Consider the following 56458-nt stretch of genomic DNA (forward strand, 5'->3'; position numbering starts at 1 on the left):
TCGGTCACAGTGCGACGGTTCCGCCGATCCCGTTCATTAGTATCGATCAGGGGGCGTGTTTTTCCGAACGAAACCACAGCTTCCAGGCGCGATCGCGAAATGCCCTGTTGCGTAAGGAAAGCAACGGCAGCATTCGCGCGTCTTTGACCAAGGCGTTGGTTGTAAGACGCCGAACCAACCCTGTCGGTGTGGCCGTATACGCGGAACCGAGCCTCAGGGAACTGTTTGATCCAGTCGGCCTGACGCAACAGAATCCTGCGCGCCGATTCATCCAACTGTGCGCTGTCGAAGGCAAAGTTGATCTGGGTCGGAACTTCGGCTGCGAATCGCTGCCCCAAGATCTGAGCGAATGAAAGTTCACCGTTCATAACTTGGGTGTTGTTAAGCGTCGCATTGCCAAAAGCGCCCTGATCTACTTCATACCCGGCCTCACGCGTACATGCGGCGACAGCGACCGAAAGACCCAGTGTGAGTATCCACTTGTGCATTGGTCTATCCTCCTATCAATCCAGAACGTAGCCGTAGGAGCTTCCGAAGTCCTGGTTGGCCACTTCTGAGGCTGCGCCGGAACCCGGACGCGTTGTACGGGCGGTTCTGCCGTTGATGAACAGATCAAACTCGCTGGGTGGTTGAACCCGATCAGTGGGCAGAGCCAAAGCTTCACCACGTGTAGGCGAGACCAGATGTGCCGTGATGATGATCACCAGTTCTGACTGCTGACGCTGGTATTCCGCGCTGCGGAACAGTGCACCCAGCACAGGCACATCGCCAATCCATGGCAATTGGCTGTTCCGATCCGCGAAGTCGTCGCGAATCAATCCGGCAATCGCAAAGCTCTCACCATCGCGTAGTTCGATCGTCGTCTTGGTGTCGCGTGTAATGAAAGTCGGCACGTTGTTGCCCGCGATTGTGAAGTCGGAGTTCGGATCGATGCTGGACACCGACGCTCCCAATTCGAGGTTGATCAGGTCACCATCGACTACACGCGGGGTAAACAGAACCTGCACACCGAAGTTGCGGTATTCGATTGCGATCTGACCGTCGTCAGCGGGAACCGGGATCGGCACCTGGCCACCTGCCAGAAACTCTGCTTCCTGACCCGACAAAGCGGACAGGTTAGGTTCGGCCAGCGTGCGAGCAAGTCCCTTGGTTTCAAGGGCTTCCAACAGAAGGCGAACCTGTGTCGAGCCTGCGCCAAAGCCAAACAAGATGGCACCGGTGTTGGTTTGTTGGAGCGGAATGCGGCCGGCCAAAGCGTTGGCCAGGGAGCCTGCGCTGTTCAGGGTGTTGATACCCCCTGTCACATCACTGCCACCGAATCCCAGCGATGCTGTCAGGCTTTTAGCGACCGACCGGTTCATCTCGGCAAAGCGCACTTTCAGCATGACCTGCTGCACGCCGCCGACCGACATCAGGTTCGACACACGCTCAGGAGCGTAACGCTCTGCCAGTTCAAGGGCACGAGCCAACTTGGCCGAGCTGGAAACCGTGCCGGACAGGACGATCCCGTCATTAGCGGTTCGCACCTCAATGGGCTCGCTCGGAAGGATTTGACGCAGTCTTTCTTTGAATTCAGACACATCCGGCGAGACGCGGACCCGGACGTTGGCCAGCAGATTGCCAGCACCGTCAAACAAAGTCAGAGTCGTCAGGCCGGGGGCCTTACCCAAAACATAGATTGTGCGATCAGAAAGCGAAGAAATGTCAGCGATGCCAGCGTTGGCGATGCTGAGTTCCGCGAAAGGTGTTTCGCTTTCAACAACAATTGCGCGGTTCATAGGAACGTCCAGCGTTTCCGCCGTGCCGTTCTTTACAACACGCAGTGTCTCAGCACGGGCAGCACCGCCGACCGAACTGATAACCAGCGCCAACCCCAACAGGGTCGCGCTTATCCAGGAATGTATTTTCATGTGACCTGCCTCTCCGATCACGCCTCGTTTTAGGTCTAATGCCTTATGTGCGATAACACTGCGCGAATTGCGAATTTATTGCAATAATCAATGGTTTCTGGAATTTTCCTTATGTGGGCAATCAGCAACATCTGAAATGAAACAAGCCGCGCAATTGGCGCGGCTTGTGTCGTTAAAGTTTTGATTTCGCTTTAGTTTGTGCAGGGAATTTGAGTTTTGACGATTTCCCCACCGCGCCGTGTATTCACGGTGCAGACTCTTTCTGGAACCGGAGCAGGAGCAGGGGCGACCTCTTTGATTCCCAGCAGCTTTCTTTGGTCGACTTCGATGGCACTTGCGACGGCCTCGTCTTCAATTCCCACCAGCGCCAAAGACAGCCGGCCAGTGTTTTGAGCCTGGGCGAGAGCCGCAATTTGTTCGGGGCTCGCGGCAACTGTAACCGTTCGTGCAATGGTTGTTCCGGTAATGTCAGACCCTGCGGTCTGGTCCACCGCAATAAGTTCAATGTTCGTCTGGATCAGGCGAGTAATCTCACCTGCACGGCCACCCGCGTTAATGGAGCCTGTCCAGTAAACATCGACATTGTCACCAGGGCGCAAAAAGCCCGAAACACCCGAGGCCACATCGACGCTGATCGCAAATGCGCGCATCCCCTTGGCCAGACGCGACGTCAAACCGGCAGCTTCGCCAGGTTTTGTGACCTTTACCTCTAGGACGGCTTCGTCTTTTTCCATAGCCCTGAGAGCATACCGCTCCCCTTTGGCGTTTTCAGGAAACAATACAGCAATGTCGGAAAACGTGCCTTCCGGAATGGCATCCTCGGGCCACTGGACCGATCGCACATCTTCCTGTGTAAGGCGTTCGCCGTATTTAAACGACTTGTTCAGGACATAGACGTCAACCGTTGGAATGGTCTTCATATTGGCAAGCGCTTCTTGGGTCGCGAGCCTTTCGCGTTCAAGCTCTGCCTGAGTCTGTTTGATATAGTCCTGCGCCAAGTACACGGCACCACCGGCCAGAGCGACCCCAACAATCAGGACAAGTCCAAATACCGCACGCATTCACGTCCCCTCACATAACTTAGTTCTGTTTTTTTGCCGCAATGAATACGGCAACACTTCACCCCGGTGTAAATACAAATTGTGTCGAAAAGGGGGACAATGTGGGATTTTCTTTAAGCTCGTTTTGCGTAACGAGCGACAAGAATGCCACAAACGGGCTTGTTCACTCGCCAAATTTGACGGTGACTTTTCTGCCATCCAGCTGTGTCGCCACATCTGTAAGAGCTGCGCCGGTTTTTGTGTCGATTTCTTTGACTGGTGCAGCGATGTAAATTGCGATGACCGAGGCCATAAAGGCCAGAAACGCAGTTAGTACGACCCAGTCAATGGTCACAGCCCCATCTTCACATTTGTAGAATTTTGCGATCATCCTAAACATGGAAGCACCAGGGTAAGTGTGGAAAAAGTTACGGGGCCGCGTCTGTCAACCCAGCCCCGTTACATCACGTCGGAAAGCTCCAGAGCTTAGTCTGTCGCTTCTTGTTGGATCTTAACTTTGGTAGCAACGTCTGCAGCGGTGTTATCCAGCGCAACGCCAACTTTGTCAGAGATTGCTTTGGTGCCGTCACCGATTGCGCTGTAAGCAACAGCGGCCAGGCCAACAACAGCAGCGGTCAGAACAACCCAGTCTACAGTTACGGCGCCGTCTTCGTCTTTGCGGAAGTTCTTGATGAACTTGATCATTTTACGTCCCTCCTAAAGGATCAAATTAGTCACTTAAACCTAGGGGCCTTCCAGAGCTTCCTCTCTCAGTCCGCTCCCGACCATCTCGGTATGGCACTATGATTGCCTGCTGTGCGTGGCAGGAATTGGGCCAAACCACATTTTTTTTCGAGGAAGTTTAACTTTTTGGTAGTTTTTTTTACAAACTATTGAAAATAAAAAGAAAAAAAACATATTGGAAAGGGGTTGCCCTGCCGCGCCGATGCAAATTTACGGCAAATGAGGCGAAATTGCCCCATTTCGCGGGGTTTTTCTGGCTTTACAGGCGGTTTCAGGGTTCAAATCAACCAAAAGATAAAGAACGAGGCAGGCAAATGAATCTCCGGGACGCAATGACTTGCGCCGGTTTGGCGGTGTTTGTGATGGCTGGCCCCATGCCGGTCGCGGCAAACGAGATCGAACCGCGAGGGGTCTACAAACGGGTCAAGGCCCCCAAGCCGGGCACACGACCCCGCGTGACGGTTCAGATCACCCCAGAAGAACACGCCAAGTCACCTTCTGCGCCCAGCACCGGTACGGCAATCGTCGAACCGGAGATCATTGCGCGTACGCGTGTTACTCCGCCGTCTGGTCCCGGTACGGCGGGGGCCGGGAAAAAGCCTGTTGGATCGTACAAGGCGTTTTGGGAGCGCATTTCACCAGCGCTGGCTGAATCAGGGTCAGGACGTTTGGACGATGCCATCAACGCTTTGGCTGCAACCAATGTTGCCTCGCCGCGTTTACAGACCCTGCAAAACATCGCCCAGCAGCGCGGAGTAGATATCTTGCGCTCCACCGTGGGTACGAATGTGTCACCGGCTCTGGTACTCGCAGTGATTTCGGTAGAATCAGCTGGGCGTACCAATGCTGTCAGCTCGGCCGGGGCACAGGGGTTGATGCAATTGATGCCCGCAACTGCAAAGAGGTTTGGGGTTAAGGACAGTATGCAACCGTCGCAGAACATCGCGGGTGGTGTGAAATACCTGAACTGGCTGATGGAGGAGTTCGGCAATGACCCGATTCTTGTCCTTGCCGGGTACAATGCGGGCGAAGGGGCTGTGCGTAAGCATGCCGGTGTGCCGCCTTATGCCGAGACCCGCGACTACGTGCCTAAGGTTCTCGCTGCGTTTCAGGTTGCGCGCGCTTTGTGCTCGACGCCGCCTCAGCTGATTTCGGACGGCTGCGTCTTCCAAACTCAGAATTGAACAAAGGCCCACCTGGATTTGGTGGGCCTTTTTCTTTGGATGGCGTCAGTTGACGATATTGGCCTCGGTTGCGGCGCGAATCTCGTCCTCGGTCACGCCTTCGGCGATCTCGATGATCTTCAGGCCGCCATCAACCACGTCCAGAACGCCCAGATTGGTGATGATACGATTCACCACCTTCTTGCCCGTTAGGGGCAGGGTGCATTTCTTCAGCAGCTTGGATTTGCCGTGCTTGTTGGTGTGGTCCATCACAACAATCACGCGACCAACACCCGCCACTAGGTCCATCGCGCCGCCCATGCCTTTGACCAGCACGCCGGGAATCATCCAGTTGGCAAGGTCGCCCTCTTCGTCGACTTCCATCGCGCCCAGAACAGCGGCTGCGATTTTACCGCCACGGATCATCGCAAAGGAGGTCGCGCTGTCGAAGTAGGACGTGCGAGACAGTTCTGTGATCGTCTGCTTACCGGCATTGATCAGGTCTGCGTCCTCTTCACCTTCGAACGGGAAGGGGCCCATGCCCAGCATGCCGTTCTCGGATTGCAGGGTGATGTCCTTATCACCCACATAGTTCGCCACCAGCGTCGGAATACCGATGCCGAGGTTCACATACATGCCGTCTTCCAGTTCTTGCGCCGCACGTGCGGCCATCTGATTGCGATCCCAGGGCATTATGCTTCCTCCTTCTTACGGGTGGTGCGCTGTTCGATGCGCTTTTCGTGCTGGCCCTGAATGATGCGATGCACGTAGATACCGGGCAGGTGGATCGCGTCAGGGTCTAACGAGCCACGCGGCACGATCTCTTCAACCTCGGCAATGCAGATCTTGCCACAGGTTGCAGCTGGCACGTTGAAGTTTCGGGCGGTCTTGCGGAAGATCAGGTTGCCGGTGTCGTCGGCCTTCCAGGCTTTGACGATGGCCAGATCGGCAAAGATGCCTTCCTCCAGAATGTATGTCTCGCCGTTGAAGTCTTTGTGCTCTTTACCTTCAGCGATTACGGTGCCCACGCCGGTCTTGGTATAGAAACCGGGGATGCCCGCACCGCCAGCGCGCATGCGCTCGGCCAGAGTACCTTGGGGATTGAATTCCAGCTCCAGCTCACCGCTGAGGTATTGGCGCATGAACTCGGCGTTTTCGCCGACATACGAGCTGATCATCTTTTTGACCTGCTTGGTCTGCAGCAGGATGCCGATCCCGAAATCGTCGACGCCGGCGTTGTTGGACGCAAAGGTCAGGTTCTGAGCACCCGAGTCCTTGATCGCCTCAAGCAGCAGCTCGGGAATACCGCACAGGCCAAAACCGCCCGCTGCGATCATCATGCCGTCCGAGATCACTCCATCGAGTGCTTCGGTGGCATTGGCATAGACTTTCTTCATGGAAAACTCCCCCAATGACATGGTGATGGGCAGGTTGTGCCGCCACGTCACGGGGAAGTCAATGAAACCAAGGGGTAGGTGGTATTTCTACCTAGCCAGCAATCAAGTGGCCGCCTTTTTGGTCGTCTTCTTGGCGGCTGCTTTCTTCTTAGGAGCCGCCTTTTTCTTTGTGCCCTTTTTGGCGGCGCGCTCGTTGACCAGTTCGATGGCCATTTCCTGCGTCACGTCCTCGGGTTTGATGTCCTTGGGAATGGTCGCGTTGACCTTTTCCCATTTTACATATGGTCCATAGCGCCCATCCAAGACCTGCATTGCGCCGCCATCGGGGTGTTCCCCGAGCTCTTTGAGCGGCTTAGCCGCCGCGCGACGGCCTCGGCCAGGGTTGGCGCGCTTCTCGGCCAGCATTTCGACCGCGCGGTTCATGCCGATCTCGAACACATCGTTGGGGTCTTTGAGGTTGGCATAGACCGGCTTGGCCTCTTCAGGCAGTTGATGCATCAGATACGGCCCAAACCGGCCAAAATTCGAGCTGATCATACCGCCTTCGGGGTGTTCGCCGATCTGGCGCGGCAATGACAGCAGCGTCAGAGCCTTATCCAAGTCCATGTCGTCCTTGCTCCAACCGCGGGGCAGGGAGGCTCGCGGCGGTTTCTTGTTCTCTGGCGTTGGCTCGCCGCGCTGCACGTAGGGACCAAAGCGGCCGGACTTTAGCCAAATCTCATCGCCTGCGTCTTCACCCAGCAGGCGTTCATCGCCCTCGGCCCCTTCGCCAGCGATGGGTCGGGTATAGGTGCATTCGGGGTAGTTTCCGCAGCCAACAAACCCACCCGTGCGCGAGGTTTTCAGGTGCAGTTGACCAGTGCCGCATTTCGGGCAAATCCGGGGATCGGAACCGTCTTCACGGGGCGGATAAAGCTGTGGTGCCAGCGCTTCGTCCAGCTTGTCCAGAACCTCTGAAATCCGCAGGTCCGACGTCTCGCCAATCGCGGCCGAGAAATCGCGCCAGAACTTGCCCAGCAGGTCTTTATAGTCGCGGTCCCCGGCGCTGACGTCGTCGAGCTGTTCTTCGAGATTCGCCGTGAACTCATAGCCCACATACTGACGGAAGAAGTTCAGCAGGAAGATCGTAACAATCCGGCCTTTTTCTTCGGGGATCAGGCGGTTCTTATCCTTGCGCACATATTCCCGGTCTTGAATCGTGGTCACGATCGACGCGTAGGTCGATGGTCGACCGATCCCCAACTCTTCCATCCGTTTGACCAGCGTGGCCTCGGTATAGCGGGGCGGGGGTTGGGTGTGGTGCTGCAAGGCCAGAACGGCCTCATTCTCGGACAGAATTGCGGCCTTTTCCGTATCTCCGGTGACCTTGGCGAACTGATCCCGCAATGAGGTCTTGGCAAATCGCGCCGGATCGCCCTGCATGATCTGCGGCAGGCGCTTTTCGTCCTCATCGGCGACATCGTCACGGCCTTCTTCGTAGACGCGCATGAACCCGTCGAACAGCACAACCTGACCCGTGGCGCGCAAACCGACCTGACCGTCATCGCTGCCGATCTCGACGGTTGTACGTTCCAACCGTGCGGCAGCCATCTGGCAGGCGATTGTGCGCTTCCAGATCAGGTCATACAGCTTGCGCTGATCCTCATCCGTGACTTTCAGCGCCTTGGCATCGCGCGACATGTCCGTCGGGCGGATACACTCGTGCGCTTCCTGTGCGTTCTTGGCCTTGTTCTTATAAATACGCGGGCTGTCCGGCACGTACTCCGCGCCGTAGCGATCGGCGATGGCGTCGCGGGTGGCGGCCACAGCCTCGGGCGCCATGTCGATACCGTCGGTCCGCATATAGGTAATGTAACCCGCTTCATACAGTCGCTGCGCAACCTGCATCGCATGACGCGCACCCATGCCGAACTTTCGGCTGGCCTCTTGCTGCAGCGTCGAAGTCATGAACGGCGCGCTTGGGTTACGTGCGGCGGGTTTGGCCTCGACCGAAGTGACGCTAAGGGCGCGGCTGGTGATTGCCTGAACCGCCAGCTCGGCCTGAGTGGCGTTGGCCAGATCATGCTTGTCCAGCTTTTTGCCTGCCAGAGTGACCAGACGTGCCTCATAGGTCTGGCCACGCGGTGTCTCGAACAGCGCTTTGACCGACCAGTATTCCACCGGTTTGAACGCCTCGATCTCCATCTCGCGCTCGACGATTAGGCGCAGACAAACAGATTGCACCCGCCCTGCAGACCGGGCACCCGGCAGTTTGCGCCACAGAACCGGAGACAGATTGAAGCCGACCAGGTAGTCCAGAGCGCGGCGAGCCAGATAAGCCTCGACCAGCGGCATGTCGACCTCGCGCGGGTTTTGCATCGCTTCGGTCACGGCATCCTTGGTGATGGCGTTGAAGGTAACGCGGCTGACCGGCGTGTCCTTCTTTATCGAACGGCGCTTAGTCAACGCTTCCTGCAAGTGCCAGCTGATGGCCTCTCCCTCGCGATCGGGGTCGGTCGCGAGGATCAGAGCGTTGTCTTCCTTCAGCGCGTCGGCGATGGCTTTGACGTGTTTGCGGCTGTCGTTTCCGACCTCCCATTTCATCGCAAATTCATGCTCGGGATCGACGGAACCATCCTTTGGCGGCAGGTCCCGAACATGGCCATAGGACGCCAGAACCGTGTAGTCAGGACCAAGATATTTGTTGATTGTTTTGGCCTTGGCAGGAGATTCTACAACAACTACAGGCATTTAAGGGATAACCTCGCTCGACATAAAGTGCGTCTTCTATGATCGTGCAAAATGTGGAGGGCAAGGGCGAATTGTCAATGCGTTCCTTTGAACACTTAAATAATGGGGCGATTTCAACAGTCTGAGTAGGGTTTGAAGACGCCGACTCGGCTTTGGTCGATCACGCGGTCAAAGACAACAGACCGCCCGGCTGACGTTGAACGCGCCCATCGAGCTCCAGATCGATCAGGGCCGGGCCGATCTCTCCTGCCGTCGCCGCAATGTCGCGGATCAACTGATCCTCGGCAATCGGGGACGGTCCAAGCCGCTCCAGGATTTCTTTGTGCAACGCGGTGCCTGTGACCGATGGCGTTGCGTGCAGCTCTGGTAAGCTCGGTTCGTTGATCGGCTGCACGTCCTGTTTCGGCAGGGCTTCAACCACGTCATCGGCTGACCGTATCAGGGTCGCTCCATCCCGGATCAACAGGTTGCACCCGGCGGCGCGGGCGTCGAAAGGGTGGCCGGGGACAGCCAGGACCTCACGGCCCTGATCCAGCGCGTCCCGCGCGGTGATCAGGCTGCCGGACTTGGCGGCAGCTTCGACCACGACGACCGCTTGCGCGAGGCCGGAAATGATCCGGTTCCGGCGCGGAAAGTGACGCGCTTGCGGCGTGACACCCATGGGCTGCTCTGAAACGCGCAATCCGGTCTGAGAGATCTTCTCTGCAAGGGCTGCGTTCTCGGCGGGGTAAACCACATCCACACCACCTGCCATGACAGCAACGGTTCCCGTTTCGATTGTCGCGAGATGGGCCGCGGTATCGATTCCGCGCGCCAATCCGGAACCGATGACGTAGCCTTGCTTGCCGAGGTCCGTCGCCAGCCCTCGTGCCATTCGCGCGCCAAGCGACGAACAGTTGCGTGCGCCAACCAAGGCTATCGCTTGGCGTTTCAGCAGAGAGACATCGCCAACAGCCCACAGCATCGGTGGGGCGTCGGGCAAATCGTTCAAAGCATCCGGAAAATCAGCGGACCCAAGGCACAAAAGTTTTGCCTTCGCAGCTTTTGCCGCCCTGAGTTCCGCCTCAATCACGCCGGGGGGGCAGATTTCATACCCATCAATTCCGGCAGCGCGTGCCATTTCAGGCAGCGCGGCCAGCGCATTCTGCGCCGAGCCATGTTCCCGCAGCAGTCGCCGAAACGTAGCCGGACCAACCTTGCGAGAGCGCAACAGACGAAGCCAGGAAAACCGGTCCTCTTCCGTGGTGGGTGGGAGTGTGGGGTGATAGGAAGAAAGCTGCTCTTCGGTCATCCGATGCTCCGCCTGATTGCAGAACTGGTTTACGGCTGACGGGGTTAACAGCTTGTGAATCTCTTCAAATTATCCGGAAAATTTTCGAGGTCTGGCGTTGGTGATAATTCAAGTACTTGAAAATTATATGATAAATCTACCAGGCGTTTGGTGCGGTCAAAGACCCCAACTCCAAAACCTGCGGGAATCGAGAGCGCCGTGTTAACCGAACGCTCTCTGATCTGACCCCGGCGATTCTTGATCAGGCCGCCGATCCGCCGACGGTCAGGCCGTCCATCAAAACGGTTGGCTGACCAACGCCGACCGGCACCCATTGACCATCCTTGCCGCACGTTCCCATGCCCGGATCAAGCGCCATGTCATTGCCCAGTCCACGAATGCGCTTCAATGCCGAAGGTCCGTCTCCGATCAATGTCGCGCCTTTGACAGGGGCACCAATCTTACCGTTCTCGACGCGATACGCCTCGGTGCAGGAGAAAACGAACTTGCCGTTGGTGATGTCTACCTGACCGCCGCCAAATCCAACGGCCCAGATACCGTCCTTGATATCTGCCACCAAGGAGGCAGGATCGGCATCGCCGCTTAGCATCACGGTGTTGGTCATCCGTGGCATGGGTTTGTGCGCATAGCTCTGACGTCGTCCGTTTCCGGTGGGCGCGACGCCCATCAGGCGTGCGTTCTGGCGATCCTGCATGTAGCCGGTCAGGATACCGTCCTCGATCAGAACCGTGCGCGAACTGGGCGTGCCTTCGTCATCCAAGGTGATCGAGCCGCGGCGATCCGGGATCGTTCCATCGTCCACGACGGTCACGCCTTTGGATGCGACTTGCTGACCCATCAGACCGGCAAAGGCTGAGCTGCCTTTGCGGTTGAAATCACCCTCCAGCCCATGCCCGATTGCTTCGTGCAGCAGGATACCGGGCCACCCGGGGCCAAGCGCAATTTCCATTACGCCAGCAGGGGCGGGGATTGCGTCCAGGTTGACCAAGGCGATGCGCAGTGCCTCGCGCGCTTTATCCTGCCAATCGCTTGGGTCGATTAGTCCGTCCAACCCGACGCGCCCGCCACCTCCGGCCGAGCCGCTTTCACGGCGGCCGTTCTGTTCAACGATGATCGAAACGCCCAGGCGCGTCATCGGGCGCACGTCACGCACCAGCACTCCGTCAGGGCGCAGGATTTCGACCTCTTGAACGCTTGCCGCAATGGTTGCGCTGACCTGCACCACTCGGGGGTCGAGATCGCGGGCAAAGGCGTCGATCTCGCGCAGCGTCTCGATCTTGACCGGGAAATCGGCAGATTCGATCGGGTCTTCGTGCGTATAGAGGCGCGTGTTGGTGGGTCGGGGCGCATCGGCCAGCGTGCCGCCACCATCACCAACAGCCAATCGTGCCGTCTCGGCCGCGCGCTTCAAGGCGGCGATCGAAACGTCGGTTGAATGTGCATAGCCTGCGACTTCGCCCTGAACGGCACGCAGGCCGAACCCTTCGGATGCGTCATAGGATGCGGTCTTTAACCGACCATCATCAAAGACCAGAGACTCGGATTTTCGCCGCTCGACAAACAGTTCTCCGTCCTCGGCCCCGGCCGTGGCAGACTGCAGAACCGCAAGCGCTTCGTCCTGCGGAATAGCGCTTTCAAATGGGCGAAACGGGTCGTTGGGCATGGGTTGGGACCTTTCGAGTTTGATCCAGATCAAAAATAGCGTCTGTTTGACGCAAGCATTTTGCTTTATCTACCCGTCGGAATATGGTTTTTAACGCGGCCAAAGACAACGGGAGAGGTGCGACTGATTCACACCTTTTCGCCAGAGAAGCAAAGATCAGACGATCAGGACAGAAAATGAAGAATGCTTTGATGCTTTCGGGGCTCATGACAGCCCTCTCCAGCCTTCCCGCCATGGCTCAGGAGCTTGAAATTATTGGTAAGCCGGTCGATGGCGGCCTGGGCTTCCAGCCAGCAGCGACCAGCCTGGCCGAAGGGATTCAGCGGCTGGACGCCATGATTTTGGTAATCATCACCGCGATCTGCGTGTTCGTGGCAGGTCTGCTGGTGTACTGCATCGTGCGTTACAACCGTCGCGCAAACCCGGAACCGGCGCGATTCTCGCACTACACACCGGTTGAGATTGCGTGGACCATTGTCCCGATCCTCATTCTGGTCTTCATCGGTGCCTTCTCGCTGCCGGTTCTGTTCAAGCAGCAGGAAATCCCCGAAGGCGATATCACCATCAAAGTCGTGGGCAACCAGTGGTACTGGACCTATGAATACGTCGATCACGATTTCGCATTCGACAGCTATCTGCTGGGCCACCCGGCCACATTGGATGAGGGTGCCCGCCCTGCCGATGCGGATGTAACTCCGTTTGTTCTGGATGACGCGATGCGCGCCAAGCTGGCAGACGCGGGCTACGGGGAAGATGAATGGCTGCTGGCCACCGACACCGCTGTTGTTGTGCCCGTTGGCAAGATCATCGTCATGCAGGTCACCGCGTCCGACGTGATCCATTCGTGGACCATCCCGTCCTTCGGCGTGAAGCAGGATGGTGTTCCCGGTCGTCTGGCAGAGCTTTGGTTTGAGGCAGAGAAAGAAGGCGTCTATTTCGGCCAGTGTTCGGAACTGTGCGGTAAGGACCACGCCTATATGCCGATCACCGTCAAAGTCGTCAGCGAAGAAGCGTACGAGCAGTGGCTGCAAGGCGCGTTGGAAGAATATGCAGGCCAGCCTGCATCCTTCCAGGTCGCATCGAACTGATCCCGCCGCGGGCTGAATGCCCGCGCAAAACGTAATGCAGGCTGCGCGGAAATCGCGCAGCTTTCGCCCCAAAAGGACCGGAAATGAGCGACGCAAGCATCAATGCCAGCACGGTACGCGCCAAGTCCCAAGAGGATGAGGCCAGCTTTGGCGATTTCTTTGCCCTGCTGAAGCCGCGCGTCATGTCGCTGGTCGTGTTTACGGCTCTGGTCGGTCTTCTGGCGGCTCCGGTTCCTGTGCACCCGTTTGTCGGTTTCTGCGCTATCCTGTTTATTGCCATTGGCGGCGGCGCCTCGGGCGCGCTGAATATGTGGTGGGATGCGGATATCGACCGGGTGATGAAGCGCACCAAGAAGCGCCCGATACCCGCCGGTAAAGTCGAAGAGGGTGAGGCCTTGGCGATCGGACTGGCGCTGTCCGGCCTGTCCGTCATCATGCTGGGCCTCGCGACCAACTGGTTTGCAGGAGCTTTCCTGGCGTTCACCATCTTTTTCTACGTGGTCATCTACACGATGTGGCTGAAGCGCTCGACGCCGCAGAACATCGTGATCGGTGGCGCAGCCGGAGCCTTCCCACCGGTTATCGGGTGGGTTGCGGCGACTGGCTCGATGTCGCTTGAGCCGTGGCTGATGTTCGCACTGACCTTTATGTGGACCCCGCCCCATTTCTGGGCCTTGGCGCTGTTTATGCGTTCGGACTATGACGATGCGGGCGTTCCCATGCTGACCGTCACCCATGGCCGTCGCGCCACGCGCTGGCACATTCTGGTTTACACTGCTCTGCTGGCCCTTCTGGCGGTTGGGACGGCCTTTTCCGGTATCGGCGGGCCGATCTACCTGACAGTTGCCGTTGTGCTGAACGCGCTGTTCTTGCGCGGTGCATGGCAGATTTCGCGCCGGTCCGAGGATGACGCCGAAGCTGATGACTTCAAGGTCGAACGCTCGTTCTTCAAGCTCTCGCTATTGTATCTTTTCCTGCACTTCGGCGCGATTCTGGTTGAGGCGCTGTTGAAACCCTATGGTCTGGGAGGTTGGTCATGAGTCTGCGAAAGACCCACGAACTTCACCAACGCCGGTTTAGCCGCAATCTAGGGGTCGGCCTGACTCTGGCGGCATTCATCGTGATCATCTTTGGCCTGACGGTTGTCAAAGTGTCTGGCACCGACTTCAGCCTTGCAACGCAGGAGGTTCAGAACTGATGGCTTTGACGGGTCCACAGAAAACGGTTGCGCAGACAGTTGGTGTGGTTGTCCTGATGGGGAGCCTAGCCTGGGCCGCTGTTCCGTTTTACGACTGGTTTTGCCGTGTTACCGGTTTTGGTGGCACCACCGGGGTAGCCGAGGCCGCGCCCGAAGAAATCTTGGATCGCAAGGTAACTGTCCGTTTCGATGCCTCGAAAGCCAAAGGGTTTGGTTGGGAATTCAAACCGGTCGAACGCGAGATGGAAGTGCGCATCGGCGAAACCGGACTGGCCTTTTATGAGGCATACAATCCGACCGATCGCCCCATTGCCGGACAGGCATCTTACAACGTAGCGCCCTATTCTGCGGGCGGGTATTTCCAGAAAATTGCCTGTTTCTGCTTTGAAGAGCAGGTGCTGCAACCCGGCGAACGTGTTGAGATGCCGGTAACCTTCTTCGTCGACCCGGAAATGGTCGATGATCTCGAAGCAAAGTATGTTCATACGATCACGCTGTCGTATACATTCTACGAAATTGACCTGCCCGAGGGCTATGCCGCCCTTGAGACGCAGGCTGATACAACAACGAACTAACGCCTTAGGTGAGGGACGCTGATGGCACACGCAAAAAACCATGATTATCACATTCTGGCCCCGTCGATCTGGCCTCTGATCGGCGCGATCGGTGGCTTTGTGATGCTGTTCGGAGCCGTCCTTTGGATGCACGGCATGACGCCGTGGATGTTCTGGGCCGGGCTCGTCGCGGTTCTCTACACCATGTTCGCCTGGTGGTCCGAAGTTGTGGTCGAAAGCCGCCAGGGCGATCATACGCCGGTTGTGCGGATCGGTCTGCGCTATGGCTTCATCCTGTTTGTTATGTCCGAGGTGATGTTCTTCTTTGCCTGGTTCTGGTCGTTCTTCAAACATCGCATGTATCCGATGTACGACTATGCCGGTACGGAATACATCCAGCCGGACATTCACGCGGTGGATCCGTTCCATCTGCCGCTGATCAACACTCTGGTCCTGCTGCTGTCGGGCTGTGCGATCACCTGGGCACACCATGCGCTGGTACACGACAACGATCGCAAGGCTCTGATCAACGGTCTGGCCATCGGTATCGTTCTGGGTATCCTGTTCACCCTGCTGCAGGCCTATGAATACTACGAGTTGCTGGCCCACGAAGGTTGGGAGTTCGGTGGCGACCAGTTCTATTCGAACTTCTTCATGGCGACCGGGTTTCACGGCGCACATGTGATCATCGGGACCATCTTCCTGACCGTGTGTCTGATCCGAGCTCTCAAGGGTGACTTCACGCCCGAGAAACACGTCGGTTTCGAAGCTGCCGCATGGTACTGGCACTTTGTCGACGTTGTTTGGCTGTTCCTGTTCTTCGCGGTTTACATCTGGGGTCAGGCTCCGCTGATGTAAGGCCAGAAGGGCAATCAAAATGCGAAAGCCGCCCTTTTTGGGGCGGCTTTTTCTCTATCCGGGGCGCAATATTGCGCCCCATACAATTGCGTGGTTGCCTTTCGGCAGCTGCAGCCCTTAACAAGACGCCGGCTCTGTCAAAGCTATCGAACAACGCAACTTGGTCCTGAAATGCGCCGCATCTTATTCCTGCTGATTTTTGGTGTTGCCGGTCTGGCGATCCTTGTGTCGCTGGGTGTCTGGCAGATGCAGCGTCTGGCATGGAAGCAGGGTGTGCTGGCTGAAATTGAAAGCAGGATTTCTGCGGAGCCGGTTGGTTTGCCAGATACGATCTCACCGGATGCCGACAAGTACCTGCCGGTCACGATCACCGGCGATATGGAGCCGGGCGAGATTCACGTTCTGGTCTCGGTCAAGCAGGTCGGGGCAGGGTACCGCATCATTCAGTCTTTCAGCACTGAGGATCGGACGATCCTGGTGGACCGCGGCTTTGTCCCCGTGACGGCCAAGCAGGATGAGCGCCTATACGGTCCGATGGAGGTGATTGGAAACCTGCATTGGCCGGATGAGATCGACAGCTATACGCCCGAGCCGGACATCGACGACAATATCTGGTTTGCCCGCGACGTTCCGAACCTGGCCGCTGCCTTGGGGGCCGAGCCGGTGTTGCTGATCGCGCGGTCGCAGACCGATCCGGGCATCACCCCTTTGCCGGTCGACACGGCGGGCATTCCGAATGATCACCTGCAATATGCAATCACCTGGTTTGGTCTGGCCCTGGTCTGGGCCGCGATGACCGGATACTTCCTGTGGCGCAGCCGTGCCCCTTCTGAGAGTGACGCGACATGAAATACATCTCGACCCGTGGGCAGGCGCCCGAACTGAGTTTTGAAGAGGCGATGCTGACCGGGCTGGCTCGGGACGGCGGTCTGTATCTGCCCGCTGAAATCCCAGTGATGTCGCAGGATGAAATCGCGGCTTTGGCTGGCCAGCCGTACGAGGAAATCGCATTCCGCGTGATGTGGCCCTATGTCAGCGGCTCATTCGCAGAGGACGAGTTCAAACAGATCATCGCCCGCGCGTACGAGGGCTTTGGCCATGACGCCCGTGCGCCGTTGAAGCAATTGAACGAGAACCACTTCCTGCTGGAGCTGTTCCACGGCCCGACGCTGGCGTTCAAAGACTTTGCGATGCAGCTGATTGGTCAGCTGTTCCAGGTGGCCTTGAAACGACGCGGGGACCGCGTGACCATCGTCGGCGCGACCAGCGGCGACACTGGGTCGGCGGCGATTGAGGCGTTTCGGGGGCTGGACGCGGTGGACGTGTTTATCCTGTTCCCGCATGGCCGTGTCTCCGAGGTGCAGCGCCGCCAGATGACGACGCCTGCGGATAGCAACGTGCATGCGCTGGCCGTGGATGGAGATTTCGACGATTGTCAGGCCGCGCTGAAGGATATGTTCAACGATTTCGACTTCCGTGATGGTGTGAAGCTGGCCGGTGTGAACTCCATCAACTTTGCGCGAGTTCTGGCGCAGATCGTGTATTACTTCTCGGCGGCTGTCAGCCTTGGCGCGCCGCATCGCAAGGTCAGCTTTACCGTGCCCACCGGCAACTTTGGTGACATTTTTGCAGGCTATCTGGCCAAGCGTATGGGCCTGCCCATCGACCGTCTGGTGGTGGCAACCAACCAGAACGACATCCTGCACCGCTGCTTGACGGGCGAGGGGTATTTCAAGGGCGATACGATCCCTTCGATCAGTCCGTCGATGGATATTCAGGTCAGCTCGAACTTTGAGCGCGCGCTGTACTATGCCTATGGCGAGGACGGCGCAGCAGTGGCGCAGTTGATGGATGAGCTCAAGACCGGTGGTTTCAACGTCAGCCAGGGCGCGATGGAAGCGCTGCGCGAAAGCTTTGACTCAGGCCGCGTATCCGAAGACGAGACGCTGGAGACGATCAAACACACTCTGGCACATAGCGCCGAACTGGTTTGCCCGCACACCGCCATCGGCATCAAGGTCGGCGAAGAACATCGCAATGCCTATGTTCCAATGATCACTCTGGCCACCGCGCATCCTGCGAAGTTCCCGGCGGCGGTCGAGAAGGCAAGCGGTGAACATCCGCCTCTTCCATCCCGCATGTCTGATCTGTATGAACGTCCGGAACGGGTGACCCGCATTGCCAACGACCTGGGCGCCCTTGAGGAACATATCAAAAGGCATATTGCTGAGTGACTGTCAGACAAGACCAACTGAAGAACGGGTTTCGTATCGTCAGTGAACATATGCCGGGGCTGCAATCAGCGGCCATCGGCATCTGGGTGACCGCCGGCGGGCGGCATGAGCGGATCGAACAGAACGGTATCGCGCATTTCCTTGAGCATATGGCGTTTAAGGGAACTGAACGGCGCTCTGCGCTGCAAATCGCCGAGGCGATTGAGGATGTGGGCGGATACATCAATGCCTATACCTCGCGCGAGGTGACGGCTTATTACGCGCGTGTTCTCAAGGATGACGTCGCGCTGGCGATGGACGTGATCGGGGACATCGTCCTGAACCCTGTGTTTGACCCTCGCGAGATCGAAGTCGAACGGGGCGTGATCCTGCAAGAGATCGGTCAAGCCTATGACACGCCAGACGATGTGATTTTCGACTGGCTGCAGGAGCAGAGCTACCACGATCAACCTTTGGGCCGCACCATTTTGGGCCCGTCCGAGCGGGTCAGTGCCTTTTCGCGCGAGGATCTCTCGGGTTTTGTGGCAGAGCACTATGGACCCGATCAGATGATCCTGTCTGCTGCCGGTGCCGTCGATCACGACGCGCTGATGAAGATGGCTGAAGAGATGTTTGGCCATCTGCAGCCGCGTAAAGGGCTGATTGCCGAAGCGGCACGCTTTACGGGCGGCGAAGCGCGGCAGGAGAAAGAGCTGGAGCAGGCCCATTTTGCACTGGCGCTGGAAAGCCCCGGCTATCGCGATGACGCGATCTATACTGCCCAGATTTACTCGACCGCTCTGGGCGGCGGCATGTCCTCGCGCCTGTTTCAGGAGGTGCGCGAAACGCGCGGGCTTTGCTATACGATTTTTGCACAGACCGGGGCTTATGCCGACACCGGGACGACCACGATCTACGCCGGTACATCGGCAGATCAGGTCGCTGAGTTGGCTACGATCACCATCGATGAGATGAAGCGCGCCGCCGAAGATATGAGCCCGGAAGAGGTCGCCCGTGCCCGTGCGCAGATGAAGGCGGGGATGTTGATGGGGCTGGAAAGCCCGTCGAACCGCGCCGAGCGTCTGGCGCGGCTGGTGCAGATCTGGGGCCGGGTGCCATCGCTCGAGGATACGGTGGCCAAGATCGACGCGGTCAGCACCAAGGACGTACGTGCCTTTGCCGAGAACATGGCGGTAAAGGCCCCCGCTGCCTTGGCGCTGTATGGTCCGGTCTCAGGCGCGCCATCGTTGGCTGATCTGCAGGAGAGGCGTGCAGCGTGATGCTACTGGGCAGACGCAAGCTGAAACTCGAGACCGAGCGCCTGAGCTTGCGCCCGCCTGTGCATTCCGATTTCAATGACTGGGCGGCGCTGCGGCGCGCGTCCAAGGAATACCTCACCCCTTGGGAGCCGATCTGGGCCAAGGATCACCTGAGCCGCAAATCCTTTACAAACCGGGTCTATTGGGCGCAGCGATCCGTGGCCAGCGGCACTGCGATCCCGCTGTTCTTGTTTCGCCGGGCGGATGATGTGCTGGTCGGTGCCATTACGCTGGACAATGTGCGCCGAGGCCCGGCACAGGCGGGAACGCTGGGGTATTGGACCGGACAGGCCTTTGCACGGCAGGGTTACATGCGCGAGGCCATAGGCACGGTTGTACATCACGCCTTTACCCGACTTGACCTGAGCCGGATCGAGGCCGCGTGTTTGCCCGAAAACAAGCCTTCGCGCGGTTTATTGGAGAGTTCGGGCTTCAAATACGAAGGCGTGGCGCAATCCTATCTTCAGATCAACGGGCGCTGGCGGACGCATGTGCTGTATGCCTCGCTTCGCTCGGACCGGCGCGGCAAGACGGATGCGGGCTAGGGGGCTCTGCCCCCGCCGCAGCAAGCCGCGACTCCCCCGAGGTATTTTTGGCCAGATTAACAAGGTGCATGACTTGGCGAGCGCTTGCGCTAGTATTGAGCCATGCGGTGGATTCTTGTCGGGCTGATGATGATTGCGGGTGGTGCTGTGGCGCAGGAGCGTCGGCCGAGCCATTGCATCGCTATCGCGGACGCTGCACCGGGTATTGAGTACATTCACAAAGCCGCTTGGCAGGACCCGGTGCCTGAGTTCTCGGTCAGGATCAGTTATATTGCCCATGCCTCTTTTCTGATTCAGACCCAAGGCGGGTTGAACGCTGTCACGGACTTTACCGGATTTATCGGGAGCGCCGATCTGATCCCGGATGTGGTGACTATGAACCATGCCCACAGCACCCACTGGACGGCTAACCCGGACCCGGCCATTCCGCATGTGTTGCCAGGTTGGGGAGAGTTCGGGCAGGGGATCGAACACTACTTGGATCTGGGTGAGATGTTGGTGCGCAATGTGTCGACGGATATCCGGTCCTCCTATGGCGGGTATGAGGAGAGGGGAAACTCGATCTTTGTGTTCGAGGTCGAGGGGCTGTGCATCGGTCATCTGGGACATCTGCATCACGTGCCTTCGGATGAGCAGTTCGCTGCGCTGGGTCGGCTGGACGTGGTCATGGCGGCTGTGGATGGCGGAACGACCATGCCGCTGCCTGACATGATCACCGTGCTAAAACGCCTAAAAAGCTCGGTTATTATTCCAATGCACTGGTTCTCGGGGTTTTCTTTGGATCGGTTCCTGGTCGATATCCGCAATGATTTTCCGGTCGAGCGAAAAGGCGTGTCCGAGATCACGGTGTCCCTGCGCAATTTGCCGGATCGACCGACGGTCGTGGTATTGGAGCCTCAATACCTGATTGACCTGGAATAGGGCTTGCCGAGGCGTGGTACTTGGGCAAGGAAAGGGCATGACACTAAACCCTGCTGACGACACATTCGCCCGGTCAATTCGCGCTGTTTTAGGCGAAGAGGTGTTGCGACCCATTGACCCTCGATACTTGGAAGAGCCGCGCCGCAGGTTTGCGGGCCAGGTGGGAGTTCTAGCCTTGCCTCGGACGGCGCAAGAGGTTTCAACCTTGGTGCGCTTGGCCTGCGACGCTTCGGTCCCGGTTGTGCCATACGGCGGCGGCACCGGTCTTGTGGGTGGGCAGGTAATGGGCGAAGGCCCGGCACCCTTGCTGATTTCGTTGGAACGGATGGCGGCCATCCGTGCAGTCTATCCGGCTGAGAACATTTTGATTGCTGAGGCCGGTGCGATTTTGGCGGATGTGCAGGCCGCTGCAGAAGAGGCGGAACGGGTGTTCCCGCTGGCGCTTGCGGCGCAGGGATCATGCCGGATCGGTGGCAACCTTGCGACCAATGCTGGTGGCGTCAATGTTCTGCGATATGGTAATGCACGTGACCTGTGCCTTGGGCTTGAGGCGGTTCTGCCGAATGGTGAAATCTGGCACGGCCTAAGCCGATTGCGCAAAGACAATACCGGTTACGACCTGCGAAACCTGCTGATAGGGGCAGAGGGGACGTTGGGCATTATCACAGCGGCGTCCCTGAAGCTGTTTCCACGCCCTCAAGGTGTGGGGACGGCCATGTTTCAAGTGGAATCGCCGGAAGCTGCGATTGATCTGCTCGCATTGGCGCGCGATCAGGTGGGAGAGGGCGTCAGTACCTTTGAGCTGATCCACAAACAGGGTCTGCAGTTCCTGTCTGAGGTGCTGCCGGATATCCGCCAACCCTTTGCCACGCAACCTGAATGGATGGTGTTGATCGAGTTGGGGCTGTCTGGCGGAATATCACCGTCGGAAGCTCTGATGGCTTTGTACGAAGCGGCAGAGCATCGCGATTTGGTAAGCGATGCGGTGGTTGCGCAAAGCGAAGCACAGCGTTCGGAACTATGGGCCGTGCGTGAACAAATCCCCGAGGCCAACCGGTTGATCGGGTCGGTATCCAGTCACGATATCTCGGTGCCGATCTCGCGGATTCCCGAGTTTATTCAGCGCGGGTCCGATGCCATTGGCGCCTTGGGGCCGTTCCGGATCAACTGTTTCGGGCATTTGGGCGACGGCAATCTGCACTACAACGTCTTCCCACCTGCGGGGCACGACCGATCTGAATACGATGCACAACGCGGGCCGATCAAACGCGCTGTTCATGACTTGGTCGATGAATTTTCGGGGTCTGTCAGTGCCGAACACGGAATTGGTCGTCTAAAGACCGATGATCTGGAGCGATACGGAGACCCGGTCAAACTGTCGGCAATGCGTGCGATAAAATCGGCCCTTGATCCCAAGGGTATCATGAACCCCGGGGCAGTTCTGAAGGCGTAAGAGCGGCCCGTGTGGCACGGGCCGCCCGCAGAAGTTACGATTCAGGCAGGATCACCTTGTCGATGACATGGATCACGCCATTCGACGTCTCGATATCAGCCTGAACTACATTCGCGTCGTTGATCATGACACCGTTATCCAGATCGATCGTAATCTCGCCGCCCTGAACGGTCGCGGCTTTCATGTCGTCAGACAGATCGCCGGACATCACTTTGCCGGGCACCACATGATAGGTCAGGACCGCGACAAGTTGGTCTTTGTTCTCGGGTTTCAGCAGCGTTTCAACCGTGCCTTCGGGCAGTGCTGCAAATGCTTCATCCGTAGGTGCAAAGACGGTGAATGGGCCTTCGCCTTTCAGCGTGTCTACCAACTCGGCGGCTTGGACAGCTGCGACGAGGGTTTCAAAGCTTCCAGCGCCGACTGCTGTGTCGACGATATCCTTGGAGTGACCGTCAGCGTAAGCGGCAGTTCCCACGAAAAGGCTTGCGACACCGGCGATTGCGAGTTTGCGAAACATGGTCTGTATTCCCTTGTTGGTATGCCCTTGGTGGCATCAACGGGGGTACGCGCCGCTCTCAAAAAGAGATCACTGAATGTGTCGATAAGTTTGGGTTGAACGGGATGCGATCCGGGCTAAGCCTGCACGGCTCCGAATTTCCACTCACGTTTTTGTGATTGCGCGGAGTCTTACAGCCCTTCGAATTCGCACAGGACGAGAACGTCCATGCCCATTTCTTCAAGCACTTTGCGTCCGCCCAGTTCCGGCAGGTCGATGATGAAAGAGCACGAGACAATCTCGCCGCCCAGACGTTCGATCAGTTTGATGCCCGCCGCCGCAGTGCCGCCGGTGGCCAGAAGATCGTCAACAACAAGGATCTTCTCGCCCGGTTGGATAGCGTCGTCGTGAATCTCGACGATGGCTTCGCCGTATTCCAGTTTATAGTCCTGACTGATGGTGGTGCCGGGGAGCTTGCCCTTTTTGCGGATCGGGACAAAGCCGACGCTCAGCTGGTGTGCGATGGCGCCGCCAAGGATGAAACCGCGCGCCTCAAGCCCGACGACTTTGTCGATGCGTTCACCCGCATAAGGGTGCAGCATCTGGTCGATGGCCATGCGGAAACCACGCGGGTCAGCAAACAGGGTGGTGACATCCCGGAACATGATCCCTTCGTGCGGGAAATCAACGATGGTCCGAATGTAATCCTTGACCGACTTGTTTCTGGACATGGCCAACCCCTCTGGCGTCAAAACACGCTGGGCTGTTTGGCCCATTGGGGTCAGTCATGCAAGAAAAGATTACCGTCAGGTTTACTTGCGGTGTTCCGGCGTTGCCTTGGGCAGTCCATAGTAACGGTACAGCGCGGCGGGTAACCACGACAGGTGCGGTTTGCGCCAATTGCGCTGATCTCGCAAAAGAAATGCCTGAGCCACATGAAGGTTCATTGCCATAATCCTTTTTTATTGTTACTTGCTCGATAACTACAACTTCTATGCGATGTATATACAATGCATCGCAAAAAGAATCAAGGTTTGGTAGGGATAGAACGCGTGGGCAAGAAAGACGGCAAGGGCTCGACCAAGAAAAACAGTCAGTTGGTCTTGCGCCTGGACAAGGATGAACGGGACGCTTTTGTCGAGCTGTGCAAGGAACTTGACACTTCAGCCGCGCGGGAAATCCGGCGGTTCATTCGCGGGTTCATGAAGGAACACGCCGAAGAATAAGCGTCAGGCCGGGCGGCGTAAAACCGCTGTGGCCATACCCATTCCAATCAGTGTCAGCCCTCCGAACCGGGTCATCGCGGTGATGACACCTGCACGGCCGATCATGCGACGCAGCCTGTCGGCCAACAGTGCATAGGCCAGCGCGTTCAGCCATGCCAAACCGACGAAAGTGGCGATCAGGATCACAAACTGCGGCCCCAAAGGGTCAGCCGGACGCAGGAACTGCGGAACAAATGCGATGAAGAAGGCGATGGATTTTGGGTTCAACGCGGTCACGGCGGCGGCATGCCCAAAGACGCTTTGCGCCGTGACATCACGTCCAGTATCGACTGTCTCCAAGCCGCTCGACGGTGCGCTGCGCAGCAGTTTGATCCCCAACCAGATCAGATATGCAGCCCCAACCCATTTAAGTGCAGTGAACAATGTGGCCGATGCCAAAACCAAGGCTCCCAACCCCAAAAGCGAGGCGGTCATCGCCACCAGATCGCCAACGGCCACACCCGTCGCCGAGGCCACCGCAACACTCCGCCCCTTGGACAAGGCATAGCTGAGCACCAGCAAAACGGTCGGCCCGGGGATCAGCAGCAAGGCTGTGGAGGCAGCAACAAAGGCAAGCCAAAGGTCCAGGGACATTAGAAATCCTATCTTTGCATTTTCCGCAGCAAGCCTTGGCCGGAGCCGAAGGTCAAGCCCCTCGTGGCTGAGTGACAAACCGCATCAGCGCCTCAAGCGGACCGCGTTTGAATTTTCGCGACCAAAGCAAGGCAAAGATGGATGACAAAACGCAGAAGGCCAACACACAGGCAAAAACCTGCGGCGCGCTGAGAGATCCGTCCAGCAACCCGGCTTCTTCCAGAATGCCCATGCCAATCAGGATATGCGCCATATACAAGGTCAGGCTCTGCCGTCCCGGCGCGGTCAGGGCTGGGCCGATTCCCAGTCTCTCGATCTTTGGCCAGAGTTTCAGGAGCAGCCCGATCACGACACATGCCGAACCAGTGCCTGCAACGATATAGAACGGCCCCGGAGGGATGGCCTCGGTGCCCAGATAGGTCGCCAGATCGGGGTCTGTCGCCAAAATTTGTGGAAACAGCGCAAACACGGCGGCTCCGAAACCCCACATGATCAGCCGGTGCTGGATGCATAGTGTGTGGAGCTCGGACCGACCGATGGCCATGCCGATCAGCAGGAAGGCAGCCCAAGGCAGAACCGGGTGCCAGCCGTTGAAAAACAGGTTCCGCAAAAAGCCGGGAAGGGTCCATAGATCGGTGTAGGTCAGCGTGTCCCAATCCCAACCAAGGTCGTAGTTGAAGATCATGGTGGCACCGATTGCCAGTGTGACCACCCCGGCGGCCCCCAGCCACAGCACGCCGGTGGAGGCTGTCAAAAACATCGCGCCAACGACGAAGTATAGGGCGTAGAAGTGCAGAATGTCGGCGTCGAACACCGTCATGTTGATCAAGCCCAAAACAAACAGGAACGCTGCGCGCCGTAGCAGATCCGAGGTTGTAACGGTCGACAGCCCCACTCCGATACCGGCCAGAACGACGAACAGGGCCGCCGCGCGTCCTTCCAGCGAGCCGATCACGACCGAGGCCCAATCGTGACCGGGTTCAACTTGGGCTGCGATGCGAAAGTTCACCAGAACCATTCCGCAGAACGCCAGAAAGCGGGCTGCGTCCAAAGCGGCAAGTCTTTGCATGTTATTCCTTTGGTTTGCCAGTGGCTTGGTGGGCATTGCTTGGGCAACAGATCGGTGGGCAGAGCGCCTCGTTTCAAGATGGCTTGGAAAAAAGAAAACGAGCTGTGCAATGGGGCAACAAGTATAAAGATTGGATTAACTCTGGAACGTGTGGCTTGAAACGGGACAGTCCGTCCCCAAACTTGGGCCATGTTTCACGGAGAAGCCGATGGTTCAGACTGATCACACAAATGCAGGTGCCGCACCGGATACAGGCCCGTCGCTTGGCGTTCGTGTCAAGGGTGCGCTTATCCTGATGGTGCCACTGCTCGCGGTGATCTACGCGGGCATCGTCGGCTATATGTATGTGAACCAGCAATCGTTGCTGTTCAAACCAGAAGGTGAGCTGCCCGCGCCCAACATGGTTGGTCTGGCCGATGTCGAGACCGTTTCGCTGACGATGTCCGATGGTACCACACTGACTGCCTGGTCTGCCCCGCCCGCGACCGAGGGTGCGCCAACAGTTCTGTTTTTTCACGGTCAAACGGGGAATCTGGGCGACCGGGCCGACCGGATGAGAGAGATCCTGAACAGTGGCTTCGGCTTGCTGGCCCCCAGCTATCGCGGTTATCCGGGCAGCGAGGGCGAGCCGTCCGAATTTGCGCTGATCTCGGATGGCGTTCAATTGTATGACCACTTGAACAGCGACGGCGTGCCGGTTGTGCTGCATGGTCAAAGCCTTGGAACCGCCGTGGCGGCCGCTGTGGCGGAACAACGTCCGAATGCGCAATTACTGGTGCTAGAGGCTCCGTTCACTGCAACGGTCGACGTTGCAGCGGAAAGGTACCCCTGGTTGCCGGTGCATGCTCTGATGCGGGATCAATTCGCGACACGTGACTTGATCGAAGGCATTACGGTTCCCACGCTGATCTTCCACGGGACCGAAGACGAAACGGTCCCGCTGCATCATGGTGAAGCTCTGGCTGCAATGGCAGGGGACACGGCGGAAATCCACGTCATCCCGGATGGCACTCACAATGACCTGTGGTCACACGGACTGTGGGATCAGGTGCAACAAGCCTTACCCGCGAACTGAGTGCGCTAATCAGAGAACCCGACCGGCAACCGCATCCAGCTTGGCCAGCAAGGCCGGGTCGCGCTTATCCGGCGCTGTCAGGATGGCATATTCCAACGCTCTGTCGCAGCCATGAGGGCAGGGCGCGCGCTCGGCCCCCAGTAAATCAGGCAGACCCTTGACCAGAGCACGGCCTTTGTCGGCATTTCCGGTCAGCGTCGCGATAATGGCGGTCACATCAACCTCGCCATGGTCCGGATGCCAGCTGTCGTAGTCGGTGACCATCGCGACCGAGGCATAGCAAAGCTCGGCCTCGCGGGCGAGTTTGGCCTCGGGCATATTGGTCATGCCCACCACATCACAGCCCCACTGCTCGCGGTACATTTTGGATTCCGCCAGGGTCGAGAAAAGAGGGCCTTCCATTGCCAGATAAGTCCCACCACGGTGGATGTTGATCCCAGCCGCCTTGCCAGCAGTCTCGCACGCGTCCGACAGACGCAGGCAAGTGGGGTGCGCGACGCTGACATGGGCGACGCAGCCGGTGCCGAAAAAGCTTTTGTCGCGCGCAAAAGTCCGGTCGATGAACTGATCGACGATCACGAAATCGCCCGGAGCCATGTGTTCCCGGAACGATCCACAGGCCGAGACCGAGATCACGTCCGTCACACCCAGCCGTTTCAGCGCGTCAATATTGGCGCGGTAGGGCACCTCGGTCGGAGAATGTACGTGACCGCGCCCGTGCCGGGGCAGAAAAGCCATCTCGACCCCGTTCAGCGACCCGGTCAGGATCTCGTCCGAGGGTTCGCCCCATGGCGTTTCAACGGTGACCCATTCCGCATTCTCCAGCCCGTCGATGTCATAAATGCCGGATCCGCCGATGATAGCGAGTTTGGTTTGGGTCATGGCTGCTCTCCGCGTGAAAAACTGTTTTCAGAGTTCTGCGTGGCGGTTGATGGTTTGGCAAGTGGCTTCAAGGGTTTGTGTAATTCTTAAGGCAGCTATGCGCGGGGTGCATATCAGGGTCCCGCTGAGCGCGGTATCTCATGCCGCATAGGATGGGTAAAAGGCCCCTTTCGCGCGCACAAACCCACAGGACGTCCTATGCCCCGAGCCATGCTGGCAAGTTTTGCCAATCGTATAGCCAAACCCGATCTCCGCTGGATGCCGGATGAGGGGCTAACGGTCTCGCGCCTGCGGATCGAGCTGTTGTCGGGTCTGACCGTTGCTCTAGCGCTGGTTCCCGAAGCTGTGGCTTTTGCTTTTGTGGCCGGTGTTCACCCGTTGGTTGGGCTTTATGCGGCGTTTCTGGTTGGTCTGATCACTGCGCTGATTGGCGGCCGTCCGGGCATGATCTCGGGTGCAACTGGGGCTTTGGCCGTTGTGATGGTGGCGCTGGTGGCCGAGCACGGCGTGGAATACCTGTTCGCGACTGTGGTCTTGATGGGCATCCTTCAGGTCATTGCGGGCGCGATGCATTGGGGCAGGTTTATACGTCTGGTGCCGCACCCTGTGATGCTGGGTTTTGTGAATGGTCTGGCGATCGTGATTTTCCTGGCCCAGATGGGTCAGTTCAAGGTCCCGGGCACGATGGAGAACACTGGTCACGGCGTAGGCGGTGGAGAATGGCTGTCGGGCCTGCAACTGTACACCATGCTGGGACTTGTTGCCCTGACCATGGCGGTGATCTGGATCATGCCTCGTATCACGCGCATCGTTCCCGCGCCCTTGGCCGGGATCGTCGTCGTTGCGGCTCTGGTGATCGGCTTTGGGCTGGACGTGCCGCGTGTCGGTGATCTGGCCTCGATCGAGGGCGGACTGCCGCAATTCCATATCCCGATGGTGCCGCTGAACTGGGAAACATTCGAGATCATCCTGCCCTATGCTGTCATCCTCGCGGCCATCGGTCTGATTGAATCGCTGCTGACCCTGAACCTTGTCGGAGAGATTACGGGCAAGCGTGGAGGGGCTTCGCAGGAATGTATCGCCCAAGGCGCGGCCAACGTTGTCACCGGCTTCTTCGGCGGTATGGGCGGTTGCGCGATGATCGGTCAGTCGATGATCAACGTGAAATCCGGCGGTCGCACCCGCATCGCGGGGATCGCGGCGGCGCTGTTCCTGCTGATCTTCATCCTGTTTGCCTCGCCCCTAATTGAACAAATCCCGCTCGCCGCTCTGGTCGGCGTGATGTTTATGGTGGTGATCGGCACCTTCGCGTGGAACTCGTTCAAGATCATGCGCAAGGTACCCCTGACAGATGCCTTCGTCATTGTGCTGGTAACCGTTGTAACCGTGATGGAAGACCTTGCGGTCGCCGTTGTGGTTGGCGTGATCGTCTCAGCTCTGGCCTATGCCTGGAACAACGCCAAACGCATCCACGCCGTCACGCGTGACTCGGCCACGGAAGAGGGCGCCAAGGTGTATGAAATTCAAGGGCCGCTTTTCTTCGGCTCGTCCGATGGGTTTATCGAACTGTTCGATATTCCGAACGACCCGGACACGGTGATCGTGGACTTTGCAGAAAGCCGCGTTGTGGACCAATCGGCTTTGCAGGCAATTGAAAACATCGCAGCCAAGTATGAGGCCGCAGGTAAACGCGTAATGCTGCGCCACCTGAGCCGCGATTGTCACAAGCTGCTGAACAAGGCCGGTCACCTGATGGTCGACAGCGACGATGACCCGGATTACGAACTGGCGGTGGATTACTCGGTCCGTACCGGTATTCTGGGCGGCCACTGAATAAAAGGTGGCCGATTTGGCCGCCTTTTATTTTGGAGCAATCCGTTCCAGTTCTTCGATGTTTCCAGCCAGCAGCTCGCCTTCTGCTTCGGCGATCACCTCGGCGGGCCATTCCCACCAACTCAAAGCAAGAAGTCGGTTGATGGTGTCCTCGCCGAAGCGAAAGCGTCGCACTTCGGCCGGGTTTCCGGTGACGATCGCATAGGGCGGTACTTCGCCGCGAACGACGGACCCGGCTCCGATGATTGCTCCGGATCCGATCTGCGCACCGGGCAGGATCATTGCGCCATAGCCGATCCAGACATCGTGCCCGATAAGCGTGTCGCGCGTATCCGGCTGGTAGCCTGTCATCCGCTCGGGGTCGAACACCGGAAACGGAAAGCTGGTCAGCCCATTCATCGCATGATTGGCTGAGGACGTGATGAACCGAACGCCATGGGCGATCTGGCAGAACTTTCCCAGCACCAGCTTTTCCCGAGAAAAGGGGAATAGGTAGGGTGCCAGACGGGTGGCCCAATCCTCTGGTGCGTCGAAATCCGAAGCATAGCTGAACGCGCCGGCCTCAAATCTTGGGTGATCGATGGCTTGCGACAGAAAAACAGTGCCACGATGCTCGGCACCGTCGGGAAGCGTGACCGGGTATCTGCGAGATGGGTCAGGTAGGGGCATCAATCATCCGGTCTGGAAAGGCTGAACAACTCGGTGACCACCGAGTAGTCCCGATACCCAAGCCGCGCCAGCGGTCGGAACGTTGTGACGTCAAACATACCGTCGATGATGCAGTCGTCCCGGAGATGCACGCCGGTGACCTCTCCAAAAACAACCCGATTTGCCTCGCCTGGCAGGGTAACTATGCGCGTCAGCTTACATTCCAAGGCCGCCGGTGCACCTTCGATCCGCGCGCATGGGATGGTTTCACATTCGATCGGGGTCAATCCCGCATGGCCAAATTCATCGACATGTTTGGGAAGTCCAGCCGAGCTGGCGTTCATTGCGTCTCGATGCCCATGGGCCACCACGTTGACGCAGAAGACGCCGGTCGCCTCGATATTGGCCAGGCTGTCCTTTGTTCCGTCCTGATCGTGTTTGGTGCCGGTTGAGGCAAACATGACTTGTGGCGGCGTATAGGCAACGCCGTTGAAGAAGGAATAGGGGGCCAGGTTGTTGATCCCATCGGCGTCGCGGGATGAGATCCAGCCGATTGGCCGCGGCGTGATAATTGCATTGAATGGGTTGTGCGGCAGGCCGTGGCCGTCTTCGGGGCGATAGAACATAAGGTCTCCAAGCGTTTGCCCAAGGCGTACCGAAGTGCTAGGGCGAATGCCAGCAAGGAAAAGAGGGCGGGAGTGCAGCAGTTCGAGATCAGGCCGGAAAAGCCCGACGACTGGTGGGAGGTCGAGGCTCTTTATGACCTGTGCTTTGCGCCCGGTCGCGAAGCGCTGTCCTCATACCGTTTGCGTGATGATGTTCCACCTGTGCCCGGACTGTCTCTGGTCGCGCGCGATGGGCAGGGCATTCTGGCCGGTGCGATCCGGTTCTGGCCGGTTCACGTCGGTGAACATGATGCGCTGCTTTTGGGGCCTGTTGCTGTTCACCCGACCCATCAGGGCGAAGGATTGGGCGGTTTCCTGATCCATCAGGGGCTTGAGGCGGGCCGCGAAATGGGTTGGCACAGGGTGATGCTGGTCGGCGATGCGCCTTACTATGCGCGGTTTGGGTTCACTCGACTTGCGGGAGTAGAGATGCCGCCCCCGACCAACCCTGACCGGGTTTTGGGGGTGGAATTGACACCCGGTGTCTGGTCCAACGTTCGGGGTGCGGTGACCCGCTGGACGCGCTGAACTATTGAAACCGCAGCTTTCAGCCCCGATGTTTAATCGCAGGAGGGCTTTTATGCAGGACGTGCTTCTTGTCGAGAAACTGGATGCCGAGGCCGAGCTGGATCGGCTGGCCAAATACTACCGGTCTGCCGGAGGTCCGGGCGTAAAGCTGTTGAACAGTTTGGGCGGTTCGGCTGAATCGCTGTTGGAGCAGCTTCCCGAACCTATACGGCAAGGGTTGACCGGGGCGACTGAACAAGCGCTTTGGTTGGCAATGCATGCGGCTGAGGGGTCGCGCCGCGCTGTCCCGGATCAAAAGCCCTGGGTCAACACTGCGGTCGCGACGGCGATGGGGGCGGCAGGCGGCATGGGTGGTGTTTCGACGGCCCTGATGGAATTGCCTGCAACCACCGCCATGCTGCTGCGTGCGATCCAGGGGGCCGCATCCCGCGAAGGGTTTGATCCGTCCGAAGAGGGCGTCAAGTTCGATTGCGTTCAGGTTCTGTCGGCAGCTGGGCCACTGTCCTACGACGACGGGGCCGATCTGGGCTTTTTCTCGGTTCGCCTGACCTTGACAGGCCCAGCCATGCAGAAGCTGATTGCCGCCGTCGCACCGCGTTTGTCGATTGTCTTGGGCCAAAAGCTGGCAGCGCAATCGGTTCCGGTTCTTGGCGCGATTGCCGGAGGTGGTACGAACTATGTGTACACGCGCTATTATCAGCAAGTGGCCCGGGTACATTTCGGCCTGCGTCGACTGGCGATTGATGCCGATATCCCGCATGAGGATCTGGTGCGGAAGTTGGCGGCGCGTCTCTAATCCTGCTCGAATTTCTTGGAAATTTCCCCTTCATATAGTATTCTGACTTTAGCCAATCGCAAAATAGCCAAAAACACTAAAGGTTGGCATCGAGGAGCGGAATAGACTTGAAAGGCGGTTTGGCGTGACTGATGCAAGGCTTTCAGCCCGCTTGCAGCCCAAGGGTAGACACCTTGGAATTGCCCGACAATCTGCGGCTCTGTGCTATAGGGTCAAAGAAGGTCGGCTTGAGGTTCTGCTCATCACAACCCGCAAATCCAAGCGCTGGATCATACCCAAGGGTTGGTTGAGCGAAGGTAGGTCCGCCGCTCAGACCGCCACGCAGGAAGCGTGGGAGGAAGCCGGGGTCAGGGGCTCATGCGCGCCCGATCCGATGGGATTTTTCACCCATATCAAAAACCGAACCGAAAAAAGGCCTGTTTTGTGTCAGGTGGATGTGTTTCCTCTCCATGTGACGTCGACCTCGGCAAGCTTTCCTGAACAGGGTCAACGCAAAAGCAAGTGGGTGTCGCCCAAAAAAGCGGCTGATTTGGTTAATTCACCGGAACTATCCCAATTGTTACGGAAACTGGGTGCAATTCTGCACTAACTCGCCTTGCCAAGGGCTTGATCTTGCCATGTCTGTCGGTATCTATTTGGCTACCGAAAATTGGACGGACCATGATTCAATACGCATTGAAATGCAGCAACGGCCATACATTTGACAGTTGGTTTCAATCGGCCGCCGCTTACGACAAACTTGCATCTGCGGGCATGGTGACATGCGCGGTGTGCGGTGACGTGCAAGTTGAAAAGGCCATCATGACCCCGCGCGTACGTCCAGCGCGCAACGCTCAGCCTTCGCAGCCTGAGGAAAAGCCGGTCGAGGTTGCTACTCCGTCGCCTGATATCGAAAAAGTCCTGGCCGAACTACGCCGCAAGGTCGAAGAGAATTCGGACTATGTTGGCAAGGATTTTGCCAAAGAGGCGCGCAAGATTCATCTGGGCGACGCGCCTGATCGCGCGATTTATGGTGAGGCCAAGCCCGACGAAGCGAAAGCCCTGATCGAAGATGGCGTGCCGGTCGCACCGCTTCCTTTCCTGCCCACCAGAAAAACGAACTGACCCATGCATATCGTTATTACCGGCGCCAACCGAGGGATTGGCCAAGCCTTGGCGGCTCGCTACCGGGCGCAAGGCCATGATGTGACCGGTACGGCCCGTGACGGAACCGCACAGGTCGTTCTGGATGTCACGGATCCCGCGCAACATGGCGCAATGGCCGAAGGGCTGGCGGGGCGTCCGGTGGACTTACTGATCTGCAACGCCGGTGTGTATCAAGACAAGGGTCATGGCATGGACGGTTATCCGGCCGAGATGTGGGCCCAAAGCTTTGCCACCAATGTGACCGGCGTGTTTCTGACCGTGCAGGCTTTGTTGCCCAACCTTCAGGCCGCAAAGGGCAAGATCGCGATCCTGTCGTCACAGATGGCCTCGCATACGCGGGCGCCGGGCGGCAGTTACATCTACCGCGCGTCCAAAGCGGCGGCACTGAATTTGGGGCGCAATCTGGCGACGGACCTGCGCGGGGATGGTGTCGCCGTGGGAATCTATCATCCGGGTTGGGTGCAGACCGACATGGGCGGTGCGCAGGGCGACATTACCGTTGATCAGGCGGCCGACGGGCTGGTCGACCGCTTTGGCGTGCTGTCACTTGAAACAACTGGGTGTTTTGAAACCTGGGACGGCCAACCGCACGCTTACTGACGTTTTAATGCCGCGGTTGGAACCTCGTACACCTCATCGGGATCGATGAAGATCACCGTCAAATCCCCGCGGGTTTCATGGCTGATGCGGGCCGGAGAGCTGCTTGAGCTCGGTACACCATCCGTAAAATAGATGCTGCGCACTTCGCCGCCGCCCAAACCGACCGCAAGGGTCGTGGTGCCATCGTCGTGATGGCGCAATTCGGCGTGACAACTGCTAAGCGCTGCGCCGGCTTTGGCGCAGGGGATGGTTCCCAGTGCATTCTTGCCATCAGTTGCGGCCAGCGTGGACACTTGCGCAAGGGCAGGTGAGGACAAAAGGACAAGGGCTGCAGCGACGCGGAACATGGGGTACCTCTGGGATAGTATTCGTAGGCAGGCTGACAGCCTAGGGTTCGGTTGTAAAGCGGTCAGGTGCGGCCATCCGACTGGTTTTGAACTCTTGCCCTTGCGGCCCCCCTCGCATAAGACGCTCGGGATCAGAAATCCAAGGCGCGGAGACACCTGCCCCCATGCCCTTACTCGTGATGAAATTCGGCGGCACATCGGTTGCCAACCTTGACCGTATCCGCCGCGCTGCGAAACGCATCGGTGTCGAAGTGGCCAAGGGCTATGACGTGATCGTCATCGTCTCGGCCATGTCCGGCAAGACGAACGAGCTTGTAGGCTGGGTCGACGAAACATCGCCGCTGTATGATGCGCGCGAATACGACGCCGTCGTGTCCTCGGGCGAGAATGTCACCGCCGGTCTGATGGCGCTGACGCTGCAGGAAATGGATATCCCGGCGCGCAGCTGGCAAGGCTGGCAGGTGCCGCTGAAAACCACCAGCGCCCATAGCCAGGCGCGGATCGAGGAAATCCCGACCGACAACCTGAACCAGAAATTCGGTGAAGGAATGCGGGTCGCCGTCGTTGCCGGTTTCCAGGGCATCAGCCCCGAAGGTCGCATCACTACCCTGGGTCGGGGTGGCTCGGACACGACCGCTGTGGCCTTTGCCGCGGCCTTCGATGCCGAGCGGTGCGATATCTATACGGATGTGGACGGCGTCTATACCACCGACCCGCGCATCTGTGAAAAGGCGCGTAAACTGGACAGAATTTCGTTCGAGGAAATGCTCGAACTGGCCTCGTTGGGGGCCAAGGTGCTGCAGACACGTTCGGTCGAACTGGCGATGCGGTACAAGGTGAAACTGCGCGTTCTCTCAAGTTTCGAAGAACAATCCGACGAGGCCGGTACACTGGTCTGCGACGAGGAGGATATCATGGAATCCAATGTTGTGGCCGGTGTGGCCTATTCCCGTGACGAGGCCAAAATGACCGTCGTTTCCGTGGCGGACCGCCCGGGTATCGCCTCGATCATCTTTACCGCGCTCAGCGATGAAGGCGTGAACGTGGACATGATCGTGCAGAACATCTCGGACGAGGGGCGTACGGACATGACCTTTTCATGCCCGACCGATCAGGTTGCGCGGGCTGAAAAAGCGCTGCTGGCGATCAAGGATGCGGGCGAGCTGAACTATGCCGAGCTGGTCGCAGATACCGATGTTTGCAAGGTCTCGGTTGTAGGGATCGGGATGCGGTCACAGTCCGGTGTTGCGGCCAAGATGTTCAAGGTACTCTCGGATGAGGGGATCAACATCAAGGTCATTACAACCTCTGAGATTAAAATTTCCGTCCTTGTCGACAGGAAATACATGGAACTTGCTGTTCAGGCACTGCATGATGCCTTTGAACTGGACAAGGCGGCCTGAGCATTTCAGCCAAAGGTCTCGCCTGACACCATAAACTGGTTGGGCTATGGCAGAAGGCACCGAAACAGAATCCCGCAAGCTGCTGGGGCGGCTGCGCGAAGAGATGGCGAGCGAAGCTGCCGGTCAGGAACGTCTTGACCGGATCACCAGCCTGATTGCTGACAGCATCCGGGCCGAGGTCTGTTCGATATACCTGTTCCGGGATTCCGAGACTCTGGAACTGTGCGCAACCGAGGGCTTGTCGCCCGAAGCGGTGCACAAAACCCGGATGCGGCTGGGCGAGGGCCTTGTGGGTCGCGTCGCCCAATTCGGCAAAATCGTAAACACCGCAGACGCGCCGTCGACCAAGGGCTTCCGCTATATGCCGGAAACGGGCGAAGAGCGGTTTTCGTCCTTCCTGGGTGTTCCGATTCAGCGCCTGGGCGAGAAATTGGGCGTTCTGGTCGTCCAGTCCCGCGATGCGCGCGAATACTCCGCCGACGAGGTCTATGCATTGGAAGTGGTCGCCATGGTTCTGGCGGAAATGACCGAGCTTGGCGCATTTGTGGGCGAGGGCGCGGCCCTGTCGCCACGCCACCAGCAATCGGTACAGTTCAACGGCGGCCCTGCGCAGGAGGGATCGGCCGAGGGGCATGTCTGGTTGCACGAACCGCGTGTTGTGGTCACCAACCCGATTGCCGACGACCCTCACCGTGAACGCGAACGCCTGACCGAGGCTGTGGATGAGCTGCGTGTAGGCGTCGACAAGATGCTTGAAATTTCGCAGGGCGGCGACAAGGAGCAGCTTCAGGTTCTGGAAGCCTACCGGATGTTTGCCAATTCCAAAGGCTGGATGCGCCGGATGGAAGAGGACATTGCCCTTGGCCTTAGCGCCGAAGCGGCGGTCGAGAAAGAACAGTCGCAAGCCCGCGCCCGCATGGGGCAGGTGACCGACCCTTACTTGCGCGAACGTCTGGCCGATCTGGATGACCTCAGCAATCGGTTGCTGCGTATTCTGACCGGGCAGGGGGCCACCAATGGGGCCGACCTGCCGCCCGATCCGATCCTGATTGCACGCAACATCGGACCCGGTGACCTGCTGGAATATGGTCGGTCTCTGAAGGGTATCGTACTCGAAGAAGGTTCGGTCGGCAGCCACGCAACTATTGTGGCCCGTGCGCTGGCAATTCCGCTGGTCGTCCATGTCGGGCACATCACGACCGAAGCGTTGAACGGTGACCATATTCTGGTCGATGGCGATCAGGGCACGGTCCATCTGCGCCCTGAAGATACCGTCGTCACTGCATTCCGCGACAAGATCGCGATGCAGGCGAAAGCGCAGGAGCGTTATGCGTCGATCCGCGATACCCCAACGGTGACTCGCGACGGTGAGCGGATCAATCTGGTCATGAACGCAGGCCTGATGGCGGACCTCCCGTCGCTCGGCAATTCCGGCGCCGAAGGCGTGGGCTTGTTCCGCACTGAACTGCAGTTTCTGGTTCGCAACCAAATGCCCAAGCGTTCCGAACTTGTGACGCAATATCAGCGCGTTATGGATGCTGCGGGCGACAAGCGCGTAGTGTTTCGCACGCTGGATATCGGGTCAGATAAAGTCTTGCCCTACATGAAACATGTCGAAGAGCCGAACCCGGCTCTGGGTTGGCGTGCGATCCGGGTCGGGTTGGACAAGCGCGGCGTGATGCGGATGCAGTTGCAAGCGTTGATGCGAGCCGCAAACGGTCGCCCCTTGACCCTGATGTTCCCCTTTGTCGCGCAGGCCGACGAATTCCGAGAGGCCAAGTGGGAAGTCAACAAGACCATCGAGCGTGAGAAGCGATTGGGTCATGTGCTGCCCGAGTCAATCGAGGTCGGCGCGATGCTGGAAACCCCATCGCTCGCCTTTGCGCCACAGAAGTTCTTCGACGAGGTCGATTTCGTCTCGATCGGGGGCAACGATCTGAAGCAGTTCTTCTTTGCCGCTGACCGCGAGAATGAGCTGGTGCGCCGTCGCTACGACACGCTGAATGTCAGCTTCCTCAGCTTCATTGAGCGCATTGTGGAACGCTGTAACATCTCGAACACGCCTCTGTCTTTTTGTGGCGAGGATGCCGGACGTCCGGTCGAGGCGTTGTGTTTGGCTGCCATGGGTATACGAACGTTGTCGATGCGGCCCGCATCTATCGGGCCGGTCAAAAGCGTGCTGCTGCGGGCCGACTTGCTATCCTTGCGCAAGATCATCGCCGACGCACGTCACCGGGGCGAACAATCGGTGCGACCATCAGTGATGGAGTGGTTGCGGAATCTGGGTTGATTTTCCAGACGCGGTTCCCTATTCAGTGCGTGAATGTTAGCGATAACAGTGCCCGCATCCGTTGGCGATCCGTGCCCATGTGATGCCAGCAAGACCTAAAGGAGCCCACGGATGGTTTCACGCGTAATTCCGGTACACCCGTTCGATCTGGTGTTATTCGGCGCGACCGGAGATCTGGCGCAGCGAAAAATCCTGCCGGGCCTCTATCACCGGTTCGAAGTCGGCCAAATGCCCGAAAGCGCCCGGATCATCGGCACAGCAAGGTCCGATATGGACAGCGATGGGTTCCGCGACCTTATCCGCGCGTCGATGAAAGAATTTGCTCCGGCCTTCAAAAAGGATGTTCTGGACCAGTTTCTAAGCCGCGTGGAATACGTTCCCGTGGACGCGATGGGGGACGCAGGTTGGGAGGAACTTGCCAAGGTCCTACGCCCGGACGTGGTGCGCGCCTTTTATCTGTCTGTGGGCCCCAGCCTGTTTTCGGGCATCGCACAACGGCTGAGCGATCACGGAATGGCAACGCCTGACAGCCGTATCGTGGTCGAAAAACCCTTTGGCCACGACCTTGCCTCGGCCAAGGCGTTGAACGCTGGTCTGCGGGCCTGTTTTGAAGAGCATCAGATTTATCGGATCGACCACTATCTGGGCAAAGAAACGGTGCAGAACCTGATGGCGCTGCGCTTTGCCAACTCATTGTTCGAGCCGCTCTGGAACGCGACCCATATCGACCATGTGCAGATCACCGTCGCTGAAACGGTCGGGGTCGAAGGGCGCGGGGCGTACTACGATCAGTCCGGCGCTATGCGCGACATGGTGCAGAACCACCTTGTGCAGCTGCTGTGTCTGACCGCGATGGAACCTCCGTCTAAGTTTTCGCCGAATTCTGTTCGTGACGAAAAGGTCAAGGTGATTGAAGCGCTGGAGCCCGTGGCCCCGTCGGACATCGCACGCGGCCAGTACCGATCGGAGAAAGGCGGGGATGGGTATCTGGATCACGTTGGAAACCCTGCCAGCCGTACCGAAAGTTACATAGCTCTCAAGGTTCATTTGGGCAATTGGCGTTGGGCCGGGGTGCCATTTTACCTGCGTACGGGCAAGCGCTTGCGCGCGCGTGAATCCGAGATTGCGGTATTCTTCCGTGACCCGCCACACACGATCTTTCCTAATGTCGGACCTCTGCGCGGCAACGTCCTGGTGATCCGCTTGCAACCGGACGAAGGCATCACCCTGCGCACCACGATCAAAGAGCCGGGGCAGGGCGGTTTCCGCCTGTCCGACGTGGCACTGGATATGAGCTTTGCCGAGGCGCTGGGGGACGAAGCCAAATCACCGGATGCTTATGAACGTCTGGTCATGGACGTCATCCGCGGCGATCAGACATTGTTCATGCGCGGGGACGAGGCCGAAGCGGCCTGGGCCTGGGTCGATCCCATCATTCAAGGCTGGGAAGAGCGGGGTGATCGCCCGGCGAAGTATGATCAGGGCAGTTCCGGCCCCGAGGAAGCACTGATGCTGATGCATCGCGATGGACGCCGCTGGCGTCAGATCGGAGGGTAATCATGGTTCATTCCGTCATCACCGACGTCACTCAACGCATCATCGACCGCAGCGCCGACCTGCGCGGCCCGCATCTGGAACGGATGGAACATGCCCGTTCCAAAGGTCCGGCGCGCGCGCATCTGTCCTGCAGCGGTCAGGCCCATGCCTATGCAGGTGCGGGTGAGGATCAACAGGCCATGGCCACAGGCACGGCGGGCAATCTGGGTATCGTGACCGCCTACAACGATATGCTCTCGGCCCACCAGCCGTTCGAGCGGTATCCCGCTTTGATCCGCGACGCGATCCGCGCTGCGGGCGGCACTGCTCAGGTCGCGGGCGGTGTGCCTGCCATGTGTGACGGTGTCACGCAGGGTGAGGCGGGGATGGAACTGTCGCTGTTTTCGCGCGATGTGATCGCCTTGGCTACGGGCGTGGCGCTCAGCCACAACACGTATGATGCGGCCGTATTTCTGGGTGTCTGCGATAAGATCGTCCCCGGTCTGATCATCGGCGCACAGGCGTTCGGCCACCTGCCAGCGGTGTTCCTGCCTGCGGGTCCTATGACCAGCGGGTTGCCGAACGATGAAAAGGCCAAGGTGCGTCAACAGTTTGCCGCTGGCGAAGTAGGCCGCGACGCTTTGATGAAGGCCGAGATGGCCGCCTATCATGGTCCGGGCACTTGCACCTTCTATGGCACCGCGAACACCAACCAGATGCTGATGGAGTTCATGGGCTTGCACCTGCCGGGCTCGAGCTTCGTCAACCCGAATACGCCATTGCGCGATGCGCTGACCGAGGAAGGCGCGCGCCGCGCGTTGTCTTTAAGCGCGCTGGGCAACCACTACACGCCGGTCTGCCAGATCCTGGATGAACGCGCCTTTGTAAACGGTATCGTGGGTCTAATGGCAACGGGCGGTTCGACCAACCTTTTGATCCACCTGATCGCCATGGCGCGCGCAGGCGGTATCGTCTTGGATTGGGAAGACTTTTCGGAAATCTCTGCCGTGGTGCCACTGGTCGCGCGGGTCTATCCAAACGGTTTGGCGGATGTGAACCATTTCCACGCCGCAGGCGGGCTGGGGTACTGCATCGGCACCCTGCTGGAAGACGGTTTGTTGCATCCCGATACGCTGACCGTCGCCGGGCAGGGCCTGCACCGCTATACGCAGGAACCCAAGCTGAAGGACGGGGATCTGATCTGGGAAGATGGCGCAGGCCACAGTCTGAACGAAAAGATCGTCCGTTCGGCCAAAGACCCGTTCCAGCCCACCGGCGGCTTGTCGCGCCTGACCGGTAATTTGGGTACAGGCGTGATGAAGGTTTCAGCCGTGGCGCCGGAACATCAGGTAGTCGAGGCTTCGGTCCGTGTGTTCCACGATCAGGATGATGTCAAAGCCGCTTTCAAGGCCGGAGAGTTCACAGATGACGTCATCGTCGTCGTGCGGTTCCAGGGCCCTAAGGCGAACGGCATGCCCGAGTTGCACTCGTTGACGCCTATCCTGTCGATTCTTCAGGGGCGCGGGCAAAAGGTGGCGCTGGTCACCGATGGCCGCATGTCCGGCGCGTCGGGCAAAGTTCCCGCCGCCATCCATGTCTGCCCCGAGGCGCTGGACGGTGGCGCGATCGCTTACCTGCAGGATGGCGACATCCTGCGTGTCGATGCGGTGAAGGGCGAGTTGGAGATCCTGACCCCCGGCGTTCTTGATCGCGCGCCAGCCGTCGCCGATTTGTCGGGCAACCAACATGGCGTTGGGCGCGACCTATTTTCCACCTTCCGCCAAACGGTTGGATCCGCCGATACCGGCGCCAGTATTTTCGGAGTTTAATCCATGTCCAAAACCCAGCGCACGCGCGAAATCTGCGCTCTGGCCCCCATTGTTCCAGTCCTCGTCGTCGATGATGCCTCGCAGGCCCGTCCGTTGGCCGAAGCCCTTGTCGCTGGCGGGCTGCCCGCGCTCGAGGTCACCTTGCGCACCCCTGCAGCGCTGGACGCGATCCGCGCCATGTCAGCGGTTTCGGGCGGCGTCGTCGGTGCAGGTACGCTGGTCACGCCTGAAGACGTGAGGGCGGCCAAAGAGGCGGGCGCACAGTTTGGTGTGTCTCCGGGCGCGACAGACGCACTGATTGCGGCATGTGAAGCTGAAGGTCTGCCGCTTCTGCCTGGTGCTGCGACCGCAAGCGAGGCAATGGCCCTGCTGGAAAAGGGCTATGACATGCTCAAATTCTTCCCTGCCGAAGCCTCGGGTGGCGCGCCCGCTTTGAAGGCCATCGGAGCCCCTCTGCCGCAGATCAAGTTCTGCCCGACCGGTGGCGTGTCGCCTGAAAACGCACGCGATTACCTGTCTTTGTCCAATGTGGTGTGTTCGGGTGGCAGCTGGGTCGCGCCTAAACAGATGGTCATTGATGGCGATTGGGCGGGCATCGAAAACCTTGCGCGCGCGGCCTCCAAGCTGATGGATTGACGCCGCCAAAGGCTGCGCTAGTTTGGGCGTCAATTCTTACAGGTTGATCCCATGACAGACCCAATATCTTTGGCGCAAGGGCGCACGTATCTGGCGATTCCCGGACCTTCGGTGATGCCGGACGCTGTGTTACAGGCCATGCACCGGCCGTCTCCGAACATCTACGACGGCGAGCTGATCGAGATGATGCCCGCGCTGACCCGCGATTTGTGCCGCGTGGCGCGCACCGATCACACCGTGGCGATCTATATCGCCAACGGTCACGGCACGTGGGAGGCCGCGCTGTCCAACGTGATCGCGCCCGGCGAAACCGTGCTGGCTCCGGCCTCGGGGCGGTTCACCCATGGTTGGGCCGAAATGGCCGCGGGGATCGGCGCCAAGGTCGACCTGATCGATTTCGGCTCGTCCTCGGCCTGGGATCTGGACCGGATTGCCGAAGCCTTGCGCGCGGACAAGGCTCATCAGATCAAGGCGGTTCTGGCTGTTCACGTTGATACCTCAAGCTCGATCCGCAACGACATTCCGGCGCTGCGCGCCGTTTTGGACGATCTGGGTCACCCGGCGCTTTTGATGGCGGATTGCATCGCCTCCTTGGGGTGTGACCAGTTTGAAATGGATGCCTGGGGTGTCGATGTCATGGTTACGGCCTGCCAGAAGGGGCTAATGACGCCTGCCGGTACGGGTTTCGTCTTTTTTAACGACAAGGCGCAGGCCAAACGTGCCGCGATGCCGCGCGTGTCCCAATATTGGGATTGGCAGCCAAGAGCGAACCCCGAGCTGTTCTATCAGTATTTCAACGGCACTGCGCCGACGCATCACCTCTATGGCCTGCGTGCGGCGCTAGACCTGATCCTTGCCGAGGGGATGGAGCAGGTTTGGGCACGCCACGAACGTCTGGCAACCGCAATTTGGGCGGCCTGTGAAACCTGGGCGCAGGGCGGCGCACTGCATATCAATGTCGCTGATCGCAAGCATCGCAGCCATGCCGTGACCGCTCTGCGTTTGACAGACGGGCGGGGCACCCCCCTGCGTGAATTCACCGAGCATAAGCTGGGCCTGACCCTCGGCATAGGTCTGGGGATGGAGGATTGGGACGGATGCTTCCGCCTTGGTCACATGGGCTATGTCAACGCGCAGATGGTCATGGCAATGTTGGGCGGCGTTGAAACGGCAATGGCGGCGCTGGACATCCCCCGAGGTCAAGGCGCGCTTGAAGCTGCGGCTGCGGCGCTGGTGGCCTAAAGGCGCAACCTGCTTCTTCATCTGGCCAAAAATACCTTCGGGGGGAGTCGCGCCTCTGGCGCGATGGGGGGCAGACAGCCCCCCTTTTGACCGGTCAGCCAGCTTGCGCCTTGGCTGCGGCCAACGCGCGCGGCAAAGCTGCCGCAAAAGCCTCAAGATCTGATGTTTCACCACAGCTGACACGAATGCATCGGTTTTGTGGCGCAGCAAACGGCATTCGCACAAAGATACCCTGTGCGACCAACGCATCCAGAACGGCCTTGGCAAACGCTCCATCCCGCCCGCAATCAATGGCCACGAAATTTGTGGCCGAGGGCAGGGGGATCAATCCGTTCTCGCGTGCGATCCGACTGATTTGCGTGCGGGCCTCGGTGATCTTCGTCTGGACGTGGTCCAGCCAATCAGAATCCTGCAAAGCGGCCAGAGCGCCAGCCTGTGCCGCTCGGTTCATGCCAAAGTGGTTGCGCACTTTGTTGAAAGCCGAGATCAGGCCGGGTGCCGCAATGGCGTAACCCACGCGCGCGCCCGCCATACCGTAAACTTTGGAGAACGTCCGCATACGGATCACGCGGGGATCGTCAGCGGCGACTGGGGCGGCCGTGCCTTCTGGCGCGCATTCCACATAGGCCTCGTCCAGCACAAGCAGGCATCCATCTGGCAGGTTATCCATCGCGCTCACAATGTCCGCACCGGAATGCCAACTGCCCATCGGGTTATCGGGGTTGGCCAGATAAACCAGCTTGGCATCCGCTTCGGCGGCTTTGGTAAACAACGCCACAGGGTCTTCGTGATCGTCGCGATAGGGCACTTTGCGCAGCGTGCCGCCGAAACCGGCCACGTGGTAATTGAAGGTCGGATATGCCCCATCCGAAGTGACAACCGCATCGCCGGGGCCAACCATGAGGCGCACCAGATACCCCAACAGCCCGTCGATGCCTTCACCCACGACAATGTTTTCGGGTGAAACTCCATGATGATCCGCCAAAGCGTCGCGCAGATCGTAGTTTTCGGGGTCGCCATACATCCAGATTGCCGTTTCAGCCATTGCGGCAATGGCACGAGGCGACGGGCCAAAGACGCTTTCATTCGCCCCCAGCCTCGCAACAAATGGCGCGCCGCGCTGGCGTTCCTGTGTTTCGGGGCCGACAAAAGGCACAGTTGCAGGCAGGGATTGGGCAAGCGGGGTATAGCGAGGCTCAGTCATGGGGGCAGATAAACGCAAGGTCACAAGACAGGCAAGCTTGCGTTGCATAGGGATGCTTCGCACTCTGTGACCAACACGATAGGGAGGAGCGTACATGCGCATCGTTTTGGGTCTGTTGATCGTTGGACTTGCCTACCTGGTATTCTGGCCGGTCCCGGTGCAACCTGTGATGTGGAACCCGCCCAAAGCTCCTGATTTTACAGGTGAATTTGCGGAAAACAACGCGTTGGACGGGTTGGAGCTGATCTCATTGCCCGACGGTCAGATTGGTCCCGAAGACATTGCGATCATGCCGGACGGAACTGTGTATACGACATCGTTGTCGGGGGCGCTTTATCGGATAGACGGGGCCGAACCGGTCAAGGTTGACGATCTGGGCGGTCGACCCCTGGGCCTGAAGGCCGGACCGGACGGTGCGCTGTATATTGCCGACAGCTATCGTGGCGTGATGCGTTGGACCGGACCCGGAACGCTGGAAACAGTGGTTGCCGAGATCGACGGAGCACCAGTGATTTATGCAAACCAGCTGGATGTCGCGCAGGACGGAACGATCTATTTTTCGAACTCGTCTGACCGATTTGATCCCGAGACTATGGGTGGGACCAAGCCAACCTCGGTACTGACCATATGGGAGCAATCGGACACCGGCTATGTCGCCCGCCATTCCCCCGATGGTACGACCAAAAAACTGGCCGAAGGGTTCGTCTATACCAATGGCGTGGCCTTGTCGCCCGACGAAGATTTCCTGCTGATCGCCGAGACTGGGCAGGCGCGGGTACACAAACTGTGGCTGACGGGCTCCAAGGCGGGCCAGCAAGAGGTTCTGCTGGATAACTTGCCCGGCTATCCCGACAATATCGAAGCGCAGGGCGACGGCACCTATTGGATGGCCTTCGCCAGTCCGCGCGTCCCCAGCGAGGCACTGATGCCGTATCCGTTTCTGCGCAAAGTGATCTGGCGGTTGGGGCCGATGGTGCGCCCGGCTCCGATCCATCGGGGGATGATTGTTCAGTTTGACGGTGACGGGACGATTTTGCAGAACCTGCAGGACCCCGGTGGTCGTGTGGGTATTACCACCGGCGGAAAGATTGCCGGGGATCAGCTCTATGTGATGACGCTGGACTCGCCATGGTTCGGGCGCATGCCTGCATCGGATTTGCCCTAACGTATAGGTGGAACTGAGCGGGTCTTCCGGGCATGGTACTCCTAGCCAGAGTTGGGAGGCCAAAATGTCACGCGTTTCCATCGAGTACAAAGACCACATCGCCCATGTCACACTGACCCGCGGCGATAAAATGAATGCGCTGGATGACGCGATGATCCAGGCGATCATTTCCGCCGGGCAGGAGGTTGCGGCCTCGGACGCACGGGCCGTGGTCTTGTCGGGGGAAGGCAAAAGCTTTTGTGCCGGTCTCGACATGGCCAGTTTTGCCCAGATGGCGCATTCAGATCCGACCGAGTGGTTGATGACCCGCAGCCACAAAGATGCCAACGAAGTGCAAGAGGTCGCTCTGACCTGGCGTCGGGTACCGGTACCAGTGATCTGCGCCATTCAGGGGGTCGCTTACGGGGGCGGTCTGCAACTGGCGTTGGGCGCTGATATTCGCATTGCCCACCCCGAGGCAAAGCTGTCGGTGATGGAGATGAAATGGGGCCTGATCCCGGATATGGGCGGAATGGTCTTGTTGCCAAAGCTCGTTCGGTCAGATGTGCTGCGCCTGTTGACCTACACCGCGCGTCCCATTGGTGCTGCTCAGGCGGCAGAGTGGGGGTTGGTCACCAAGCTTTCGGATGATCCGTTGACCGAGGCGCTGGCTCTGGCCGAGGATATTGCGGGCCAAAGCCCATCGGCTATTCGGGCAGCAAAGCGTCTGATCGAGGTCGCCGAGTCCCAACCCCGCACTGAAGTTCTGACCGAGGAATCCTCGGAACAGGTCGCGTTGATTGGGAAGCCGGAGCAAATGGAGGTCATTGCCGCACAGATGCAGGGGCGCAAGCCGGAATTCAAATGAAATTTACGCCCGTACGATCTCGCGAGCCCGAAATCAGATTGCCCGATTTCGGTGCCGAATTAGATGTTTACGACAAGGTTCTAACGTAAAAAGGCCCGTCTTGCATCGCGCGCCATGTTATAGCGCATCTCAAGCTCGGCAATCTGCGCCATTGTTGCCTTGCGCTCCTCCGGGTCGGTCTGAGAGGCATAGGTTTTTCGCGCAGCATCCAGCTTCTTCTTGATGTCGAACTCTTCTGGCAAAACACCTGCCTGCGCCATGATGCGATGACCTGCCGCAAGCGCCGGATCGGTTTGTGCTTCGGACGACCGATCAGGCAGAGGCTGACCTTCGCCCTCCAACCCGTCCAGCTGACCTTCGGCTTGCGCCTTTTTGATCTGACGTTCGACAAGTTTTCCAAACGATCCCAACATGGCCGGAGTGTACTGGACCAGCGCAGCCGGGAAAAGCGATCATCTGAGCCGGTTTGCAACCACGTAAGCGATACCACCCGCCGCCAACCCCCAAACGGCGGCACCCAATCCAAAAACCGTGATGCCCGAGGCGGTGATGGCGAAGGTCAAGATGGCGGCTTCCCGCTCTGCGGGTACGTCCAGTGCGGCGTGTGTGGCGTTCGCCAACACACCGATCAGGGCGATACCGGTCAGTGTGCCCATCAGCAACGGGTCCGCATGGGCGGCAAAGCCTGTAATTGCAACGGCAAACACGCCGAACAGGCAGTAGAAGACGCCCGCCATTACGGCTGACCAATAGCGCTGGCTCGGGTCTGGGTGGCTGTCTTCGTTTGAGCACATGGCGGCTGTAATCGCTGCTAGGCAGGTGGCGGGGGCACCAAAGGGGGCGGACAGAATGCTGGCCCCGCCGACCGCCGAGAACAGATTGCCGGCTCGAGGCGCGTAGCCAAAGCTGCGCATCACCGCGATACCGGGGATGTTTTGCGTGGCCATCGTGACGATGAACAAAGGGATGCCGATACCAATTGCAGAGGCGACCGAGAATGTCGGCATCTTAAGAACGGGCGCGGCCACCAGGTGTTCCGGCATGACCGAACTGTCGCCAGCGTTCAGAACGACGACAATAGCCGCCGCGATCACAGCGGCCGGAACCGCAAACAGGCGATTGACCCGCCCGGCGATGAACCACGTCAGGATGACCGGTAGGGCCTGCCACGGAACAGCGACTGCGGCCTGGAAGGGGATGATGCACAAGGGTAGCAGAACCCCGCCCAGCATCGCCTGCGCAAGCGTTGTTGGGATGGCCGCTGCGAGCCGTCCAAGCGGCCCCCACAATCCGGCCAGAACGGTAAGCGCACCAGCACACAGAAACGCCCCGACCGCGTCCGAAAACCCAGCCAGCGGAGTGGCCGAAACAGCAAGCAGGGCGGCCCCGGGTGTGGACCAGGCCACGCTAATCGGCTGCTTGAACCACAGGCTGAGGGCAATCGCAGCCAGCCCCATCGCAACCGCGGCCATCATTAGGCCGGACGCGGACTCGGCCGCCGATGCGCCCATTGCGGCCAACCCTTGAAGCACAATCGGGAAGGAACTGAAAAAACCAACGACCGCGACCACAAGGCCGGTCGAGATCGTTTGCATTGGGGGGAAAGCGCGTGCCATCGCAGCCTCAGAGTTATCTGGACAACTTGCTAACAATCACAAGCCTCTGAGAACAAGACAAAAGCAGCCATACGAACGAAAAACCCCGCCGAAGACGTCTCGGCGGGGTCTTGGTTAAGTTCTGGGATAGGCCGAAGGTCAGGCGATTTCGGCCAACCGGGCCAGCGCCTCGTTCAACTTGGCTTCTTCCTCTTCGCGGGCGGCAAGGTTGGCTTTGGCTTCCTCGACCACCTCTTCCGGAGCCGAGGCCACGAATTTGGGGTTGTTCAGACGTCCGCGCAAGCCGCCCAGTTCCTTGGCTAGTTTGCCCTTGGCTTTCTCCAGCCGTTCCTTTTCGGCACCGATGTCGATGATATCCGCCAGCGGCAGACCAAAGGACGCGCCGGGGGCGGCAATCGAGATGGTGCCTTTGGGCAGTTCATCGGCCTTAGTCAGGCTGTCGATCCGCGCCAGGCGCTTGATCAGCGCCTCGTTGCGGTCCCATGCGGCTTGGCCGTGATCGTCGATCTCGGTCACCAGCATCGGCACGTAGAGGCCAGCAGGCACGCGCATTTGCGCTCGGGCGGAACGGGTGTTTTCGATTACCGAGATCACCCAGTTCATCTCACGATCCGCATCGGCGTCGATCAGATCGGCAGCGGCATAGGTCGGCCAGTCAGCGTGGACGACCATCTTGGCGCGGTCGCCCGTCAGGCCCCACAGCTCTTCGGTGATGAAGGGCATGATCGGGTGCAGCAGGACCATGCACTGGTCCAAAACCCAGCGCATAGTCGCGCGGGTTTCGGCCTGTGCCTCGGCGTTGTCGCCTTGCAGCAACGGCTTCGACAGTTCCACATACCAATCGCAGACCTTGCCCCAGACAAACGCGTAGAGCCCGTTGGCGGCGTCGTTGAAGCGGTAGCTTTCAAGTGCCGCATCGACCTCTTCCCGCACACGGGCGGTTTCGCCGATGATCCAGCGGTTCACGGCTGCCTTGGGTTTCAGGTCGGCCACATCGAGTTGCGGCACGGCGTCGGTGAAGACCTCATTCATCTCGGCGAAGCGGACGGCGTTCCACAGCTTAGTGCCAAAGTTGCGATAACCGGTGATGCGGTCGCGCGACAGCTTCAGCACGCCACCAATGGCCGCCATGGAGGCGTTGGTGAACCGCAGCGCGTCGGCACCGAATTCGTCCACGATCTCAAGCGGGTCGATGACGTTACCAGTGGTCTTGGACATCTTCTTGCCCTTCTCGTCGCGAACGAGCTGGTGCAGGTAGACGGTGTGGAACGGAACCTGATCGACCACGGCCAATTGCATCATCATCATCCGGGCGACCCAGAAGAACAGAATATCCGCGCCGGTGATCAGAACATCTGTGGGGAAGTAGCGCTCCAACTCCTCGGTATGCTCAGGCCAGCCGAGCGTGCCGATGGGCCAGAGGCCCGAGGAGAACCAGGTGTCGAGGACGTCGGGATCACGCCAGACCGGGTAGACCAGTTTGGTTGGATCCTGATCAACTGCGTACTGAGCTAGGCTCTCAGCGAACTGATGGATCGCTTCGTGCTTGTCAGCGACTTCGATGACCGTCGCGTGGCTCAGCGGGCTTGGAATGTTTGCGTTGTCGTCGAGGAACTTCTCAGTAACGGCCTCAAGGCTCGCTGCGCATTCCATTACGTTGCCACGGTGCAGCATGCCACCTTCGTTCAACAAACGGCCCAACTCGACCAGATCAAGGTTACCGTCGTTCTCGTCGTCCTTAAAGTTCTCAGCCGAGAGATCGAGACCATACCAAACCGGAATCTGATGTCCCCACCACAGCTGGCGCGAGATGCACCAGGGCTCGATGTTTTCCAGCCAGTGGTAATAGGTCTTCTCGCCCGACTCGGGGATGATCTTGACCGTGCCGTCCTTAACCGCATCCAGCGCGGGGCCGACGATCTTTTCGGCGTCCACGAACCACTGGTCGGTGAACATCGGCTCAATCACCACTTTGGAACGGTCGCCGAAGGGCTGCATAATTGGTTTGCTCTCGACCAGCGGCACAAGGGCTGCCGGGTCGTCATCTTCGCCCAGCTTGGTGCCCAGAACCGGATCATCCGCGCGAGTCATTACGGCCAGACCATCGGCGTTGATCTCTTCCACCACTTTCGCGCGCGCCTCGAACCGGTCGAGGCCGCGCAGGTGGTCGGGAACCAGGTTGATCGCGTCGATCTCATTTTCGGTGAACTGCCGCCCACGCGCATATTCCTGTGCCTTGCCCGCCTCGTCGGCGTAGGGCGCGCCATCGGCCCGCATCGCGCCTTTGGTGTCCATCAGGCGGTACATCGGAATGCCGCCGCGCTTGGCGACCATGTTGTCGTTGAAGTCATGCGCGCCGGTGATCTTCACCGCGCCCGAGCCGAACTCTGGGTCCGGATAATCATCGGTGATGATCGGGATCTGACGGCGATGTTCTTTCGGACCAACCGGAATTTCGCAGAGTTTGCCGATGATTGGCGCGTAACGCTCATCCGAGGGGTGAACCGCAACCGCGCCATCACCCAGCATGGTTTCCGGGCGGGTCGTTGCGATCGAGATGTAGTCGCGCTCTTCCTCAAGCACGACGTTCCCGTCCTCGTCCTTTTCGACGTAGGTATAGGTCTCGCCCCCGGCCAGCGGGTATTTGAAGTGCCACATATGGCCCGCGACTTCGATATTCTCGACCTCAAGGTCCGAGATCGCTGTTTCGAAATGCGGGTCCCAGTTGACCAGTCGCTTGCCGCGATAGATCAGGCCTTTTTCGTACATATCGACAAAGACCTTGATCACCGCATCGTGGAAGTTAGCCGAGTTCTCGTGTCCCGTGCGCGGATCACCCGCCGCACCAGCCATAGTGAAGGCATTTCGCGACCAGTCACAGGACGAGCCCAGCCGCTTTAACTGATCGATAATGGTGCCGCCGTACTCGGCCTTCCATTCCCAGACCTTCTCAAGGAATTTCTCACGCCCAAGCTCGCGCCGACCCGGCTGTTGGGTGAGCATCAGCATCTTTTCCACCTGCATCTGGGTGGCGATACCCGCATGGTCCTGACCGGGCTGCCACAGGGTGTCAAAACCCCGCATGCGGTGCCAGCGGGTTAGGATGTCTTGCAGGGTGTTGTTGAACGCATGACCCACGTGAAGCGCGCCTGTAACGTTCGGTGGCGGGATCATGATGGTAAAGCTTTCGTCGCGCGATTTGTTCGCGCCTGCCTTGAAGGCTCCGGCCTGTTCCCAGGCCTCGTAAATGCGGGCCTCGGCTTCGGCCGCGTTGAATGTCTTTTCCATCGCCATCGGGTGCGTCCTGCGTCATCAATCTTGGGTCAGCGCCTGCAATAGCGAATGCGTGCAAGAAGGGGAAGGCCCCTATGGACATCACCCTGCCGCAGGCTAGTCTCGCCCCGTATCGCAGCGGCAGGAGCACAGCATGGAAAAGTTCGGAAGAAGCCAGCCCGTCAAACGGATCGAAGATCAACGGTTTCTGACCGGGCAGGGGCGGTACATGGACGACGCGGTACCCAAAAACGCCCTGTTCGCAGCGTTCTTCCGCAGCCCGGTCGCTCATGGCCGGATAACCGCGCTTGATCTGGACGCCGCGAAAGAGGCGGACGGCGTGCGACTTGTTCTTACACTGGACGATCTTGAGGCGACCGGTATCGACACCGTCATGAATGCCGCTGCAGTGCCGAACCGCGATGGTTCGCAAACCGCGATGCCCGATCGACACATGCTGGCAAAGGATCGCGTCCGGTTCGTTGGCGAGCCTGTAGCCGTCGTGATTGCAGATACACTTGCGCAAGCGCGGGACGCGGTTGAGCTGATCTGGATGGAGACCGATGATCTGCCCGCAAAGCTGGACGTTGAAGTGGGCGGCGAGCCACTGCACGCTGAGGTACCCGACAACCGGGCATTCGACTGGGGGTTGGGCGACGAAGCGGCGACCGAGGCCGCCTTTCAGTCCGCCACCTATACCGTTGCGCTGAACGTCGCCGACAACCGTGTGATCATTACCTCGATCGAACCGCGTGGCTGTCAAGCTAGTTGGGCCGATGGACGACTGCACTTTTCCTATGGCGGGCAGGGTGTCTGGGCGATGCGCGGGCAATTGGCGCAAAAGCTGAAGCTAAAGCCAGAGGACATTCGCGTCACCACTCCGGATGTCGGCGGCGGGTTCGGCATGAAGGTGATGCCGTACCCAGAATATTTCTGCGTGTCCGTTGCTGCGATGAAGCTGGGCCAACCGGTGCATTGGATGTCGGACCGGTCCGAGGCGATGCTGTCGGACCACCACGGTCGCGACCTGACGTCGCTTGCGGAACTGGCCTTTGACGAAGACCTGAACATCACCGCCTACCGGGTGCACAGCAAAGTCAATCTGGGCGCTTACAGCAGTCATTTCGGGCAGGCCATTCAGACCAATCTGTTCAGCAAGGTTCTGATGGGCGTTTATGACGTTCAGACCACCTATCTGCGGGTCGAGGGGTTCTATACCAACACCACACAGGTCGACGCCTATCGCGGCGCAGGCCGACCCGAGGCAATCTATGTGCTGGAGCGTGTCCTCGACCGCGCGGCGCGGCAACTGGGCGTGGATCCCTGGGAATTGCGTCGACGAAACTTTATCAAACCTCAGAACTTCCCTTACAAAACCGCGACCGGTGAAACCTATGACGTGGGCGATTTCGACATGGTCCTGTCTCGCGCTGGCGAACAAAGCCAGGGGTTCGCGGACCGCAAAGCAGCCGATGCCGAGCGCGGCCTGATCCGAGGGCAGGGGCTTTGTTACTATATTGAAAGTATTTTGGGTGACCCTTCGGAAAACGCAAAAGTCGAATTCTGCGAGGATGGCACCGTGAACCTCTATGTTGGCACCCAATCAAATGGGCAGGGGCATGAGACGGTGTATTCGTATTTCCTGTCGGACCAGACCGGGATTCCGCTGGATCAGATCAACGTGGTGCAAGGTGACAGCGATCGTCTGGCGCATGGCGGAGGAACGGGCGGGTCACGCTCGGTCACAGTGCAAAGTACGGCGACCCTTGCCACGATTGACGTCATGATCGCCGCATTCACGCCTTATCTTGCCGATAAGATGGGGGTCGAGGAAAACGATGTGTACTTCGACCACGAAACCTTTCGCGCGCCGGGTTCGAACCTGACGCCCACCCTGACCGAGGTGGCCGAGATGGCCCGTGCCGATGGGCGCACAGACCTGTTGCGACATGAGGCGCGCGCCGAACTGGATGCGCGCAGCTATCCCAACGGTGCCCATGTTGCCGAAGTCGTGATCGATTCTTACACCGGCGAAACCTGGGTCGACCGCTATATCGTGGTTGACGATTTCGGCAACCTTATCAACTCGATGCTGGCCGAAGGGCAGGTGCATGGCGGGGTGGCCCAAGGGATCGGTCAGGCGCTGAGCGAGCATGTTGTGCATGATGCGCAGGGGCAACTGCTCACGGCTTCGTTGATGGATTACGCCTTGCCCCGCGCCGCCGAGATACCCATGATTAAGTTTACCTCGGCGCCGGTTCCGTCAACTTCTAACCCGATGGGCATGAAAGGATGCGGAGAAGCCGGCACCGTGGGCGCGCTGGCCGCAGTGGCAAACGCGGTTCAGGATGCGCTCTGGGATCACGGGGTGCGGCAGGCCGATATGCCTTTCACACCTCAAAGAGTATGGGAATTGCTGACGCATGGTTCTGTCGCGGCTGAGTAGAAAGGTACTGGGATGGCTCGGACGGCCTTTGCGGTCCGAGCACTCCGCCGAAGCGCTCCACCGCGAGCCTGTCAGCCATGTCATTATCCTCGACGGCACGATGTCGACACTTGAACCCGGCTTTGAAACCCATGCGGGCCAAGCCTATCGCCTGTGCCGCGAGATGGGCAGTCAGGTATCCGTATTCTACGAATCCGGCGTGCAGTGGGACAATTGGAAGTCTTCTCTGGACGTGATGATGGGGCGTGGCATCAACCGGCAGATCCGCCGCGCTTATGGGTACCTTGCGTCGCGCTACAAGCCCGGCGACCGGATCTATTTCATTGGGTATTCGCGCGGCGCATATGGGGTGCGCAGCCTCGCAGGTGTGATCGACATGATCGGACTGCTCAAGGCCGAACATGCCACCGTGCGCAACATCAAACAGGCGTATCGCCACTATGAATGCAACGCCAGCGGGTCCGCTGCAGCCACGTTCCGGCAAAAATTCTGCCATTCGGACGTGGCGATTGAGATGGTCGGCGTCTGGGATACGGTCAAAGCGCTGGGCCTGCGCCTACCGCTGCTGTGGCGCTGGGCCGAGGAACGCCATTCCTTCCACAACCACCAGCTTGGCCCCGCCACCCGCCACGGATACCATGCCCTGGCCCTGGACGAGACGCGTGAGGTGTTCGAGCCGGTCCTTTGGAAATGTACGCCAGAGTTCAAAGGCCATGTGGAACAGGTCTGGTTCCGCGGCACCCATGGCGACGTCGGCGGGCAATTGAACGGGTTTGAAGAGGCGCGTCCGCTGAGCAACATTTCCCTGATCTGGATGCTGGACAAGGCCGAGCTGCACGGCCTGCCGCTGCCCGAAGGCTGGCGCGACCGCTTCCCAACGGATACGCATGCGCAATCTGTCGGCACCTGGCGCGGCTGGGGCAAGATTTTCCTGCTACGCAAACATCGGAAAGTGGGGCGGGACCGGTCCGAGCATCTGCACGTCTCTGTCGCGCCGGACGAGTTGCCGGGCTGGGTACCGATGCCGGATTTGCCATCGCATCCGGCGCAGTGAAAGGCTATTCATGTGCCGGCGGCTCTAAGATCAACGACACCTCAATGTCCGGCTCGAGTCCAAAGCCGATAGTCTTTAGATCTTTACATGCTGCGGCAAAGCTTCACAGAACCCGTCACCGGCTGCCTCAAAAAAGATAATTAGTTGGTTTGATATTTTGGACTCGGGTGAATGCCCAGTTCTTGCCGTTCAGGCAAATCAGTGTCGAACATGGTGAAATTATAAATCTCTCCAGTCCAGGTATCGTAGCGATCTAACACCCACTCGAGTTCATTACGATCTGTATAAATGGTCCACAATGTCGGAAACACGTCATTCACAAACGGATCTATTTGGTCGTAACCCGCAAAAATAGTCGCGCCAGCGCCCTTGATCGAAAGCTTAGCGGCCTCATTATCAGTTACATTGCGCGCATACATATCGGCCAGCACAGACTTGGCGCGTAACCGTCTGTCGTAGGAGCGTATGGTTGCGCCCGGTGCTGTTTGTTCCTTGTCTAAAATCAAATGGGCAGCAAACTCGGGGTCATTCGACATGTAAGGCGTGCCTTCCCCTTCGAAAATTTGCATTTCACCGCGAACAAATTCTACAACTGCGGTATTGCCGGCTCTGTCGGCAAACTGGAAATGCGCCGGAGTAATCTCAGAGCAATGGCTCATATCGTTGTGCGGCGGCAACCCACAAATACCGGTGTTTATCACGTCAATTGTTTGGAGTGCTTCAACGACTTGCGGCACGGACTCAAAGTTGTCAACGGCCCATTCGGCAAGCCGAACCACATCAACGTCCGTTTTGACATCAGTAGGCTTGGGGAAAGACGTATAAGCTGTGTAATCGGGGCCCAGATAGAGCAGGCGCGCTTCCAACCCTTTTTCATTCATGGCTTCTGCAACGACTTTTGGCAAAAAGCTTTCGATTTTCAATGACGCATATTTTGACGTCGTCGTTATCGCACCTTCTGTACCGGCATAGGTGTTTTCAATGCCGGCCCCATCCCCGACGACTCTCGCATCGTCGTGTCCAAACCAGTCCATTGTTCGAACAGATAGTGCCGCGTCGCCATTGTTATAAACTGCGGTTGTGCAAGCTAAAGCGATGCCCGTTGCTGTGAACGAGAAGGCTGCGATGGCCATCGAAGAAAGAAGCGTTTTGGACATTTGTGGTTCTCCAACAAAAGAAACTTGGTTGACTTGTCAAAATATGTTCCCCAGCAGAGAACAGCGTAGCTTCGTCTTAGTGGCGGTCAAGCCTCTCGCACGCTCAGTGATACTCTGTCGCGCTTACATTATATTCGAGATATGTTTGCCCAAACATCTCATTGGCTGCGCCTTGCTTTCCTGCATTCTGTTGCAAAGTTGGATGCTTAGCGAAATCCCTGAGTGAGATGCTCTTCTTTCAGGTCGCTTTCGCTGATGCAGCGCCAGTTGAGCACTTGAGGCGAACGGCGGGAAAGTCCCGCACAGCTGTCGCTCCGAACTAAAACACCCTCGCAGCTTTCAGCGAGGGTGTTTTCCTTGTAAGAGCTCGTTGCGACTTGCGAGTTCTTGACTGTGCAACGCTTCCGGTAAGAGGCGTGGCGAAATGCCTGCACCCTTTTTGCGTTCTATGGTAGTGATTCAGGTTCTGGCGTTCCCAATCACCGCCGACGATCTCTCCGCGAGCTCATCGGTTGGAACGCCACGCCCACATGCGCCTCGCAATATGGCTTTCCGGCTTCAACCGGCAGGCCGCAGAACCAGAAATCCTCGGTCGCAGGGTCGCCGACGGGCCATTTGCAGGTCTTCTCGGTCAGTTCCATCAGCGTCAGCTTCTTGGCCTTCTTCTCAACCTCGTTGACCTTGGCCAGCGCCTCGGGGCTGATTTCGTTGGCCGAAGGCTGCGGCGGC

General features: G+C 58.7%; 55 protein-coding genes (2 of these 55 running past the window's edge). 30 read left to right on the forward strand and 25 right to left on the reverse strand.

Annotated features, from left to right (window positions below; translation table 11 throughout):
* The 5 genes from ACR0MV_RS15405 to ACR0MV_RS15425 all read right to left on the reverse strand — a co-directional run.
* Positions 1 to 488, reverse strand: the 5' portion of a protein-coding gene (locus ACR0MV_RS15405; RefSeq protein WP_170426698.1) for an OmpA family protein. The gene continues 136 nt to the left of window position 1, outside the view; only the first 488 of its 624 coding nucleotides appear in the window; its start codon is at positions 486 to 488; its stop codon lies off the left edge, out of view.
* Between the two features lie 15 nt (positions 489 to 503).
* Positions 504 to 1910, reverse strand: a complete 1407-nt coding sequence (locus ACR0MV_RS15410) for a type II and III secretion system protein family protein (protein WP_170426697.1) — start codon at positions 1908 to 1910, stop codon at positions 504 to 506.
* Positions 1911 to 2101: 191 nt separating this feature from the next.
* Positions 2102 to 2971, reverse strand: coding sequence for a Flp pilus assembly protein CpaB (cpaB, locus tag ACR0MV_RS15415; protein ID WP_480702693.1), 870 nt, complete (start codon positions 2969 to 2971; stop codon positions 2102 to 2104).
* Between the two features lie 163 nt (positions 2972 to 3134).
* The gene (locus ACR0MV_RS15420; RefSeq protein WP_480702695.1) at positions 3135 to 3305 is read right to left on the reverse strand and encodes a hypothetical protein; all 171 of its coding nucleotides are present in this window, start codon (positions 3303 to 3305) and stop codon (positions 3135 to 3137) included.
* Between the two features lie 131 nt (positions 3306 to 3436).
* The gene (locus tag ACR0MV_RS15425) at positions 3437 to 3655 is read right to left on the reverse strand and encodes a Flp family type IVb pilin (protein WP_480702696.1); all 219 of its coding nucleotides are present in this window, start codon (positions 3653 to 3655) and stop codon (positions 3437 to 3439) included.
* A gap of 353 nt (positions 3656 to 4008) precedes the next feature.
* Between ACR0MV_RS15425 and ACR0MV_RS15430 the strand changes: the two genes are divergently transcribed.
* A complete protein-coding gene (locus ACR0MV_RS15430; RefSeq protein WP_480702697.1) occupies positions 4009 to 4878 on the forward strand; it encodes a lytic transglycosylase domain-containing protein in 870 nt (289 codons plus the stop codon).
* 45 nt (positions 4879 to 4923) lie between these two features.
* On the opposite strand, the gene ACR0MV_RS15435 is transcribed toward ACR0MV_RS15430, so the two are convergent.
* The 5 genes from ACR0MV_RS15435 to tldD form a co-directional block, all read right to left on the reverse strand.
* The gene (locus tag ACR0MV_RS15435) at positions 4924 to 5550 is read right to left on the reverse strand and encodes a CoA transferase subunit B (protein ID WP_170426692.1); all 627 of its coding nucleotides are present in this window, start codon (positions 5548 to 5550) and stop codon (positions 4924 to 4926) included.
* On the reverse strand, positions 5550 to 6254 hold the full coding sequence (locus ACR0MV_RS15440; RefSeq protein WP_155139581.1) for a CoA transferase subunit A: 705 nt from the start codon (positions 6252 to 6254) through the stop codon (positions 5550 to 5552). Before ACR0MV_RS15440 ends, ACR0MV_RS15435 begins: the two co-directional genes overlap by 1 nt.
* A gap of 102 nt (positions 6255 to 6356) precedes the next feature.
* The gene (topA, locus tag ACR0MV_RS15445; RefSeq protein ID WP_480702698.1) at positions 6357 to 8984 is read right to left on the reverse strand and encodes a type I DNA topoisomerase; all 2628 of its coding nucleotides are present in this window, start codon (positions 8982 to 8984) and stop codon (positions 6357 to 6359) included.
* A 160-nt stretch (positions 8985 to 9144) separates the two neighbouring features.
* The gene (gene dprA, locus ACR0MV_RS15450; RefSeq protein WP_480702699.1) at positions 9145 to 10275 is read right to left on the reverse strand and encodes a DNA-processing protein DprA; all 1131 of its coding nucleotides are present in this window, start codon (positions 10273 to 10275) and stop codon (positions 9145 to 9147) included.
* Between the two features lie 241 nt (positions 10276 to 10516).
* Positions 10517 to 11938 carry a metalloprotease TldD gene (tldD, locus tag ACR0MV_RS15455; RefSeq protein ID WP_480702701.1) on the reverse strand — a complete coding sequence of 474 codons (1422 nt, stop codon included), beginning with the start codon at positions 11936 to 11938 and terminating at the stop codon, positions 10517 to 10519.
* Between the two features lie 176 nt (positions 11939 to 12114).
* Here tldD and coxB point away from each other — a divergent pair, with 176 nt between their 5' ends.
* The 11 genes from coxB to ACR0MV_RS15510 all read left to right on the forward strand — a co-directional run bounded on the left by coxB (position 12115) and on the right by ACR0MV_RS15510 (position 22087).
* Positions 12115 to 13026 (forward strand): cytochrome c oxidase subunit II, encoded by a 912-nt coding sequence (coxB, locus tag ACR0MV_RS15460; protein ID WP_170426688.1) that lies wholly within the window; start codon positions 12115 to 12117, stop codon positions 13024 to 13026.
* 83 nt (positions 13027 to 13109) lie between these two features.
* On the forward strand, positions 13110 to 14066 hold the full coding sequence (gene cyoE, locus ACR0MV_RS15465; protein WP_170465513.1) for a heme o synthase: 957 nt from the start codon (positions 13110 to 13112) through the stop codon (positions 14064 to 14066).
* Positions 14063 to 14224 carry a hypothetical protein gene (locus ACR0MV_RS15470; protein ID WP_170426686.1) on the forward strand — a complete coding sequence of 54 codons (162 nt, stop codon included), beginning with the start codon at positions 14063 to 14065 and terminating at the stop codon, positions 14222 to 14224. The genes cyoE and ACR0MV_RS15470 overlap by 4 nt, the downstream gene beginning before the upstream one ends.
* Positions 14224 to 14799: a cytochrome c oxidase assembly protein gene (locus ACR0MV_RS15475; RefSeq protein WP_170426685.1), complete on the forward strand. Its 576-nt coding sequence runs from the start codon at positions 14224 to 14226 to the stop codon at positions 14797 to 14799. The genes ACR0MV_RS15470 and ACR0MV_RS15475 overlap by 1 nt, the downstream gene beginning before the upstream one ends.
* A gap of 21 nt (positions 14800 to 14820) precedes the next feature.
* Positions 14821 to 15636, forward strand: coding sequence for a cytochrome c oxidase subunit 3 (locus ACR0MV_RS15480; protein ID WP_170426684.1), 816 nt, complete (start codon positions 14821 to 14823; stop codon positions 15634 to 15636).
* 171 nt (positions 15637 to 15807) lie between these two features.
* The gene (locus ACR0MV_RS15485) at positions 15808 to 16485 is read left to right on the forward strand and encodes an SURF1 family protein (protein ID WP_480702702.1); all 678 of its coding nucleotides are present in this window, start codon (positions 15808 to 15810) and stop codon (positions 16483 to 16485) included.
* Positions 16482 to 17870, forward strand: coding sequence for a threonine synthase (thrC, locus tag ACR0MV_RS15490; protein WP_480702703.1), 1389 nt, complete (start codon positions 16482 to 16484; stop codon positions 17868 to 17870). The genes ACR0MV_RS15485 and thrC overlap by 4 nt, the downstream gene beginning before the upstream one ends.
* A complete protein-coding gene (locus ACR0MV_RS15495; RefSeq protein ID WP_480702704.1) occupies positions 17867 to 19129 on the forward strand; it encodes a M16 family metallopeptidase in 1263 nt (420 codons plus the stop codon). Before thrC ends, ACR0MV_RS15495 begins: the two co-directional genes overlap by 4 nt.
* A complete protein-coding gene (locus ACR0MV_RS15500) occupies positions 19129 to 19713 on the forward strand; it encodes a GNAT family N-acetyltransferase (RefSeq protein WP_480702706.1) in 585 nt (194 codons plus the stop codon). The genes ACR0MV_RS15495 and ACR0MV_RS15500 overlap by 1 nt, the downstream gene beginning before the upstream one ends.
* A gap of 102 nt (positions 19714 to 19815) precedes the next feature.
* Positions 19816 to 20634: an MBL fold metallo-hydrolase gene (locus tag ACR0MV_RS15505; protein ID WP_480702707.1), complete on the forward strand. Its 819-nt coding sequence runs from the start codon at positions 19816 to 19818 to the stop codon at positions 20632 to 20634.
* Between the two features lie 37 nt (positions 20635 to 20671).
* Entirely contained in the window at positions 20672 to 22087 is a 1416-nt protein-coding gene (locus ACR0MV_RS15510; RefSeq protein WP_480702708.1) for an FAD-binding oxidoreductase, read from the forward strand.
* 34 nt (positions 22088 to 22121) lie between these two features.
* Here ACR0MV_RS15510 and ACR0MV_RS15515 read toward each other — a convergent pair whose 3' ends face one another.
* The 3 genes from ACR0MV_RS15515 to ACR0MV_RS15525 form a co-directional block, all read right to left on the reverse strand.
* Complete coding sequence (locus ACR0MV_RS15515) at positions 22122 to 22604, reverse strand: fasciclin domain-containing protein (protein ID WP_170426678.1); 483 nt, start codon at positions 22602 to 22604, stop codon at positions 22122 to 22124.
* 170 nt (positions 22605 to 22774) lie between these two features.
* On the reverse strand, positions 22775 to 23314 hold the full coding sequence (locus ACR0MV_RS15520; protein ID WP_480702709.1) for an adenine phosphoribosyltransferase: 540 nt from the start codon (positions 23312 to 23314) through the stop codon (positions 22775 to 22777).
* Between the two features lie 81 nt (positions 23315 to 23395).
* Complete coding sequence (locus ACR0MV_RS15525; protein WP_280636802.1) at positions 23396 to 23530, reverse strand: hypothetical protein; 135 nt, start codon at positions 23528 to 23530, stop codon at positions 23396 to 23398.
* Between the two features lie 105 nt (positions 23531 to 23635).
* Between ACR0MV_RS15525 and ACR0MV_RS15530 the strand changes: the two genes are divergently transcribed.
* Positions 23636 to 23809: a hypothetical protein gene (locus ACR0MV_RS15530; RefSeq protein WP_170426676.1), complete on the forward strand. Its 174-nt coding sequence runs from the start codon at positions 23636 to 23638 to the stop codon at positions 23807 to 23809.
* A gap of 3 nt (positions 23810 to 23812) precedes the next feature.
* On the opposite strand, the gene ACR0MV_RS15535 is transcribed toward ACR0MV_RS15530, so the two are convergent.
* Both ACR0MV_RS15535 and ACR0MV_RS15540 read right to left on the reverse strand, forming a co-directional pair.
* Complete coding sequence (locus tag ACR0MV_RS15535) at positions 23813 to 24442, reverse strand: LysE family translocator (RefSeq protein ID WP_480702711.1); 630 nt, start codon at positions 24440 to 24442, stop codon at positions 23813 to 23815.
* Positions 24443 to 24494: 52 nt separating this feature from the next.
* Positions 24495 to 25511 carry a DUF418 domain-containing protein gene (locus ACR0MV_RS15540; RefSeq protein WP_480702712.1) on the reverse strand — a complete coding sequence of 339 codons (1017 nt, stop codon included), beginning with the start codon at positions 25509 to 25511 and terminating at the stop codon, positions 24495 to 24497.
* Between the two features lie 208 nt (positions 25512 to 25719).
* Here ACR0MV_RS15540 and ACR0MV_RS15545 point away from each other — a divergent pair, with 208 nt between their 5' ends.
* A complete protein-coding gene (locus ACR0MV_RS15545; RefSeq protein ID WP_170426673.1) occupies positions 25720 to 26586 on the forward strand; it encodes an alpha/beta hydrolase in 867 nt (288 codons plus the stop codon).
* Positions 26587 to 26595: 9 nt separating this feature from the next.
* Here the strand turns inward: ACR0MV_RS15545 and ACR0MV_RS15550 are convergent, their stop codons facing one another.
* On the reverse strand, positions 26596 to 27468 hold the full coding sequence (locus ACR0MV_RS15550; RefSeq protein ID WP_480702714.1) for an S-methyl-5'-thioadenosine phosphorylase: 873 nt from the start codon (positions 27466 to 27468) through the stop codon (positions 26596 to 26598).
* A gap of 198 nt (positions 27469 to 27666) precedes the next feature.
* Between ACR0MV_RS15550 and ACR0MV_RS15555 the strand changes: the two genes are divergently transcribed.
* Positions 27667 to 29301, forward strand: coding sequence for a SulP family inorganic anion transporter (locus ACR0MV_RS15555; RefSeq protein WP_480702715.1), 1635 nt, complete (start codon positions 27667 to 27669; stop codon positions 29299 to 29301).
* Positions 29302 to 29328: 27 nt separating this feature from the next.
* Here the strand turns inward: ACR0MV_RS15555 and ACR0MV_RS15560 are convergent, their stop codons facing one another.
* Positions 29329 to 29970 (reverse strand): CatB-related O-acetyltransferase, encoded by a 642-nt coding sequence (locus ACR0MV_RS15560; RefSeq protein WP_480702716.1) that lies wholly within the window; start codon positions 29968 to 29970, stop codon positions 29329 to 29331.
* On the reverse strand, positions 29970 to 30575 hold the full coding sequence (locus ACR0MV_RS15565) for a flavin reductase family protein (protein ID WP_480702717.1): 606 nt from the start codon (positions 30573 to 30575) through the stop codon (positions 29970 to 29972). Before ACR0MV_RS15565 ends, ACR0MV_RS15560 begins: the two co-directional genes overlap by 1 nt.
* Before the next feature lie 72 nt (positions 30576 to 30647).
* On the opposite strand from ACR0MV_RS15565, the gene ACR0MV_RS15570 reads away from it, so the two are divergent.
* From ACR0MV_RS15570 to ACR0MV_RS15590, 5 genes are all read left to right on the forward strand, one after another.
* Positions 30648 to 31142, forward strand: coding sequence for a GNAT family N-acetyltransferase (locus ACR0MV_RS15570; RefSeq protein ID WP_480702718.1), 495 nt, complete (start codon positions 30648 to 30650; stop codon positions 31140 to 31142).
* Between the two features lie 52 nt (positions 31143 to 31194).
* Positions 31195 to 31938: an EcsC family protein gene (locus tag ACR0MV_RS15575; RefSeq protein WP_170465474.1), complete on the forward strand. Its 744-nt coding sequence runs from the start codon at positions 31195 to 31197 to the stop codon at positions 31936 to 31938.
* Positions 31939 to 32062: 124 nt separating this feature from the next.
* Positions 32063 to 32527 carry an NUDIX hydrolase gene (locus ACR0MV_RS15580; protein WP_480702719.1) on the forward strand — a complete coding sequence of 155 codons (465 nt, stop codon included), beginning with the start codon at positions 32063 to 32065 and terminating at the stop codon, positions 32525 to 32527.
* Positions 32528 to 32598: 71 nt separating this feature from the next.
* A complete protein-coding gene (locus tag ACR0MV_RS15585) occupies positions 32599 to 33042 on the forward strand; it encodes a DUF1178 family protein (protein ID WP_480702720.1) in 444 nt (147 codons plus the stop codon).
* A gap of 3 nt (positions 33043 to 33045) precedes the next feature.
* Positions 33046 to 33684 (forward strand): SDR family NAD(P)-dependent oxidoreductase, encoded by a 639-nt coding sequence (locus ACR0MV_RS15590; RefSeq protein ID WP_480702721.1) that lies wholly within the window; start codon positions 33046 to 33048, stop codon positions 33682 to 33684.
* On the opposite strand, the gene ACR0MV_RS15595 is transcribed toward ACR0MV_RS15590, so the two are convergent.
* Positions 33678 to 34031 carry a hypothetical protein gene (locus tag ACR0MV_RS15595; protein ID WP_170426663.1) on the reverse strand — a complete coding sequence of 118 codons (354 nt, stop codon included), beginning with the start codon at positions 34029 to 34031 and terminating at the stop codon, positions 33678 to 33680. The two genes, ACR0MV_RS15590 and ACR0MV_RS15595, sit on opposite strands and share 7 nt — an antisense overlap.
* A gap of 164 nt (positions 34032 to 34195) precedes the next feature.
* On the opposite strand from ACR0MV_RS15595, the gene ACR0MV_RS15600 reads away from it, so the two are divergent.
* From ACR0MV_RS15600 to ACR0MV_RS15625, 6 genes are all read left to right on the forward strand, one after another.
* Positions 34196 to 35434 (forward strand): aspartate kinase, encoded by a 1239-nt coding sequence (locus tag ACR0MV_RS15600; protein WP_170426662.1) that lies wholly within the window; start codon positions 34196 to 34198, stop codon positions 35432 to 35434.
* 46 nt (positions 35435 to 35480) lie between these two features.
* On the forward strand, positions 35481 to 37724 hold the full coding sequence (gene ptsP, locus ACR0MV_RS15605) for a phosphoenolpyruvate--protein phosphotransferase (RefSeq protein ID WP_170426661.1): 2244 nt from the start codon (positions 35481 to 35483) through the stop codon (positions 37722 to 37724).
* A gap of 111 nt (positions 37725 to 37835) precedes the next feature.
* Entirely contained in the window at positions 37836 to 39281 is a 1446-nt protein-coding gene (gene zwf, locus ACR0MV_RS15610; RefSeq protein WP_480702723.1) for a glucose-6-phosphate dehydrogenase, read from the forward strand.
* 2 nt (positions 39282 to 39283) lie between these two features.
* A complete protein-coding gene (gene edd / locus ACR0MV_RS15615) occupies positions 39284 to 41089 on the forward strand; it encodes a phosphogluconate dehydratase (RefSeq protein ID WP_480702724.1) in 1806 nt (601 codons plus the stop codon).
* 3 nt (positions 41090 to 41092) lie between these two features.
* Positions 41093 to 41725: a bifunctional 4-hydroxy-2-oxoglutarate aldolase/2-dehydro-3-deoxy-phosphogluconate aldolase gene (locus ACR0MV_RS15620; RefSeq protein ID WP_480702726.1), complete on the forward strand. Its 633-nt coding sequence runs from the start codon at positions 41093 to 41095 to the stop codon at positions 41723 to 41725.
* A gap of 51 nt (positions 41726 to 41776) precedes the next feature.
* Positions 41777 to 42967, forward strand: coding sequence for a pyridoxal-phosphate-dependent aminotransferase family protein (locus ACR0MV_RS15625; RefSeq protein WP_480702727.1), 1191 nt, complete (start codon positions 41777 to 41779; stop codon positions 42965 to 42967).
* 94 nt (positions 42968 to 43061) lie between these two features.
* On the opposite strand, the gene ACR0MV_RS15630 is transcribed toward ACR0MV_RS15625, so the two are convergent.
* Positions 43062 to 44171 carry a pyridoxal phosphate-dependent aminotransferase gene (locus tag ACR0MV_RS15630; protein ID WP_480702729.1) on the reverse strand — a complete coding sequence of 370 codons (1110 nt, stop codon included), beginning with the start codon at positions 44169 to 44171 and terminating at the stop codon, positions 43062 to 43064.
* Positions 44172 to 44265: 94 nt separating this feature from the next.
* Between ACR0MV_RS15630 and ACR0MV_RS15635 the strand changes: the two genes are divergently transcribed.
* On the forward strand, positions 44266 to 45336 hold the full coding sequence (locus ACR0MV_RS15635; RefSeq protein ID WP_480702731.1) for an SMP-30/gluconolactonase/LRE family protein: 1071 nt from the start codon (positions 44266 to 44268) through the stop codon (positions 45334 to 45336).
* A gap of 64 nt (positions 45337 to 45400) precedes the next feature.
* Positions 45401 to 46183, forward strand: coding sequence for a crotonase/enoyl-CoA hydratase family protein (locus ACR0MV_RS15640; protein WP_480702733.1), 783 nt, complete (start codon positions 45401 to 45403; stop codon positions 46181 to 46183).
* An 80-nt stretch (positions 46184 to 46263) separates the two neighbouring features.
* Here ACR0MV_RS15640 and ACR0MV_RS15645 read toward each other — a convergent pair whose 3' ends face one another.
* The 3 genes from ACR0MV_RS15645 to ACR0MV_RS15655 form a co-directional block, all read right to left on the reverse strand.
* Complete coding sequence (locus ACR0MV_RS15645; RefSeq protein ID WP_480702734.1) at positions 46264 to 46596, reverse strand: DnaJ family domain-containing protein; 333 nt, start codon at positions 46594 to 46596, stop codon at positions 46264 to 46266.
* Positions 46597 to 46635: 39 nt separating this feature from the next.
* Positions 46636 to 47799, reverse strand: a complete 1164-nt coding sequence (locus ACR0MV_RS15650; RefSeq protein ID WP_480702735.1) for a benzoate/H(+) symporter BenE family transporter — start codon at positions 47797 to 47799, stop codon at positions 46636 to 46638.
* 138 nt (positions 47800 to 47937) lie between these two features.
* Positions 47938 to 51093 carry a valine--tRNA ligase gene (locus ACR0MV_RS15655; RefSeq protein ID WP_480702737.1) on the reverse strand — a complete coding sequence of 1052 codons (3156 nt, stop codon included), beginning with the start codon at positions 51091 to 51093 and terminating at the stop codon, positions 47938 to 47940.
* 133 nt (positions 51094 to 51226) lie between these two features.
* Here ACR0MV_RS15655 and ACR0MV_RS15660 point away from each other — a divergent pair, with 133 nt between their 5' ends.
* Positions 51227 to 53518, forward strand: a complete 2292-nt coding sequence (locus tag ACR0MV_RS15660; RefSeq protein WP_480702738.1) for a xanthine dehydrogenase family protein molybdopterin-binding subunit — start codon at positions 51227 to 51229, stop codon at positions 53516 to 53518.
* Positions 53496 to 54572, forward strand: a complete 1077-nt coding sequence (locus ACR0MV_RS15665; protein ID WP_480702739.1) for a DUF2235 domain-containing protein — start codon at positions 53496 to 53498, stop codon at positions 54570 to 54572. The genes ACR0MV_RS15660 and ACR0MV_RS15665 overlap by 23 nt, the downstream gene beginning before the upstream one ends.
* Before the next feature lie 140 nt (positions 54573 to 54712).
* Here the strand turns inward: ACR0MV_RS15665 and ACR0MV_RS15670 are convergent, their stop codons facing one another.
* Positions 54713 to 55729 (reverse strand): linear amide C-N hydrolase, encoded by a 1017-nt coding sequence (locus tag ACR0MV_RS15670; protein WP_480702740.1) that lies wholly within the window; start codon positions 55727 to 55729, stop codon positions 54713 to 54715.
* A gap of 479 nt (positions 55730 to 56208) precedes the next feature.
* Positions 56209 to 56458, reverse strand: partial view of a GcrA family cell cycle regulator gene (locus ACR0MV_RS15675; protein ID WP_170426647.1) — the 3' portion only. It continues 326 nt past the right edge of the window; the window shows 250 of its 576 coding nt (coding positions 327–576); the start codon falls outside the window, past its right edge; it ends in the stop codon at positions 56209 to 56211.

It is taken from the genome of Ruegeria sp. BC3, from assembly GCF_056539265.1.

Coding starts and splice junctions, on each gene's coding strand:
- ACR0MV_RS15410 (WP_170426697.1), bottom strand. CDS start 1,910: ATGAAAATACATTCCTGGATAAGCGCGACCCTGTTGGGGTTGGCGCTG.
- cpaB (WP_480702693.1), bottom strand. CDS start 2,971: ATGCGTGCGGTATTTGGACTTGTCCTGATTGTTGGGGTCGCTCTGGCC.
- ACR0MV_RS15425 (WP_480702696.1), bottom strand. CDS start 3,655: ATGATCAAGTTCATCAAGAACTTCCGCAAAGACGAAGACGGCGCCGTA.
- ACR0MV_RS15430 (WP_480702697.1), top strand. CDS start 4,009: ATGAATCTCCGGGACGCAATGACTTGCGCCGGTTTGGCGGTGTTTGTG.
- ACR0MV_RS15435 (WP_170426692.1), bottom strand. CDS start 5,550: ATGCCCTGGGATCGCAATCAGATGGCCGCACGTGCGGCGCAAGAACTG.
- ACR0MV_RS15440 (WP_155139581.1), bottom strand. CDS start 6,254: ATGAAGAAAGTCTATGCCAATGCCACCGAAGCACTCGATGGAGTGATC.
- topA (WP_480702698.1), bottom strand. CDS start 8,984: ATGCCTGTAGTTGTTGTAGAATCTCCTGCCAAGGCCAAAACAATCAAC.
- dprA (WP_480702699.1), bottom strand. CDS start 10,275: ATGACCGAAGAGCAGCTTTCTTCCTATCACCCCACACTCCCACCCACC.
- tldD (WP_480702701.1), bottom strand. CDS start 11,938: ATGCCCAACGACCCGTTTCGCCCATTTGAAAGCGCTATTCCGCAGGAC.
- coxB (WP_170426688.1), top strand. CDS start 12,115: ATGAAGAATGCTTTGATGCTTTCGGGGCTCATGACAGCCCTCTCCAGC.
- cyoE (WP_170465513.1), top strand. CDS start 13,110: ATGAGCGACGCAAGCATCAATGCCAGCACGGTACGCGCCAAGTCCCAA.
- ACR0MV_RS15470 (WP_170426686.1), top strand. CDS start 14,063: ATGAGTCTGCGAAAGACCCACGAACTTCACCAACGCCGGTTTAGCCGC.
- ACR0MV_RS15475 (WP_170426685.1), top strand. CDS start 14,224: ATGGCTTTGACGGGTCCACAGAAAACGGTTGCGCAGACAGTTGGTGTG.
- ACR0MV_RS15480 (WP_170426684.1), top strand. CDS start 14,821: ATGGCACACGCAAAAAACCATGATTATCACATTCTGGCCCCGTCGATC.
- ACR0MV_RS15485 (WP_480702702.1), top strand. CDS start 15,808: ATGCGCCGCATCTTATTCCTGCTGATTTTTGGTGTTGCCGGTCTGGCG.
- thrC (WP_480702703.1), top strand. CDS start 16,482: ATGAAATACATCTCGACCCGTGGGCAGGCGCCCGAACTGAGTTTTGAA.
- ACR0MV_RS15500 (WP_480702706.1), top strand. CDS start 19,129: ATGCTACTGGGCAGACGCAAGCTGAAACTCGAGACCGAGCGCCTGAGC.
- ACR0MV_RS15505 (WP_480702707.1), top strand. CDS start 19,816: ATGCGGTGGATTCTTGTCGGGCTGATGATGATTGCGGGTGGTGCTGTG.
- ACR0MV_RS15510 (WP_480702708.1), top strand. CDS start 20,672: ATGACACTAAACCCTGCTGACGACACATTCGCCCGGTCAATTCGCGCT.
- ACR0MV_RS15515 (WP_170426678.1), bottom strand. CDS start 22,604: ATGTTTCGCAAACTCGCAATCGCCGGTGTCGCAAGCCTTTTCGTGGGA.
- ACR0MV_RS15520 (WP_480702709.1), bottom strand. CDS start 23,314: ATGTCCAGAAACAAGTCGGTCAAGGATTACATTCGGACCATCGTTGAT.
- ACR0MV_RS15525 (WP_280636802.1), bottom strand. CDS start 23,530: ATGAACCTTCATGTGGCTCAGGCATTTCTTTTGCGAGATCAGCGCAAT.
- ACR0MV_RS15535 (WP_480702711.1), bottom strand. CDS start 24,442: ATGTCCCTGGACCTTTGGCTTGCCTTTGTTGCTGCCTCCACAGCCTTG.
- ACR0MV_RS15540 (WP_480702712.1), bottom strand. CDS start 25,511: ATGCAAAGACTTGCCGCTTTGGACGCAGCCCGCTTTCTGGCGTTCTGC.
- ACR0MV_RS15545 (WP_170426673.1), top strand. CDS start 25,720: ATGGTTCAGACTGATCACACAAATGCAGGTGCCGCACCGGATACAGGC.
- ACR0MV_RS15550 (WP_480702714.1), bottom strand. CDS start 27,468: ATGACCCAAACCAAACTCGCTATCATCGGCGGATCCGGCATTTATGAC.
- ACR0MV_RS15555 (WP_480702715.1), top strand. CDS start 27,667: ATGCCCCGAGCCATGCTGGCAAGTTTTGCCAATCGTATAGCCAAACCC.
- ACR0MV_RS15560 (WP_480702716.1), bottom strand. CDS start 29,970: ATGCCCCTACCTGACCCATCTCGCAGATACCCGGTCACGCTTCCCGAC.
- ACR0MV_RS15565 (WP_480702717.1), bottom strand. CDS start 30,575: ATGTTCTATCGCCCCGAAGACGGCCACGGCCTGCCGCACAACCCATTC.
- ACR0MV_RS15575 (WP_170465474.1), top strand. CDS start 31,195: ATGCAGGACGTGCTTCTTGTCGAGAAACTGGATGCCGAGGCCGAGCTG.
- ACR0MV_RS15585 (WP_480702720.1), top strand. CDS start 32,599: ATGATTCAATACGCATTGAAATGCAGCAACGGCCATACATTTGACAGT.
- ACR0MV_RS15590 (WP_480702721.1), top strand. CDS start 33,046: ATGCATATCGTTATTACCGGCGCCAACCGAGGGATTGGCCAAGCCTTG.
- ACR0MV_RS15595 (WP_170426663.1), bottom strand. CDS start 34,031: ATGTTCCGCGTCGCTGCAGCCCTTGTCCTTTTGTCCTCACCTGCCCTT.
- ACR0MV_RS15600 (WP_170426662.1), top strand. CDS start 34,196: ATGCCCTTACTCGTGATGAAATTCGGCGGCACATCGGTTGCCAACCTT.
- ptsP (WP_170426661.1), top strand. CDS start 35,481: ATGGCAGAAGGCACCGAAACAGAATCCCGCAAGCTGCTGGGGCGGCTG.
- zwf (WP_480702723.1), top strand. CDS start 37,836: ATGGTTTCACGCGTAATTCCGGTACACCCGTTCGATCTGGTGTTATTC.
- edd (WP_480702724.1), top strand. CDS start 39,284: ATGGTTCATTCCGTCATCACCGACGTCACTCAACGCATCATCGACCGC.
- ACR0MV_RS15620 (WP_480702726.1), top strand. CDS start 41,093: ATGTCCAAAACCCAGCGCACGCGCGAAATCTGCGCTCTGGCCCCCATT.
- ACR0MV_RS15625 (WP_480702727.1), top strand. CDS start 41,777: ATGACAGACCCAATATCTTTGGCGCAAGGGCGCACGTATCTGGCGATT.
- ACR0MV_RS15630 (WP_480702729.1), bottom strand. CDS start 44,171: ATGACTGAGCCTCGCTATACCCCGCTTGCCCAATCCCTGCCTGCAACT.
- ACR0MV_RS15635 (WP_480702731.1), top strand. CDS start 44,266: ATGCGCATCGTTTTGGGTCTGTTGATCGTTGGACTTGCCTACCTGGTA.
- ACR0MV_RS15640 (WP_480702733.1), top strand. CDS start 45,401: ATGTCACGCGTTTCCATCGAGTACAAAGACCACATCGCCCATGTCACA.
- ACR0MV_RS15645 (WP_480702734.1), bottom strand. CDS start 46,596: ATGTTGGGATCGTTTGGAAAACTTGTCGAACGTCAGATCAAAAAGGCG.
- ACR0MV_RS15650 (WP_480702735.1), bottom strand. CDS start 47,799: ATGGCACGCGCTTTCCCCCCAATGCAAACGATCTCGACCGGCCTTGTG.
- ACR0MV_RS15655 (WP_480702737.1), bottom strand. CDS start 51,093: ATGGCGATGGAAAAGACATTCAACGCGGCCGAAGCCGAGGCCCGCATT.
- ACR0MV_RS15660 (WP_480702738.1), top strand. CDS start 51,227: ATGGAAAAGTTCGGAAGAAGCCAGCCCGTCAAACGGATCGAAGATCAA.
- ACR0MV_RS15665 (WP_480702739.1), top strand. CDS start 53,496: ATGGTTCTGTCGCGGCTGAGTAGAAAGGTACTGGGATGGCTCGGACGG.
- ACR0MV_RS15670 (WP_480702740.1), bottom strand. CDS start 55,729: ATGTCCAAAACGCTTCTTTCTTCGATGGCCATCGCAGCCTTCTCGTTC.